We start from the raw sequence: 45,098 nt of genomic DNA on the forward strand, positions 1-45,098 counted from the left end.
ATGAGTTAGGGTGTTCAACAACATAAACACACCTTAAATATTTTTGCTAATAATTTCTCTGACCCAAGCCCGAAAAGCTCTCATCGTTTTGTTTCTACCCACAGTTTTGCACTGCTGGAGATATTCAGGAATGACTTGCTGGAGGGGAAAATTAGGGAAGGTTGGGCTAGACGTAGACTCAATATATTTACCGTTTTGCAAAACATTAATTTGTAATTTGCTTTTTTCAAAGCGCCACAATTCGGGTACTGCTAATGCTTCATAGATACTAGGGTGAGTACGGGAAGATACATCAATTTCTAGCGCTAAATCTGGGGGCGGGTCTACTGTTAATTCGAGTCTGTCTCTGCCTCGAACGACTGCTTCATTTTGGATATAAAAACAGTTGTCAGGTTCGATGCCTTTGTTCATTAATTGATTTTTAAAAGTTGTAGAACCTAAAGGCAAAAATTCAATATCTAGTTCTTCAAGGAGAATTTCTACAAAGTTACTAATAAAGACTTTATTAATTTCATGCTCAGGTAATGGTGTCATAATTTCCAGCATTCCATTTTCATAGGCTACCCTGGCGGCACGATGTTCTCCTAATTCTTCTAGAATGGCTTCAAATTCTTGCCAACTCACATCTCTTAACAGTACTTTCTGTCCTGGTGGGACTTCTAATCGCTTCAGTTCTAATAACATTTTTGACTCCATTAAAAATAAACAGCTTTAAGCTACTCTCTTCGGTGGTCTAAGATTACCTATAGCCTATAGTGATTTACTCCTGTCTCTGTGTCCTCTGCGCCTCTGCGGTTAAAAAATAGGTATTCTTCTGGCGGGAAGGGAGTAAGAAGTTTGTATTAAATTTTTTCGCCTCCAAAAAATCGGCGTTGAACCACAGTGACAACAATAATAACTGCTGCCAGCAAAAAGGCGATCGCCGCTGCATACCCCATCTGCAAGTTACGAAATACAGCTTGGTATATCAGTAAAACTACGGTTAGAGTGGCGTTGTTTGGTCCGCCAGTGCCGTTAGAAAAAATGTAAGATTGGTCAAATAGCTGAAACGTACCAATCACTCCCATCGTTATCACAAAAAAGGTCACAGGTCTGAGCATGGGAATAGTAATATGGACAAACTGTTGCCAACCATTTGCCCCATCCAACTCTGCTGCTTCGTAGAGTGAACGAGGAATGTCCTGTAACGCCGCTAGGTAAATCACCATATAAAACGGTGCAGTTGACCAAATATTCATGATCATGATGCCTTTAAGCGCAACTGCTGGATCTCCCAACCAGTTGTAAGTAGGTAGCCCTACAAAAGCGAGAAAATCATTCAGCAACCCATTGGTGTTGTAAATCCACATGAAAATCAGCGTCAGGACGGCTGAAGAGGTGACTGTCGGCAAAAAGTAAAGGATACGCCACCAGTTTTTCCCGCGAATGCCAGAATTTAACGTCACAGCCAGAATTAAAGCTAGAACTGTTTGGCTTGGCACCACAATTGCAACGTATTGTGCTGTATTTCGTAAAGCAATCCAAACCCGTTCATCTTCAATCAGTCGCGTGAAGTTGCGAAAGCCAATAAATTCGTACTTAATACTGCCAAGAAGTTGAACTTTGTGGAAGGAAAGAAAAACAGCCCAGAGAATGGGTAGCACCACAAACATACCCAACACCAATATGGTTGGCGTCATAAACAGATACCCAGCCAAGTCTTCTGTTATGTTTGACTTGGCGTTTCTCCGTCGCCTTCTAGTTTCAATCACAAATGCACCTCCGAACTTATCCTGCACCAACATAGCTGTAGCGATCGCTGCTGCATGATTATTTATCGTAACTCCTGAGAGGAATGCATTGATTCCCAAACTATAGAGCGAGTTTTAGAGGTAGTATTTTTTAATTTCAGTAGATGAGCATAAATAAACTTTTTTCTTTTTTCTCAAAAATCACTAAAAGATTCTTAACTAAAAACAGAGAATATTTTTATTTTGCTTGAAAAGTAAAACTTTTTTTGAGAAAAAGCACCCTAACTAATACGCATATAAATGTATCCTTCTTGATAATTTTAAACAAATCTAAACAAAAATAATAGCTAAAGAAATATCAAGCTAATCAAAAGATTTCTCATTGTAATTGAGTAGTGATATTTTATAGCCTTTTGCACAAATGCACAATTTATCGAATCAAGAATCAACGTATTCTTGATTTCTAATTATTTATGTCTTTTCTGAAGAAATCAGCTTTTAGCTTTGCAGCTCTTACTTTTTGTTTTGCTGTTGTTCTTGAAACAAAACCAGCAGCTGCATCGTTTAGTGTCGTTGCTGACGGTCTTGATAACGTCAGGGGTCTAAGCTTTGGTCCTGACGGTAGTCTCTACGTCACAGAAGCAGGTGTAGGGGGAGATCAGCTATGTAGTGCATCATTTACTTTCCCAGGCCAGCAAGCTTGTATTGGTCCGAGTGGTGCTGTAACAAGAATTAAGGACGGTAAGCAAGAGCGTGTTCTCACAAATTTGCCGTCTTACGCATTATCACCCACTAGCAATCAGGGAATTGGCGCTAATGACATCCAATTTGATGCAGCTGGAAATCCTTACCTTCTCATTGGTCTTTCTGCTGGTGTAAATTACAACAATACACCCTTAAATTCTCCGAATTTTGGAGAGCTATATAAAGTTGACTTTAACACCGGTGCGTTGACAAGTATTGCCGATATTTCCAGCTATGAATTCGCCAAGGATCCGACTGTGCTTTTACCTAATGGTGCGGTAGGTAGCAATCCTTACTCTTTTACAATTGACGGTGATACTGCTTATATTGCAAATGCAAATAGGAACGAGGTTTTAAGTGTAAACCTTGATGGTAGTAATTTAAAGACACTTGTTGAGTTTCCCGATCAAACCCTCACTACTCCCACGCAAGAGATTAAATATCAAGCAGTACCCACAGGTGTCGCAATTGGTCCGGATCAGGCTTTATATGTCAGCCAGTTAACAGGTGTTCCGATCCCAGAAGGTAAAGCAAATATCTTTCGTGTTGGAGAAGATGGTAAAGCAACAGTTTATGCTGATGGCTTTACGCAGCTGACTGACTTGGGTTTCGATACTGAAGGCAATTTATATGCCTTACAATTTGCTAATCAGGCATTTTATAAGGGGAATTTGGATGGTTCACTGATCCAAATAGCTCCTGATGGAACTCGTAGAACTCTCCTTAGTGGTAATGGATTAGAGTCGGCTACTGCTCTGACTATAGGTCCCGATGGTGCTGTTTATGTTTCCAGTAAAGGCGATCGCCCAGTCGTTGGACAAGTCCTGAGGATTGATCCAAAAGCAATTCCCGAATCAAGTTCTGCATTGGGCGTAGTAGCGTTTGGTGCATTAGGAGTGGGTTCATACCTTAAACGCAAACGCAGATAAAGTTGGGTAAACTGCGGAACATAACTGCTTGTGTATCAATTTAGTTGCAGTTCAACCAGGCTTGACTAAAACAAAATTGAAAGAAATGTCAAGCCTATCAAAAGATTATTCATTGCATTCGGCATTCAGCATTCTATACGCTGTTACTAAAAATACAGATATAAACACAATTTTCATATTTAAAAAATAAGTCTCTGTATGAGGTTGGTACGCATTACCATCCTTACGGTAAATGTTTTTTTCAGTCAGTTAAAAAGCGACCTATAATTCTGACACCTGATTGCCGTATGCGTTTATCTTTACTTTCTAAATCAGCTTTTAGCTTTGCAGCTCTTACTTTTTGTTTTGCTGTTGTTCTTGAAACAAAACCAGCAGCTGCATCGTTTAGTGTCGTTGCCGACGGTCTTGATAACGTCAGGGGTCTTAGCTTTGGTCCTGACGGTAGTCTCTACGTCACAGAAGCAGGTGTAGGGGGAGATCAGCTATGCGCTCCATCCATAAATGTGCCAAACCAGATTGACTGTATTGGTACAAGTGGTGCTGTGACGAGAATTAAGGATGGTAAGCAAGAGCGTGTTCTCACAGGTTTGCCGTCTCGGGCATTATCACCCACTAATGTTCAGGGGATTGGTGCTAACGACATCCAATTTGATGCAGCTGGAAATCCTTATCTTCTAATTGGTCTTGCTGCTAATGTAAATTACAACAATACACCTTTAAATTCTCCGAATTTTGGAGAGCTATATAAAGTTGACTTTAACACCGGTGCGTTGGCAAGTATTGCCGATATTTCCAGCTATGAAATCGCCACAAATCCCAGTGGAATTTTTCCTAATGGCGACGTAGCTAGCAATCCCTATTCTTTTACAATTGCGGGTGATACTGCTTATATCGCAAATGCTGCCGGGAACGACGTGTTAAGTGTAAAACTTGATGGCAGTAATTTGACGAAAGTAATTGCCCTTGCTGGACAAACTATAACTAACCCCATCCCGCCAAGTCCTCATGCGCCGCCCAATCAAGTGCGAGAAATTGAAGTTGCATCGGTACCCACAGGTGTTGCGATTGGTCCTGATCAAGCTTTATATATCAGCCAATTAACAGGTGTTCCTTTCCCAGAAGGTAAAGCAAGTATCTTTCGTGTTGGATCTGATGGGAAGACAACAGTCTACGCTGATGGGTTTACGCAACTGACTGACTTGACTTTCGATACTGAAGGCAATTTGTATGCCTTACAGTATGCCAATCAGTCATATTTGAAGGGAAATTTCGATGCTTCACTGATCCAAATAGCTCCTGATGGAACTCGTAGAACTCTCCTTAGTGGTAATGGGCTAGAGTCGGCTACTGCTCTGACTATAGGTCCTGATGGTGCAGTTTATGTTTCCAGTAAAGGCGATCGCCCAGGAGTTGGACAAGTTCTGAGGATTGATCCAAAAGCAAAAGTTCCCGAATCAAGTTCTGCATTGGGCGTACTCGCGTTTGGTGCTTTAGGAGTGGGTTCGTACCTTAAACGCAAACACAGATAGAGGTTGGTCAACTGCGGAACATAACTGCTTGTGTATCAATTCAGTTGCACTTCAAGCAGGCTTGACTAAAATAAAACTGAAAGAAATGTCAAGCCTATCAAAAGATTATTCATTGCATTCGGCTTTCAGCATTCTATAGGCTGTTACTAAAAATACACATCTAAACACAATTTTCATATTTAAAAAATAACCATCTGTATGAGGTTGGTAGGTATTACCATCCTTACGGTAGATGTTTTTTCAGTCAGTTAAAAAGCGACCTATAATTCTGACGCCTGATTGCCGTATGCGTTTATCTCTACTTTCTAAATCAGCTATAAGCTTTGCAGCTCTTACTTTTTGTTTTGCTGCTGTTTTTGGAACGAAACCAGCGACAGCTGCATCGTTTAGTGTCGTTGCTGACGGTCTTGATAATGTACGAGGTCTGAACTTTGGTCCTGATGGTAGTCTCTACATCACAGAGTCAGGTGTAGGAGGAGATGGGCGATGCATTCCCGGACCTAGTTTGGAAGGTCTTAACTCATGTGCTGGTACAACTGGTGCGGTGACCAGAGTTAAAGATGGTAAACAAGAGCGTATACTCACAGGATTGCCGTCTATAGCATTAAGACCCGTCGGTGCTACGGGTGAAGGTCCTCAGGATATACAATTTGATGCAGCAGGAAATCCTTATCTTCTGATTGGGTATGGTGGTAATCCCACCATCCGCGATTTTCCAGAAAATTCCCCTGGTTGGGGACAACTGTACAAAGTAGACTTCAAAACGGGTTCGTTGACTAGTATTGGCGATTTTGCAAGATACGAATTGGCTAATAACGCCGATGGGGGAAATGTGCTGGATGTCAGCGGAGAAATAGCTAGCAACCCCTATGCTCTTGCAATAAAAGGTAACACTGCTTATGTCGTTGATGCTGCTGCAAACAACGTGTTAACTGTAGGGCTGGATGGCAGTAATTTGACTTCGTTTACTGTACTTCCCAAGCAAAAGATAGCTAATCCAGTCTTCCCAACGCCTGGACCAGGACAAGTGCTACCACCTGAAGCGCCATCTCCTGATCAAATACCAGATGAAGTTGAAATTGAATCAGTACCCACAGGTGCTGCATTTGATCCTGATGGTGCTTTGTATGTCAGCGAATATACGGGTTTTCCTTTCCCAGTAGGTGAAGCGCGGATCTTTCGAGTTGCATCTAATGGTGAAGTCACAGTCTACGCTGATGGTTTTACCCAACTCTCTGACTTAGAATTCGATGCCCAAGGCAATTTGTATGCCTTACAATACTCCAATGCACCCCAATGGTTGGGCGTTGCAGATGCTTCTCTGATCCAAATCGCCCCTGATGGCACTCGTACAACTCTTTTAAGTGGGAATGGTTTGGAGTCTGCTACTGCCTTGACAGTTGGTCCTGATGGTGCAGTTTATGTTTCCAGTAAAGGCGATCGCCCTGGGGTTGGGCAAGTTCTGCGGGTTGATCCAAAAGCTAAAGTCCCTGAACCAAGTGCTGTAATGGGTACAGTGGCATTTGCTAGTTTAGGGCTTGTTAGCTTTGTGCAGCGCAAGCGGAAACACCGGAAGGGGCTAAGTTAACAATTCAAAATTCAAAAATAATAATGTAGAGACGTAGCATGCTACGTCTCTACAGCCGTGTATTGTACTCGTATCGTCTTTCCTCCTTGTGTCTTTAGACCAAGGAGGAAACACTCAAGGGAGATTTTTAGATGAAAAATGCTTTCTAATCTATTCTCTTTTCCAAATATTGACCAATCATCAACTGTTCGCCAGCACGAGAGATAATAGATTGGCGCGTGCGGTATTTGCTGCCAATCAGCTTTAACTCTTCCTCAAACACTGAACCGTTGTATTCAGTCCGCAAACACAATGTTTTGGGGTTGGGGAAGTGATACTCGGCGGTGACAGGTTTGGTTGTGGCAAAACCGCGATCGCGATACAAAATATTTCCTAAAGCACCAAATAGCGTTGACCCTTTAGACTCTTTCCTTCCCGTTACAGTGTTCTCACTTTCCCAGATCACTTCAGCGCCACAGATCAAACTGACTGTATCAGGTAGACTGTGCATCTGAGCTAGCTTTTGCAATTCATCGCATCCCTGTGTCAAAAACCGAATGGTGATGAGACTCACCATTTCCTTGGTTTCTCCATCCGGTAATGTATAGTAGCGCCGTTCCGAATGCCACTTACCGACTGATTGTTGAAAAAACTCTGCCAGTAAAGATTCGTCAGCAGTTTGTGTCAGTTTGATCTGTGATGTCACTGGTATCCTTCCTCACGTAAAGTGAATTTATCATCGGGTCTGAGACTAACTACACTATTTGTGTCCCTAATACCAGATATCGTTACTTTTCTTAAGATTATCTTTATTTTACGAGAAGTGCTGATAGTTTTGCTACAATAGTAAAAATAAGTATTTTTATTTTTTTAACAACCATCTTAAGTAAGAAACCAAGACTGAGAAATTTGGTTTCTCCAACTTATGAAATATTGCAGTTGTTGGAACCTATAGACAGAAAGACTCGTCTGTATATATAAACCTTGCTTCCGCAGACATGATTTCTTGTCTTGCTGACTACCCATTGGTCAGCTGCCTTCTGCGTGTCTAGGTCTGTAAAGTTGCCCTTGCAAACGACATGAGATAGCTGACCCTGAGGCAGAGTCAAGGAAAATTAAAAAATAGTTATAATAACTTCAAGAAAAATTGCACGACTTTACGTAAAAATCGCTTTGTCCGGCAAAACTGCAGGAGGTAAAAAGGGCATTTGTCCTCTTTATGTATTAATTGTATGAACGTTTACTTAGGATGCTAAGTTTTAGAGAATCGAATTATTGTCTGAACCCAAAACTGCCCTAGCAGGAGTGTGAGTAGGTGGTTTTGGAAGGAAATCAGCAGCTTAAAGTACCACATAGCAAAAGGCAGAAAAACAGCGATTGTTTTTTGAAACAGCTAACAATGACCTCCAAAAAAATGCAAGTTAATAGAAAGATTCTAATTGCTTCTGTACTCGGCGTGGGACTACTGACAGTAGGTTGCGGTTCACTTCCCAAGGAATCAGCTGAAGCTCAATCGCAGCGCCCTGGCGGTAACCAAAGGGGAGGCGGTGCAACACCCGTGGATGCAGCAGTTGCCCGTACTGGCGTGTTGCGACAAGACCCAGAATATACAGGTAGTACCACACCATTCCGCACAGTGTCACTGCGATCGCAAGTGGAAGGCCGGCTTTTAGCATTAAATGTGGATGTGGGTGATAGTGTCAAACAAGGGCAAATTATTGCACAGTTGGATGATGCTCTTTTAAGAACAGCGCAAAATCAAGCAGAAGCAGAATTAGCAGCTCTCAAGTCAGAAGTAGCAAGAACAAACGCTCAGATAAGCAATGCTCGCGCCCAGGTAGGTAGCGCACAAGCAGAACTAGAGCAAGCACAAGCAGACGCACAAAGGCAGCAGAAACTCTTGAAAGAGGGGGCGATCGCACAACAAGCAGCCGAACAAGCACGCACCGAAGCCCGAACAGCTGCCCAAGCACTCCGCGCTGCACAAGAGCAAGTCCGTACAGAACAGCAAGCCCTAGCAGCCGCGCAAGGTAGAGTCGTCGCCCAACAAGCCGTAGTTGCCGAAGCCAAAGAACGTCGCTCCTATGCAAGGCTAACATCTCCAATTACTGGGGCAGTTTTAGAAAAAGTGACAGAACCAGGAAATCTTCTCCAACCAGGTAATGAAGTCTTGAAACTTGGTGACTTTAGCCGCGTCAAAGTCGTGGTTGAAGTTTCGGAATTAGAACTGGCAAAAGTGCGGGTAGGGCAATCTGTAAAAGTGCGCTTAGACGCCTTCCCTAACCAAACATACACTGGGCAAGTGACACGCATTTCTCCAGCCGCTAATACAAGAGATCGCTTGGTGCCAGTTGAGGTCGTCATTCCCAACAGTGACGGTAAAATTGGCAGCGGTTTATTAGCGCGAGTCAAATATGAAACCGAGACACAACCGCGAGTCATTATACCTGAGATAGCGCTTCAGGGGGAAGGGACAAGGGGACAAGGGGACAAGGGGACAAGGGGACAAGGGGACAAATCATCTTCCTCATCTTCCTCATCTCCCCAATCCCCAACCTCCAATCGTCAAGGGACGGTATTTGTTGTAACCCAAGCAGATGATAAAGCAACAGTGACAGCGAGAGCCGTAACCCTTGGAGAAAAGGCTAATGGCAACGTAGAAGTTTTATCTGGCTTGCAACCAGGAGAAAGATTTGTGACTCGTAGTGGCAAACCATTGAAAAATGGTGAGACTGTGGGGCTTTCAATTCTTTCTGAAAAAAAATCGTAGGGCATTACCTACTATACCGAGATCAGAATACTTAGGACTCAGCACTTAGTTAGTATTATGCAGCAGGTAAACCAGGTAAAGCAAAGTAGCGGATTTAGTATCAGCGCTGTTTCCATCCGCCAGCACATTGGTACACTCATGCTTACGCTGGCAGTCATTGTCTTGGGTGTGTTTTTTATCATAAAACTACCAGTAGATTTGCTGCCATCAATTACCTATCCTCGTATTGGGGCACGTATAGAAGCACCTGGAATATCTCCTGAGGTTGGAGTTGATGAAATCACCAGACCACTGGAAGAAGCTTTTGCTGCCACAGAAGGTGTGATTCAGGTATATTCTCAAACTCGTGAGGGACAGGTAAGCATAGATTTATTCTTCCAACCAGGAGGAAACATCGACCAAGCCCTCAACGATGCGACAGCAGCATTTAACAGAGCAAGAGGCACTTTACCAGATACTATTGAAGAACCGCGCTTATTCAAAGTAGACCCTTCGCAATTACCTGTTTACGAATTTGCCTTAACTTCACCCTCATTGAAAGGCGTTGACTTGCGTGTATTTGCGGAAGAAGAACTCGCCCGTGAACTCAGTGTGGTAGCTGGGGTTGCAGGGGTAGATGTATCAGGAGGCGTTCAAGAAGAAGTCAGGGTAAATGTTGATTTAGACCGCCTGCAAGCATTGGGTGTTGGTTTAACTGATGTACTAGATGAACTGAGAAATCGCAACCAAGATATTTCCGGCGGTCGGATTTATGGTCAAAATTCTGAACCCTTAACGCGTACTGTCGGACGCTTCCAGAAAGCGGAAGAAATCAGAAATCTTTTATTTGAAGTCTCCTCCTCCTCATCTTCCTCATCCTCCTCATCCTCCTCATCTTCCTCATCCTCCTCATCCTCCTCATCCTCCTCATCCCCCTCATCCTCCTCATCTTCTCCCACTCCCAGCCGACGCGTTTACCTGCGAGATTTTGCCGAGGTGATTGATGGGTCAGAAGAACAGCGAGTGTTCGTTACACTTAACAGCGACGAAGCGGTAAAAGTCAGTATCCAAAAGCAACCGGATGCCAACACAATTAACGTTGTGGATGGAGTCAAAAAGCGACTGGAACAACTGAGGCAGTCTGGTTTAATTCAAGAGGGAACTGTCATAACACCCACCTTGGATGAGTCGCGATTTATCCGCAATTCTATATCCAACGTTACCAGTTCTGGTTTAATTGGGGCAGGGCTTGCGGCAGTAGCAGTCTTACTCTTCCTTGGTTCCCTACGTCAAACTTTTATTATCGTCTTCTCCATTCCCCTCGCCACACTTGCTGCCATCATCTTCATGGGGTTGTTTGGCTTATCTCTCAACGTTTTTAGCTTAGGCGGTTTGGCGCTAGGTGTGGGTATCGTCGTTGATAACTCCATCGTGATGTTGGAGAATATTGCTGAAGGTGCTGGTGTGACTCCAGGTAAGAGTGCAAAAACTCGCCTGAACAAGGAGCAACTTATTGACAAAGCGGAACAAAGCAGTCGAGAAGTAGAATCAGCATTAGTTGCTTCTACCAGTACAAACTTGGTAGCAGTATTGCCCTTTTTGCTCATCGGCGGCTTTATCTCACTCCTGTTCAATGAGTTAATTTTGACAATTAGCTTTTCCGTAGCTGCTTCCATCTTGATTGCTGTAACCGTTGTGCCAATGATGACTTCTCGAATGTTGGCATGGCGTTGGTCAAGTCGCCTGACTGAGTTTTGGCTGCTACGAGAGTTTAATCGCCGCTTTGAGGCTGCTACCAGAGGATATGGTGGTTTTTTAGGTAAGGTATTGCGTTATCGGTTGTTAGTGATTGGGCTTGCCATTCTCCTTTTTGGTGGTAGCAGTTCGTGGATGGCTCCTCAAATTCCTCAAGAAATCCTACCTCGAATTAACACCGGACAAGCCAACTTATCTGCCCAATTTCCTGCCGGTACGCCTTTAGAAACAAACCGTAAGGTCATGGCTGCGGTTGATGATATTCTCGTTAACCAGCCAGAAACTGAGTATGTTTTCTCTACATCTGGAGGTTCTCTGTTTGGTAATAATACCAGCGAAAACCCGCTGCGGAGTTCCAGCACCATTACCTTAAAACCAGGTACGGATGTAGAAGCATATACAGAACGAGTGACTGGCGAGTTTAACAAGCTGAACTTAGCAGGAATTCGCCTGCGCTTAAGTCCCGGTCAAGTACGCGGTTTGATTCTCTCCAACTCTCCCGTGCGCGGTGCTGAAGTTGATGTGATTTTGCAAGGGAATAACGCTGAAACGCTACAGCAAGCAGGGCGTCAAGTGTTAGCAGCGATGGAAGAACGAGTCACCTCAGCCAGATTCCGTCCTGATGCAGACCCCCGTCAACCAGAAATTCAGATTCGTCCTGACTGGGAGAGAGTTGCAGCTGTAGGGTTAACGACTCAAGAGATTGGGGACACAATTGCGACTGCTATTGAGGGAAGTATACCTACTCAGTTGCAACGCGGCAACCGTTTGGTAGATGTACGGGTGCAATTAAATAAACAAGCCGTAAAATCAGCTTCCGAACTGGCAAGGATACCTTTATTTGTTACAAATAATCGTCAAGTGCGTCTCAGCGATGTAGCTGATATTGTGGAAGGTCAAGCACCTGGAGAAATTCAGCGCATTAACCAACGCCAAGTTTTCATTATTGCAGGCAATTTAACTGAGGGAGCTAGTCTCAGTCAGGCATTAGAACAGGTAAATGGCGTATTGAACAGTTTAGATTTACCTGAAGGCGTTAGCGTGTTGCCCAGTTCAGCAACAGAATCTAATCAGCAGTTGCAAGATTCTCTCAAATTGTTAGGGGGATTAGCTGCCTTTCTCGTGTTTGTGGTTATGGCAGTACAGTACAACTCACTGGTCGATCCGTTGGTGATTATGTTTACGATACCGCTAGCATTAGCTGGGGGTATTTTCGGACTTTACATCACCAAAACCGCGATAGGCGCAACAGTGATAGTCGGTGCAGTATTGCTGGTAGGTATTGTGGTCAACAACGCCATCATCATGGTAGAACTAGCAAATCAAATTCGGGAACAAGAAGGAGTTGACCGTCAGACTGCCATTTTGAAAGCAGCACCGCAACGCCTGCGTCCTGTGTTGATGACAACTATTACCACTGTTTTAGGTATGTTCCCCTTGGCGCTGGGAATTGGTGAAGGTTCAGAGTTCCTGCAACCTTTAGGTGTTGTAGTGTTTTCAGGTCTATCGTTAGCAACAGTGCTGACGTTGTTTATCATTCCCTGTTTTTACACTCTGCTGCACGGTTTGCTGGATTTCAAATGGGCAAAACCCATGTTAAATAAGGTGGATAAGTTGAGAAAATGGTGAAGAAAGCGATCGCCTTTCGGGATTGTCGTGTTCTTTGGGATAGCGATCGCCACAGTTTTGACGCTGTTTATCATTCCCTGTTTTTACATTGTGCTCCACGATGTCCTAGGTGGGAAATGGGCAAAACCCGTGTTCGCTAGGCTGGGTAAGTTGAGGAAAATGTGAACATCGCCTTGTGGAGAGGGAGGAGCAACGTAAAAATCAGAGTTTTAAGCCTCTCTCAAGCTCCTCCTACAGCAACTCTACCAGCTTCAATACGACACGTGCTTGGTTTTCAGCCGCGACTGCAAAGAAAGTCTGCAGTTGTACTGCTGCTGACTCCTCACCACCGCCCGCAAGATCCGAGACACTCCGTACTGCAATAAAGGGTACGCGATTTGAGAAAGCCACCATAGCCGAAGCTGTGGTTTCCATATCCGCAACCAGCACCTCAGTATTGTTATTCTTGTTACCGCGTTCGTCGAAGTTTAAATGAGTTGCGACATATTTGCGATAAGCAGCATTATCGACAAAAGTCGGATCACTAACTCCGTTTCCGCCCACAATGAGACGAGGAGCAGGATCAAGCGGCGTACTGTTACATCTACCGCTGGTATCGACTGGTGCACAGTTCAGGAGTTCCACATTAATTTGCCGAGCTTTGGCAAGCATATGTGGATCGACGGTAAACCAAAATCTGAGATTCTGATCTGTGTTTGGATTGGTAGGTACACCTGGAAACGGCACTGGGCGGAGTTGCTGTACATTATTTGCATCTAAGAAATATTGGGGTATGTCATCGGAACTGACGTTGGTGTTACGTAAAAAGGCATTTTTTGCATCCGGTGCAAAGATTGTCTCGGTATTAGCGAACCCTGGCGATTGTGCGGTTCCAGATATAAAGTTACAGGTTTGAGCTTCCTGTGATGCCTCTTGTAGTGTATGGTTGAGTTGCAATCCGACTGATAAAGCACAACGAACTGTATCTCGGGTGTTGTTGAAATACATTTCTTGATGAAAGCCCCAGCGTTGCGGAATGGTAACCGATCCGATTGGAGTCTCGTTGGGTGTGTCTGGATTGTCGTCATTTGCTCCGGTACCGCCAACTCCCCCGGCGACTCCACTAAAAATAACATTAGTGATGCGAAATTTATCTAAGGTCAACTGGGTAACCATAGAGGCATTCACAACACTAATGTTTGTTAGTAGCACCACCACATTTTTGCCACGCAGCTTCCCTTTGCTGAAACTAGAGAAGTATCTTGCTGCAAGCAGGCTTAGTAAAACCTTACTGGAGTTGATCAAAATTCGGGCATCTCAAATCAATGGTTGTATCTTTTGCATCGATATGCACACTAAAGACGCTACACATCACGGCGAAACTGAGCAACAGATTTATGCCCTGAATGCTTGGCGTGAGACTCCATTTTTCACGCCTGAAGAACGAGCTAGCTGTGTTGGCATTCACCGAAGCAGTAACCCTGATTTGAAACAACCACGTTCCCGATGACGTGTATGAAGAAGTCAGCCGTTATTTTGATGCCAACCAAATTGGACAAATACTCATGGCAATTCTCGCCATTATAGAAAAGTAGCAAGTTTCCACCTAAGGCGCTGTGCTCTGCGCATGCGCCTAATTAAAAAACAACTTAAAACTAGATAAAAAGTCGATACGATTCACTTTTCATCAAAATAGAGAATCCCAACCAGATTAACACAAACGGAAAGATTTTCCGACCATAGCGAGTGAGAAGGGGAGCCATGAGAGGATTACGAGTCATGAAGTAAGAAAGGCAGCACCACACTCCAACACTCACATAGCAAACACACAAAATCACACCCAAACTTGGGAGATTGCTGCTGGCAAACAACGGCACGTAGATCCCAATGTTGTTGCCTCCATTTGCAATGGTGACTGCAGAAACGCGGTAAGTTTGGGGATCGCGTAGAGTTGCCCATAGCGATTTCTTACGGCGGTGAGATCTGGCATCAGAGGTGAAGTTTATTGACACCGTTTGCACTTCCTCTCCTCCGTCTTCTCGACTCATGAGCTGAGTGATACCAATGGTGATTGGAAGGAAACCTAGTAATCCAATCCAGGCTTCTGGAATGAGTAAACCGCCGAAGAAACCAGGGAGACTAGCAAGCACTAATGCCGTGAATCCAACAAATTCACCGAGAACAATATGTTTGGGACGAAAGGTGCGATTGACTTTTCCAAAGAAGGCTGTCAAGTATAAATTGTCGTCAAATGTGGTTGCTAAAGCCGTAGAAATCCCAAGAACTAATGTGCTAATTAGCCAAGTCATAACTGTTATTCACTATGATTCAATGCTGTTCTTCGTTGTCCTTTTCTGCTTCTCTAAGTGAGGGCACTGCAGGAAATTGTTCAATTGTCAATCAAATTAGTGATTTTTGTCTCAGCCAGGTACCTTGGCAGCGCATGACTACAATTTAGGGCTTTCTACTCAATGAAAGCAAATCTTCTTTTTTTTCAAAACGATAAATAAAAGTTATGAAGAGTCCAATTCTTAAGGAGAATTCGCACGGCTTCAACGTAGTTAAGGTAGAGACGAATGCCTTGATTTGTGATTGGCTTTGCCACTGCCCCTTGGGCGATCGCCTTTAGGACTTCAAAACTCTAATGATAAAACCGCGTGGCAAAGTTCTGCGATCGCGACGGGGACAAAGCACGCGCCTTAACAATTGCTGCCCCTAACAAAGCGTAAGATATGCCACCAACTACCATCAACAACAATAAAACAAAGATTCCCAAGGTACTTGCTAGTCCTGTAGAACTGTTCCACAACCCGTGAAGTCCAGCCGCACTGAAATATCCCAAAGCCAGAATTTGCCAAGCTTGACGGGGCTTAAGTATACTCAAGCCAATACAATATCCAAACCATCCACTCCAAGCCATGTGACCTGCCACATCACCCAAAATTCGCGGAATCAGCAGTTCTAACCCCAGCCGCAAACCAGCATCTGTTCCCATCTGTTGTGCAACCTGTGCAATAGTACCAGGCACATATTGACCTAAAGTTTCAAATAAGGTGAAGCCAACTGCAGAAGCACTTCCGATCAAAATTCCATCTAAAGGTTCCTCAACGCCAATATCTTCTCGCGTGGGAGATGTAAATGCTCTTCCTAAAAAATAAAATCCGATAACTGGCAAAGCTTTAAGCAATTCTTCCAGCAGCCCAGAACCAAAAAAGTATCGCAGAAACAACTCGCCAAAGCTAACAGTACTAGGGTTATCTGGTATACTACCTGGAAGAATGCTGCGAAACACCAAAAAAAATAGATTCAGAACCGGACTGAGCAAAATTAATATCGTAAAAACAGCAGAAGCGATTAGCACCCACCAAGCTTTCGGCTTACCACACAACTGGTAAACAAAATATAAGGCAGCAGTTGCTAAGTACGCACCTAATAATATTTGATATAAAAATCCTTGCACAAAAAACAGTAGTACCACGAGTATGACTGTGATGATTCCTGGTACTAAGTAAGCCTTGCGAGTGAAATCTTTTGGTCGAAAAAGAATAGGAAGCATTTGCGACCAACTCGCCTCAGTCTGGCTGTTAACTAACGCCCGAGGATTTGCACTCATCGTTACCCGAGTTGCTGTTACTGATGAGTGTGGTTCGTCAACGCCTTGGGAGTTGTATTGGTACTCAAACAACAATTCTGGACCGCTATTGCCAAGCTTAATGCGATCGCCCGCTTGCAATTCCTGACATCCCTGTAAAACCTCTCCATTTAAATAAATCCCATTGGCACTATTCAAATCACACAGCAGATAGCTTGTTCTCCCATCTGGCGTTCTAGATGAGCGAACAATGGCATGACGCCGCGAAACCATCGCATAATCATTAGAATTTAAGACAATTTGGCAACTACGATCGCGCCCAATGACGACCTCACCCGTTTCAAGCAGTGAGTAAGATGTTTCTCCACTTGTGGAGACTAACCGCAGAAATGCATGACTCATTCAAGCAACCCCCCTGCCCATTCTTATAGTAACTTGACAGCAGGTAGCGTTCAAAATGAATGCAATTACCCAATATACCGTAGAAATTCTGGCTCAATTCATACATTTCACCCTTCTTTGCACAGCCTTTATGGATTTTTTGTAATAGTTTTGTGTTCTTGATAACGTTGTCGTCAAAAAATTCTCTCTTTAAAATATGTAGACTGTAAGGTAGTTGTCGATTTATTATTGTTGATGTGAGTTTTTTCCTGGATTATGAATACGGAAGAAATAATCCGCTCTATTGAAGCGGAACAACTAAAATCTAATTCGCCCCAAATATTTGTGGGCGATACAGTCAGAGTTGGAGTCAAAATTAAGGAAGGCGAGAAATACCGCGTACAACCGTACGAGGGTGTGGTCATTGGTAAACGCAATGGCGGTATCAATGAAACCATTACAGTCCGTCGCGTATTCAAAGGCGTAGGCGTCGAACGGGTGTTTTTGGTGCATTCTCCTCGGATAGACAGCATCAAAGTATTGCGTCGTGGTAAGGTAAGGCGTGCTAAACTTTATTATCTACGCGATCGCGTTGGTAAGGCTACCCGAATCAAGCAGCGCTTTGACCGCGCTCTTTGAGCTAAGACCTAGATATGGTTCAAGGGTTCAACAAAAAGCGGCGGGAGCCGCTCCTAAGTTCCCTCGACCAAAATCAACTAAAAAAATTTGCCAAGTTGCGTTAAACTAAGGTAAATTAAGTGTAATAACTGAATAAAAGCAAGCCTGTGCGCTCTTAGTTCAGTTGGTAGAACGCAGGTCTCCAAAACCTGATGTCGGGGGTTCGAGTCCTCCAGGGCGCGCTGACAACAAAAATAAAGCCCGAAAATTATGCAACGTCTGCTAAAATAGCAGTATTGTTGAAAATTTCGGGTGTAATTTTTGTGTATGCGGCTTTTTGCTTCAAACAAGTTGGTTTGAGTAGTAGCTGTTATACAAAGATAAAATGAACAGGCAATAGTTTTCTGGTTCAGAAATGGGGGCGAGAGAAGATCGTGGCCAAAAAAAACGAAGCACAAATGACAGAGACCAGCAATGGGTTTAGCATAGCGAACTTTTTGAATGGAATAAAGGAAGAGTTCGACAAAGTCGTTTGGCCGAGTCGCAAGCAGCTCATAAGTGAATCAGCGGCTGTGTTATTGATGGTGACTCTCTCCGCATCCTTGATATTTCTGGTAGATAAATTCTTTATTTGGGCAGCACAACAGGTGTTCTAATGACTTCTGCAACAGACGGAGATTACAATGCGACGCAGCAGTCAGATGATGCCGCAGAAACAGCGTCAGATGCTTCTTCAACAGAAGCCCGCTGGTATGCAGTACAAGTAGCCTCTGGCTGTGAGAAGCGTGTTAAGACAAACTTGGAGCAGCGCATTCAAACCTTTGATGTCGCTGATAAAATTATCCAAGTGGAAATTCCACACACACCAGCAGTGAAAATCCGTAAAGATGGTAGTCGCCAGCATACGGAAGAAAAAGTCTTCCCTGGTTATGTGCTAGTGAGGATGATGATGGATGACGACACATGGCAGGTGGTGAGAAACACCTCCCATGTGATTAATTTTGTGGGAGCAGAACAAAAACGTGGTAGTGGCAAGGGTCGCGGTCACGTAAAACCGCTACCGCTGAGTTATACAGAAGTAGAAAGAATCTTCAAACAGACCAGCGAACAGGAACCAGTTGTCAAAATTGATATGGCTGCTGGTGATAAGATAATTGTGCTTTCTGGTCCGTTTAAGGATTTTGAAGGTGAGGTGATTGAAGTCAGTCCAGAACGGAGTAAACTCAAAGCCTTGCTTTCGATTTTTGGACGGGATACACCAGTAGAATTGGAATTTAATCAGGTAGAAAAACAGAGCTAATAAAAATGGCGAAAAAAGTAGTAGCGGTCATTAAATTGGCCCTGAATGCTGGGAAAGCCAACCCAGCACCGCCGGTGGGACCTGCTTTAGGTCAGCATGGCGTTAATATCATGATGTTCTGCAAAGAGTACAACGCCAAAACAGCAGATCAAACTGGAACGGTAATACCAGTAGAAATTTCGGTATATGAAGACCGGAGTTTTACATTTGTACTCAAGACTCCTCCAGCATCGGTGCTAATCACCAAGGCAGCTAAAATTGACAAAGGCTCTAGTGAACCCAACAAAAAGAAAGTTGGATCTATTACTAGAGAGCAATTGAAGCAAATTGCTCAAACAAAACTGCCTGACCTCAACGCCAATGATGTTGAAGCGGCGATGAACATCATCGAAGGCACCGCAAGAAACATGGGCGTCACAGTTACGGATTAGTCAAATATCAGCGTCCACGAGTCCACGACTCGGTTCAAAATCCAAAATTATTCGGGGGAGAGGCAAAGCTTCGTAATAGACCCCAGGAGAAAAAAAATGGCGAAGAAAGTATCGCGCCGAATACAGGCGTTACTAGAAAAAGTTGAAGACAGGGATTATGCACCCTTAGAGGCGTTAGCCCTTTTGAAAGAAACGGCAACAGCAAAATTTCCCGAAGCAGCAGAAGCGCATATCAGGTTAGGAATTGACCCAAAATATACCGACCAACAGCTGCGGACAACGGTAGCACTGCCCAAAGGAACAGGACAAACCGTACGGGTGGCAGTCATTGCCAGAGGGGAAAAGGTAACAGAAGCAAGCAATTCTGGTGCTGATGTCGTTGGTTCAGAAGAACTGATTGACGAAATTCAAAAAGGTAGGATGGACTTTGACAAGCTCATTGCCACACCAGATATCATGCCTCAGGTGGCAAAGCTTGGTAAGTTACTCGGTCCTCGTGGTTTGATGCCATCACCCAAAGGTGGGACAGTGACATTCGACGTGGCAAGTGCGATCGGCGAATTCAAAGCAGGTAAATTAGAGTTCCGAGCTGATCGTACTGGCATTGTCCATGTTATGTTTGGTAAGGCATCATTCTCTCCAGAGGATTTACTAGTAAACTTGAAGGCGTTGCAAGAAACAATCGACCGTAACCGTCCTTCAGGAGCTAAAGGTCGTTACTGGCGCACAGTGTACGTGTCTTCCACAATGGGACCATCGATTAGGGTAGATATTAACGCCTTACGCGATGCAAAATTGACCGAAGCAGCATAATAGGTTCGTAGTTAGCGCTCTTTGCGTTTGCTATAAACAAATTTCCAAAATTAAATAAGCAACAGCCAAAGACAGCAGGTGCTATTCGCTTAATATCCTGCCGAGGTTTGCGCCCTAATTGCTAAAAGTACCTCACGCGCATTGTGTGACTACTGGTGCATGAGGCTCAAAATGTACAGATGCATTTCTCTGCTGCGTCTCTACTGCAAAACCCCGGCTGTGAAAGCTGGGGTTTGTTGTTTTTGTAGCTAATAGCACAAAAGGCAATGAGCCATTAGCAAGAAAAGCATTTTTAAAGGAGGTGAAACAACCGAGATGCCAAGAACGATAGAAGACAAAAAAGCTATAGTCGCTGACCTCAAAGAAACTTTGAGTCAGTCTCAACTCGCACTGGTCATTGACTACCAAGGGCTAACGGTTGCTGAAATCACAGATTTACGGCGACGGCTGCGTCCGGCTGGCACTGTTTGCAAGGTGACTAAGAACACCCTGATGGGCATTGCCATTCAAGACGATGAAAAATGGCAAGTGCTGTCGGAATTGCTCACAGGTTCATCCGCCTTTTTGCTAGTTAAAGACGATTTCTCTGCTGCAATCAAGGCTTACCAAGATTTCCAGAAAGCCAGCAAGAAAACAGAACTTCGCGGCGGCGTTATGGAAGGTCGCCTGCTGAAAGAACCTGATGTCAAGGCTCTGGGAGATTTGCCATCCAAAGAACAACTCATGGCGCAAATTGCTGGAGCTATCAACGCGTTGGCTACCAAGATTGCTGTGGGTATCAACGAGGTTCCCGGTTCGCTGGCTCGTGCGTTGCAGGCTGTCGCGGATCAGGAAAAAGGCTCAGAAGGCGAAGAAAGTGCTTCCTAGTGAGTCGTTAGTGCTAATTAGAACAACTCAAATCATTAATCAACATTACAGGAGTTATATACATGTCTGCTGCAACTGATCAAATTTTGGAACAACTAAAAGGCTTAACTTTGCTCGAAGCATCTGAATTGGTGAAGCAAATTGAAGAAGCCTTTGGCGTCAGTGCTGCTGCACCAGTTGGAGGCTTTGTGGCAGCAGCACCTGGTGGTGCACCTGCTGCTGCTGAACCAGTAGAAGAACAGACCGAATTTGACGTCATTCTAGAAAGCGTCCCAGCCGATAAGAAAATTGCTGTACTCAAGGTCGTGCGCGAGTTGACCGGTTTGGGCCTCAAGGAAGCAAAAGACTTGGTAGAAGCTGCGCCTAAGCCAGTTAAGGAAGCGATCGCCAAGGATGCGGCTGAAGCTGCTAAGAAGCAGTTGGAAGATGCTGGCGGTAAGGTAACTGTGAAGTAATTTGTAATTTAATTACGAATTACTACGAAGTACTCCCATCAGGAGTGCAAAATCACCTCTCTTTTCCTTGGCGTCTTGACGGTCTTCTAATAAGTAATCTTCTGGCGACAAGAGAATAGTCATTATTAGTTAGCAGCCCACTGTCGAGTTTGACTTGGGCTGCTGCTTTTTTTGTCTAGGGCGGGGAGAGGTAGCTTTGGCTATTAGAGGAATGTGCCAGATGAAAATCTGGCATTTTGATTATTGACTACACTCTGTACAATCGCAAAGTCGAATGAAACTACACCCGTCTCACAACCCCCCGATCCGGCAGTTCAAAAGATGCAGCCGTGGTAATTGGTGCGTTGGGGTCGGGGACTGTCGGTCCGGTGGGTGCAGACTGCGGCAGTAGTCGGTAGTCGCTTCGCCAGCGTTCGCGAGTGAGGTCACAGACCACATAGCCGCGCTGCCGACCGTTAAAATATTTCACCCACGGACTCTCGGGCAACGCAGCCTCAATTCTATCGCTAGCTCCGAAACCAGAGGTAATTGAGGTGCCGACAAACTCAGTACCTACTACGGGAGAGCTAGGATTGTTGAAGTCCGCCAACAGGTCGCTAACCCAGCTAGAATGGGTATCACCAGTGAGGACAATTGGGTTTGAAGGTCTGCGTTGATTCAGAAAGTCAAGGATGCGTTGGCGGGCAGCTACGTAACCATCCCAAGCGTCAACGTTGAAAGCTGACTCTTCACCTGCTGTCCAGTCATGTTGGGTGAAGACCACCTGCTGAGCGAGGACATTCCAACGAGCTTTGGAGCGGTCAAGACCTTCAAATAACCATTTCTCCTGCTCAGCACCAGTGAGAGTAGCAGCCGGGTCAAAGGCTTCATCACAACGAGGCTTGATGCCATCATCACAGGGCTGGTCGGTGCGATACTGGCGGGTATCTAGCACGTTAAATTCAACCAGATCGCCGAAGGTTAGACGCCGATAGAGTTGCAAATCGATGCCTTCGGGTTTCGAGAATGGGCGCAGCGGCATATGCTCGTAGTACGCCTGGAAGGCAGCAGCGCGTCGTGCAAGAAACTGGTCTCGCGGCTGTAGCTCAGGGTCTTGAGGAATTTCGTCTGCCCAGTTGTTGTCTACTTCGTGGTCATCCCAAGTCACTGCCCACGGAAAACCCGCATGGACAGCCTGTAGGTTTGTGTCAGTCCTGTATAAGGCATGGCGGTTGCGGTATTCTTCGAGCGTGACGGGTTCCGGTCCATTGTGCTGCCTGATCCGGTCAGCCTGTGCTGGTCCCTCGTAGATATAGTCACCAAGGTGGACAACGAGGTCGAGTTCCTCCTCTGCCATGTGTTTGTATGCCGCAAAGTAGCCATCTTGCCAATTTTGACACGAAGCAAACGCAAAGCGGAACTGTTCGATTCGTTGTCCAAGAGCAGGAGCTGTGCGAGTGCGCCCAATGGGGCTGACTTCATTACCCACCTTAAACTGATACCAGTACCATCGAGCAGGTTGTAGTCCACTAACGACGACGTGTACCGAGTGTCCTAGTTCGGGAATTGCATATGATGTCCCGCTTCGCACAACTTGCGTCATCTTTTCATCTGTAGCTATTTGCCACTGCACTGGGACATTTTCTGACGGCATTCCACCCCCATTGAGAGGGTCAGGAGCTAACCTTGTCCACAGAACAACGCTTCTTGGATACGGCTCACCTGAAGCTACACCGAGGCTGAATGGATAAGCGGAAAACTTAGGTTGAGCATTCACCCTGCTGGACCACTGGCTTGTAACCACCAAACCTGTTAAGAATCCAGCACCCAGTAAAACGTCGCGCCGCTTGAAGCGGGTAGATAATAATCGCTCAAAATGCAGGCGTTCCATGTGTCAATTGTTGATTGTAGATTTGACAATACCAGCCAAAGTACGGAGACTAACTAAAACCAAATAAGCTCAAAATAGTGAGCTTTAACTGACTTAAGCTATTAACCAGGAAATGTATTTTCTAGCGCATGATCCAGATGCTGCAAGAGTTTGAGTTCTAATTATTCGTTTCTGCTAGAAAATATATGCAGCAAAAGATTACCAACCCAGCACCAAATACTTGTTAAGATGCTATTAAAATTGGCTTAAAGTGATTTATAGCAATCCTAAATGATTTGTGAAAAACAAGATCCCGACTTCTTTGAGAAGTGGGGATGCCGACGGTGTCGATTTTCATAAATGAAATAGGATTGCTATATGTAGTAAGGACTTTAGTCCTTGTTTTCGTCTAAGAGGACTAAAGTCCTCACTACAAAAAGGTGTTCGGTGAAAAAATTGAAGCAGAAAATGGTGTCGCGCAAGCGGTGAAGCTTTTACACTCCGCAATACTACGCTGATACTTTGTATTAAAATTAAGCCCATTCACGGAAAAAGCTATTCTCCTGCCAAACAGCAGCAGTACGTTGCTCAATAGCTGAAATTTCATCATTTGAAAGAGTCTGAAAAGCTTGAGCGACTCTCACATTTTGTTCTAACAAAGCAACATCTTCTGCTGCAATAATGCAACAATGGACACCCCTTTGAGAGAGAGCATAACCCATAGCTTGATGCATTCCCTGTAGAACACCAGGCTTGAACAGCCGACCGTATGCTGGTACTTTCATCGCAATGATACCAGTATTTTTTTGCTGAGCCACTGGTAGGACTTTAGTAATAAAAGGTTTTGGGTTGTGTTTATCAGCAGCGTTGATAGGTATAAGAGCGGTGTCAAATGGATAGCGGCGTAGCCCTTCAGCAATGATTGTGGGGTCATGGTGTCCTGTGATGCCGACAAACCGCACTATTTTTTGCTCTTTCGCTTCTTGTACAGCCCTGATTGCACCATGTTTGGTATTTAGGATGGCATCTAGATTCCAATCAAAGGAAACGGAATGTAACTGCCAAAGATCTAGATAATCGGTTTTGAGACGTTTGAGAGATTGCTCTAATTCTCGCCACGCCCCATCTCTGTCTCTTATGTTGGTCTTAGTGGCTAAAAACACCTCTTTTCGATGTGGTGGAATTACTTTGCCTAGGCGTTGTTCACTTGGTCCGTAATTGGCAGCCGTATCGAAGTAACGAATCCCTAGCTCAAATGCTCGTTCTATAATCGCTATGGATTTGTCCTCCTCTTCCTTTGGCGGACGAGATAGAGGTGATGCAGATCCTCCCAAACCAAGAATGGGTAATGACACGCCTGTGCGTCCTAGCATTCGTTGTGGCATCTTTGCCTCGGGTTTTTCAGATGCAGAGAGGAGCTGGTTTTGAGGTGTTTGAGCAGTAGAACTGGGATGTTCTGGTGATTCCGTGGTGTTGGTTAATTGTTGACAAGCTGAAGTGCCGACAATTCCGCCAGCAACAGCCATACTGGTGATCAGAAAATTGCGTCGGGTCTTTTTATTGCTTGTCATGGTGCAACTCCAGTCAACATTACCCAGTGTTGTATCGCAACTGTTAAGAAAAAACCCCACCCGTAGATAGAGATTTTCTTATTTCTGCAAGTTGGAGTCCCAAACAGCAATATAAATTTGGTCTTGTCGATTACGTTGTATGCTCCCTTTTAATTCACCAATATTAAATGAGTATTGATTCGTTTTACGCTCATAAACTTGTTGCAGTCCTTGCTTAATGTCACCAGAAGCATTACCCCCCAGCATTCCCTGCAATGTATTCTGCATCACCTGTGGTTCGACAGATTGGGCAAAAGAGACTTCTGTTTGACGCAGCACTCCTGTTTTACGGTCAAATAAATAACCAAGATCAACGCGGTTTGGGTCATGCTGATAAAGATAAGCGCGAGTTCTCCACAAACCTCTGGAAACCTTAGTTGGATTTCCTAACGCTGATTTGACAGCATCTTCCGGAGTGCCGACGGGAAATGCAGGAACGCCACGACTCGTGGTATTGGGAGTTGCAGTATTTTCTTTTTCCTGCTGCGGAGGTGGGGTGGAAGCCTCTGGGGTTGGGGTAGGAGTAGCACTAGGAGTAGCACTAGGAGTAGGAGGATCTGGCTGTTCCGCTTTTTGCGGTGTCGTTTGTTGTTGTGGAATCGATTCTGGCGGTGTAGTTTCTTGTGGCGTGGAAGCAACTGGAGTTTGGGATTCTACTGGTGGAACTTGTTCTTCTGGTGCTGGTTCAAATGTTGATGGTTCTTGTTGTGAGTTAGGAGTTACTGAGGGTGGGGCAGATGTATAAGTTTCTGACTGCTGCTGTTGTGGTGGGTTAGGTGCAGTGACAACTGGAGGTGGTGCAACAATCCTCCTATTTCTGCGTGTCGTGGCTTCGGAAGTAGGAGTTGGGGATGCTGTTGGAGGAGTTGGAATTGTAGCGTTAGATTCTGGAAGCGGCGTAGAGGCGGGCGATATGGTAATTGGAACTTCAGACTCTTGACGGGTTATGTTGGCAATGGCTACTGCACCAATCAAGCTACCCACAACTAAACTGCCTACAATCCAAGTCGGTTTTTGCCAGTTGGTGCTTGGGGAAGCAGTTGGAATTACAGGAACTCTTTGATTGGAAGCTAACGGTGGTTGAGTATGCTTGGATGAGAATGATGCACCAGCAGCGGGAGGTGATAGCGGTACTGTCGGTTGATAGGCAGCTGTTGGTTCTGCTGTAGGAAGAGAAGTTGCAGATTTCAAAGCATAAAGCATTTTGCTAGCAGTCGTGTAGCGATCGCTAGCTTGTGGTTTAATTGCCTGATTAAGTACCATCGTCAAATCGTGGGACACTTCAGGGGCGAGGTGATGCCAGATAACTTCACCAGTATGAGGATGCGTTTGTAGTTCATACGGATGTTTGCCAGTGAGCAAATAAATTGCCGTCATGCCTAAGCTATAGATATCACTGGCGTAAACTGGGCGTCCAACGGCTTGCTCGCTTGGCATATATCCTGGTGTCCCTATGACCAGCGATTGTGTAGGATATCCTGCAGGGCTGACTACTGAACGTATAGTTTCTTTAACAGCGCCAAAATCAATTAAAACTGGCTTGCGATTGGCGGAGCGGATAATAATGTTATCAGGCTTAATATCCCGATGAATAATGCCTTTGCTGTGGACATAATCCAAAACAGACAGCAAACTCAATAACATTTCCCTTACAGTCGTTTCGCTAAGTATCCCTTGTGCTCTGACTATGTCTCCTAGGGTTTGACCTTGAATCCATTCTTGAACAAGGTAAAATTGCCCTGTCTCAGAAAAGTAGGCAAAGAGTTTAGGAATTTGCTCACTACCTTCGCCCAGAAACTCCAGGGTTGCAGCTTCTCGTTCAAATCGGTTTTGGATAAGTTGGTAGGTTTGCGGACTGTTAGTTACGGGTTTGAGTTGCTTAATCACACAGCGACGGCGAGAAGGCATATGCATATCTTCCGCCAAAAAAGTTTCACCAAATCCACCGGCACCTAGTACCTGGATAACTTGATAGCGATTGTTCAGCAGCTTGGTTGTCATGCTCCGTTATCCCAGCTCTCATTCGGTTAGAATATAACGCAGCCCAATAGGACATTGTACAGTTTACAAATGTATACTAAGCACCCTGACGACAATAAAAACCCAATGTATCCCGTTCTGATAACTCTGTTCCTAAAAACTAGCTGACATCCGCGACAACCCATCTGCTGTTATCAGCATCCCACAAAAGCAAAAAGCGCACAGAAGTAGGGACAACTTGTCCGGTTTTCATAAGATATTTTAATTGAGCATATACTGTAGCTGTTTCTGTACTTGCTTCTACTATGCTAACTTGCTCAACTTCTACGCTTTTAACTTTTCCTCCCCACCAATCAATGTAAGAAAGATAACCCTTAGGGTGAAGACGTTTATTGTTTTGGTAGCTTGGTATGAGCTGATCCCAAGCTGTTCTATACTGACCCTGATTAATAATTAAGTAATAATTTTGTACAGCCTCTATCGGTGAGGGCTGATTGTTTGTTGGCATTGGTGTTGCCAGAGGAAGTGGAGAAGATTGGGTTTGGGTAGGATTAGGAAGCTGAGTGCTGGGAACTGGCGTTAGTTCTGGCAGTACAGGCTCTAGAGTTTCAACAGGTATCGTAGTGGGTTCTGGAAAACTGGGAATTTTTGATGGCTTTTGAAGGGGAGTGGGTGAGACAGCAGTCTCCTGGAGTTCTGAAGCTAATGGAAAACTAGGAATGGGTGTGTTTTGTACCAGTGGTTGTGCCACCTCTGGTTGAGTTTGTTGTCTGTTAAGGGCAAAACCAATGATCACAGATGCACCGATCAAACCACCTACAATGATGCTGCCAAGAACGAAACCCTTCTGCTCACTGTTTTGTCTACCACTGTGATAAAAAGGTTGAGGAGCTGATCCTGGGCTGACAGGAATGGTATGTTGAGGTGTTGCAGGAGGCGGTACAGTTAATACTAGTGGACGGTCATAAGGTACGATTGGAGAAGTCGGTGAAATAGGACGAACAATTGGTACTGTGGGAGTCACAGGCGTTGTACCAAGATACAAAGCTTGCAACATCTCTCTGGCGCTGGCAAAGCGATCGCGTGCATGAAACTGAATCGCTTGATCTAAGACAGTGGCAAAACTGGGAGTGACATTTAAAGCATATTGTCGCCATACAAGAGTACCCGTAGCTGGATCAGCTGTTAATTCTTGCGGCGTTTTACCTGTGAGTAAATAAATCGCGGTGAGTGCCAAACTATAGATGTCACTGGCAAACATCGGGCGTCCAACCGATTGTTCGCTAGCCATAAATCCTGGTGTACCAATGACAATTGACTGTGTAGAATTAAGCGAAGAACTTATCAAAGTTCCTACTGTTTCTTTGACTGCGCCAAAGTCAATTAAAACGGGTTTACCATCAGCATGGCGAATGAGGATGTTATCTGGCTTAATGTCTCGGTGGACAATGCCTTTGCTATGAACATATTCGAGAACTGGTAAAATACTTGTCAAAATTTCTTTGACTGCACTCTCACTCATCAAACCTTGCTCTTGTAACTTAGATGCGAGAGTTTGTCCTTCTATATACTCTTGTACTAAGTAAAACTGACTGTTTTCTGAAAAATAAGCATATAATCGCGGAATCTGAGTGCTGCCTTCTCCTAAGTCTTCTAAAATGGCTGCTTCTCGCTGAAACCGCTGCTGTACCAACTGGTATATTTGAAGATTATCCTCAATTGGTTTGAGTTGTTTAATCACACAACGACGGAGTGAGGGCATTTGGGTATCCTCTGCTAGAAAAGTCTCTCCAAATCCACCGCCTCCCAAAGTGCGAAGAATTCGATAGCGGTTGTTCAGCAGCTTTTCCATATTTAGCGTCTGTCAGGAGAAATACATTCGAGAGACATTTTACCCTTTTCTCCTGTTGCAAGTGCTTAATATCAAGTTCGCTTAATTACTTATCATTCTAAACTCCTCGTGTCAGCCCTAATTGTAAGTGTTCATCCGAACCTAATATAACAGTGGCTGCTATGGCGCATATTTTTATATCTAAAAAACTATTTATTACTTAAAAAGTGATAAGTAAAATAAAATTGAAGTTGATGGTTAATAATCTCATTATGTATGGGCGTTGCTGATTCAAAGTATGAATTTAGGCTCGCGCTCTACGCAAAGGCGCAAAGATAAGGGGTTTGAAAATTAAACTTGAAATTTTATACCTCAATTTCGCAACGCCCTAATATGGTAAACCTACTTCTACCCATACTTTGGTAAGCGGTGAGTCGGAATTAGGATCTACGAAAGAATGAACTCTTAAAATTACTAGCCTCTCTTCAGCCCTAAGTGTGGTGACTTTACCTGTCAATTTGTAGTGAGGTGGTTGTGGCAGATTACTCCTTAAATTAACGTCTGAAGTGACAAAGAGCGACGTTAGTTTTAGGCATGATTATATTTTTATTTGCCTTTTCGCAGGAGATGGTTCATTTTGGCACAGTCTCCCCTATTTACCTTTACTTGAGTGATCGACCTCGCCAAGTCCAACCCCAGCCAGTTTCAGTCTTAATAACTGAAATAATCGCAATCAAAGCAACCAATAAACCTCCCAACCAATGTAGCCACCAGTACTTTGGAGAACTGTACAATGCCTGGGAAGCTAGGGTTCGCAAATTGTACTGAAGGAAAATCGCGCTCAAAGCTAGACAAATTGCCAGCCAGTCAAGCGTTCCCCATCCAATCAAAAGACTTTTACCAAGCAAAATTACCAATCCTAACCAGGGAATCAAGTAAATGCTTAACATCACCAGAGCTAAGTACAACATTAGCCAAAAATTCCGTTGAGCGCCTGAGTACAAAACTTTAGTCCAACCTTCCCAGAGTGCTGCCCAAGAGCGATACATTCGTAATGTAGCTAAATCTGCCCCTAGTACATATTGCAACTTTAAACCATTGGATTTCATTAGTCGTGCTAAAGCAACATCTTCAGCAACCTTACTAGCTACTGCACAATGTCCTCCTACCTGATTATAGGCTGAACGCCTAAACAGCATAAAAGGTCCCGCTGCAAAGGCTGTTTTTGTATTAGGGTTTTTTACAACTGTAGAGTTAAAAGCAACCAGCATATTGATGAATATCAATGGCTGTACTAACCACTCTGCGAGAGAACCACAAACTAACGCTGGTATACAGTTTAGTAAGTCAGTCTTTTCTATTTCTGCTTTATAAATAACGGTTTCAATTGCCCCTAGTTTCAATCGGACATCAGCATCAATAAAGAGTAAGTATTCTCCACAAGAGCGTTCAGCAGCTTGAGCACAAGCCCAGTTTTTGCCTGTCCAAACTTGTTTTTCTGGTCGAGGTAGTCCAGATACAACCTTCAACCGTAAATCACTAAGATTTTGCTGAAGTCGTTTCAAGATTGTTAGAGTTTCGTCAGTTGATTGATCGTCTACTACCCAAACTTCAACGCGATCGGCTGACAAGCTAGTACTCTTTAAAACAGACATGATACATTCTTGGATATTATCTGCTTCGTTATAAGCAGGAATAATCACTGAAACTGTTGGTAATCTAAAATTAAAAGTATCTTTAAGTATTACGTCCTTTGATGGACTTAGTTGCATATCGGCGATCGCACGTCGTAAAAAAACTAAGTACGTAGTCAGTCCAATCACAGAAAGACAAAGAAATAAAACAAGCAAAATCACAGTTTCACTCACTTGCTGACTAATCAGCGTCAGGCATTCGGGCAAAATGCTCTAATAGCAGTCTGTGGATAAAAATATAACTACCACTAACTTCTTGCAAAAGAATGCGTTCTTTTGCATAATTGAGAAAACGAGCGTAGTCCCAAGGAATATTGCCACTTCTGTAAAGAATAACACGTAAAACAAAGTGTTTAATGCAAACTAAACCTGAATTATCTCCACCAATTAGACCATTAATCAACCCAATTATGGAGCCAACTACTAGTGAAAAAATTAATCCATCAGAAAAAGGATTATTTCCATAATGAACCCACCAAATTATGCCTGGTTCCATATGAAAAAAAATCCATACTACCACACTAATCAATGCACCAATCAATCCACCAACCGTTATTAAATTGATAGAATTTATTACTGAATTCCAAATTCCTTGGTTAGTAATTTTATTATCTTTCTTTACATAATCTTTTTTTTCTACTCCTAACACCAAGCCGACCCATAGCCCCACAAACACACCTAACATTACTAAACCAAATAAAATTTTAATAACAATTTTTACATTAAAATTTTGAGTATAAAGCATTTTGGTAGTTTGATCTAAAAAATCATTAAACCAAAAATTGTTTATTGTCAAATTTGGATTAATAAACGTAATTATCATTCCAATAATTAGTAATATAATACCAGACAATATTCCCAATATCATTCCAATAATAAACTTGGTTTTTGCTTCTGAGAACGACAAATTTATACTATCTGTTGGCTGGATATTTTCAATGTCTGTACGTTTACTTATGAACAAAACAATGAAGACAAAAAGTGGAGTTTCTAAAATAGGTGTTATTGTTGTTTTTGAGAATTGGGAGAATAGAAAACTTGTTAAATACAGGCTTGCTGTACATATAGACAGTTCCAATAAATTCAATTTTAGTTTTAATTTTTTAGCTTCTACTATCGAAGTCAAACTTATCAATCGCCGAGATACCACTTCTAAATTGAGTCGTGTAAATATCTCAGATATTTGTCTAAATCTTCTACCGAATATTTCACTAAAATCTATAACGTCTATACGATTCAATTTATTTATCACTTTCAAATCGGATTGTATGAGGAACTCAGTTATCACTCCAGATATCAATCCAGCTATTGCTCCGATGCATATGTAAAGAAGTGAAGAATTTATTGGTTGACGACTATAATTGAATAAACTAGCGATTAGCCCACCAGACAACCCAGACAGTAACCGCACAATTAGCATGACTGCAAAATGGTATCTTCTCTTTTGAGAATATGTTTGGAACCAGCTTGGCTGCATATCCTCAATTGAAAAGACTGTTTGAGAGTTCTGTTTCATTCTTTTCGCTAACCAAATCAGCCAGTCTTTTGCTTTATCTTCTGGGTACTGCTGATGATTTTCTTTATTCCTACGTCTGGAGAACATCCTTTCAATATACTTATTAAACAGGTCTTGGCGTAGTTCTTCTTGGTTAGCCAATGCTTGTTCCGGTTCTTGAACCTGGTACTCGGCACTGTTTCGAGGCATTTTATTACCTCCAAAGCGTTTAAAGAAGTCAATAATGACAGTCAACGGATTTGAAGATAGTGTTGTTTCCTTTGGCGTTGTTTTTGCATTAGGTGGCGTGATTGTTTCATTAGGCAATGATTGGTAAACGAGGATGATAATATTCAGCATTAGCGGCGATTCGGCTAACTCTTGTAGGTGAGTATCATTTCTCAATGCTCTGCGAACTGTTGCCAGCTGCTTCTGATTACCAAGATCATCAAGATATTTATCAATTTCCTCTGGTCTGAGTGGTTGTAAGCCGATAGCAGCAGAGAAGCGTAAATGGCGTTTGAGGGCTTCATATTCCTTTATCCGGCTACACACTACTATCTTTGTGTGTCTGTGGTTATTCCCAAATACATTTAACGCCTCAACGCAGGCAATTCGGTCTTTTTTACTTACCTCATCTAACCCATCCAGCAATAGCAGTAGTTTATCCTCGTTTATCCAGCGTTTACCAATTTCCCTGGGAACCTGGTATTTATTGTTCAGTTCTTCGACTAGCCATTGTTGCCTTTCCCTTTTCCAAGAAGATAAGTTTAGTACTACTGGCATCGGTAGGCTGACATCTTCTTTGGCACGCTTAATCAAATCACGGGCAAGTTCCAGCAGAGTTATAGTTTTGCCAGATCCCGGCTCTCCTAAAATTAGGAGGCTACAATCACAACCCAAACTCTCAAATTTGTTAATTACTTTCGTACCTGATGGCAGGGTTTGCCACCCTTGTTCATCAATTTCCCAAATCGGCCTCGCAGGGGTATCCACAGCGTCAAATCGTTCTTGCAGTCCCAGTTCAATTAGTACCTCATTTTGCAAGGAGTTCTTCAATACGCCTTTGATCCAGGCATTTTCTACCTTATCGAGAAAATTATCGTGATCGCGCTTGTCTTGCTCATCCCTACTTGAAGCAGGTCTTTGTATCGAAGGCAACATCCCCAAAAAAAAGTTAAACACAAGGATGTTGCCAAACCATTTTTTATTGTCCTGACTCTGGGTATTATAGTTTCCCTGAATACCCTGCTGCCCACCATCTAATTTTGACGTTTTATTCGATTGCTGAATACCTGAACTAGGTGTTGATGGTTTATTGGAATCAGAGTCGGAAGGCGGCTGGTTCATTGGCTTGCCTTACTAATAGAGTCCAAACAAGTTCTTAGCCATACCTAACCCTAGCTTAACTCCTTAGCTTCACTGGTAGTTTTGAGTATTTTACTTATGCTTTTGAGACTCTTAGCTGCTAACGGTATTAATTGCTTGAGCTTCTTTCAATGATGCAGCTATACGCACAATTATAGACATAGTATTATTAGGTGTTGTAGTGCATAGAGACATACAAACCTAGACAGCCGTTTACTTTAACAGGATGCCCAAAAGAGAACCTGCTATTGCTTGACCCAACCAGTCAGTCACTTTCAACAAGATAGGCTTTACTTTTTCCCAAAGAGTCTTGCCTTCACCTTCGTTTTGACTGACATCATTTAAGGTTTCAGCCACGCCTTCTAGGTTGGTTGCAACTAGTTGTTTTTTTGGTTCCGCTTTTTCAGTTGCCTTTTTTGCTGCACTAAGATACGCAATCGCTTCTTTTTGGGTATCTGGTGGTAGTTCTGCACTACGAATCATGTCCTCAATCTGTGCAAGCATCTGGATGACTTGTTGCTGGGTTAATTGTTGACCAGCAGGTGCATCTGCTTGACTTGTCATTGCCTGTGAGTTATTATTACCCATCGCGGCTTGTTGACCGCCACCCATTGAACCAGTATTGGATTGTGAAATTCCACCTGGATTGTGAGTCATAAAATCTACCTCTTCAGCTTTTTTCTATAAAAAAAGTTAATTCCTATACAATACCTTTAGCAACTTCAGAAGCGTAATAGCAAAAGCAGTTCAGCAGCCATTACTTCACACCTTCATTGTCCGGTCTTACCTCTTACCTCTCTGAGCGTTTGCTAAAAGCTGCCAAAGGGGCAGTCAAAGCTACTTCTCTCCATTTTATTCTATAAACTATAGTAAGAATGACTTGTGAATTAGGTGACGGGACAACGGGTGGGGTGATCGCATCAACCTTGCTTTAGCACTTTTAACGGCACCCATCGGTATTAGTTTAATTACCCCTAGTATGGACAAATATAGCGATTCCCACATTCGTAAGGTACAGGAAAAATAATTAACCGCAGATGAACGCTGATGGACGCAGATAAATTTGTACCTCAGCAGGCTGGGAAACGCTATATTCGTAGGCTATATCGTGTCCATCCATACAGTCTTTAACGTTTTACTCCACTTTTGCCCGCTGCTCCTGATGAATCTGACTTAAAACACTCGAACTAACCTTAGCATTGAGTAAAGTGCCAAGTTATACTTTAAAGAAAGGCTAAAACTGATTTACGCTATTTTCATTTGAAATGGCGTGTAAAAGCTACGATGACACAAAGCGATCACCTTTGCGGCGCTGCCCTATGCGCGATCGCCCTCGGGCAACCACTTAAACTTTCTAAAGTTTAACTTCTTAACTTATAAATTTTTTATATCAGTAAAAATACTCTAACCTATACACTAACTGCAAGGTTTGTGACCTCGCAATTACAAGCCCCAACTTATGGTATGAAGATTGTTAATTTTGTTCCTGCAACGTATCTACACAGCGTATTTATAATAATACGTGAATTTTTCAATCCGCCCAAGGTATGATTTTTTTGTACCTATTTCATCCCGGCTTGACAACCAATACAGAACAATTGGCTTCTTCCACCACTTGAGAACTCACGGAACCCTGGACAATTCGCTTCATACCAGTTAAGCCGCGACTACCGATCATAATTAAATTAGCTTTGTAAATATTGGCAAGGCGAATAATTTCTTCTGCTGGATCGCCAGTGACAATTTCTATATCGCTTTCAACTGGCAAGATTGTCTGGTAGGATTGCAATTGTTTTTCAATATGGAAATAAGAAAATGCTGGTGACTCTGGTTGAGGACGGTCGGCGGGTACTTCTATCTCGGACTCTGATGTAGGAAACACATGGCAGAGAATGACTTTGCTATCTTTTGGCAGCACCAATTCTTGTAAAGCCTGAATGACTCTGTCTGCAAGTTCGGAATCATCCAAAGCAACCAAAATAGTCTTTAGCACCAATGTCGTCTCCACAAGAGTAGACCTTTTAGATACGTAACGGCAGAAGGAGATTAATGGCTACACCAACCTGGCCAATTTCAGGGCATAAGTTTGTATAGCCTTAAAGTTTCATTTGTAACCCATAGGCTCAATTTTGCCAAATATTTCCGGAAAAAATTAATAATTCAAATTCAAATTTACTCTTCCTTTTGAACTCGGCGTCTGACAGAATCAGCGTGAGAAGGTAAGCCTTCAGCTGTTGCTAGCACATCAATTGCACCCGCCACCTTTTCTAGTGCGGTCTGAGAGTATTGAATGATACTTGAGTGTTTCATAAAAGTTTCGACTCCTAAGGCTGAGGCATAGCGAGCAGCACCAGAAGTTGGTAGGGTGTGGTTTGGTCCAGCTAAATAATCTCCGACGGCTTCTGGTGTAGAATACCCTAAGAAAATGGCACCCGCATTCCGAATGAGTGGTAGTAGCTCCCACGGATCTTCTACTTCCAACTCTAAATGTTCGGGGGCAAATTCATTCGAGAGTTGGGCTGCTGCTTCCAAGGATTCGACAATCACTATCAAACCATAGTGAGCGATCGCCTTTTCTGTCAGCAAGCGCCTAGGGTGGTCTATGAGCTGTCTTTCCACCGCCACTTGTACGTTCTTTGCCAAAGCCGTATCCGTGGTCAGCAAAACTGCTGCTGCCATTGGGTCATGTTCGGCTTGCGCCAACAAGTCAGCGGCAACGTGTACGGGATTTGCGGTTTCATCGGCTATAATTAGCACTTCGCTTGGTCCGGCTAAGGAATCAATGCCTACGGTGCCATAGACGAGTTTTTTCGCCAAAGTTACATAAATATTACCTGGGCCTGTGATCACATCAACTTTAGGAATCGTTTCTGTACCATAGGCTAAAGCGGCGATCGCTTGTGCGCCTCCGACGCGATAAATTTCTTGCACCCCAGCTTCTTGTGCTGCGACCAGCACGGCTGAGTTAATTGCTTTGTCTGCTCCTGGTGGTGTCACCATCACCACGTGCGGTACACCAGCTACCTTTGCCGGAATTGCATTCATCAATACCGTGCTTGGATAGGCGGCGCGACCACCCGGCACATATAACCCTGCTCGGTCTACTGGTGTATACCGTTTGCCTAAAACGACCTCATCATCGCCAAACTGTACCCAACTTTTGGGAATTCGTTGGCGGTGAAATGTATCAATTTGGCGGCAAGCCAGCCTGATTGCCTGGAGCAATTCCTTTGATACCTGTTGGTATGCTGCATCCAGTTCTGAGCCTGTCACGCGCAGTTCTTCTGGCTTGAGGGTTTGCTTATCGAATTCGGCTGTGTAATGCAGTACAGCTTTATCGCCTTGGCGCTTGACTGCCTGCAACACTTCCCGCACTGTTGCTTCTTTGTGGAGCACCTGTTCATCATGGGTGCGATCGCAGATCCGTTGTAGTTCTGCTCTAACGTCTGCCTGCTGAGTAATGATTCGCAGCATGGAGTAAGGACAATGCCAACTTGAGAAAATTCCTGCCGTGAGAATGAGTTTTGCTTTTTCCCCAAAAGGGTGCAAAGCTAACCCTAACTCTCTTCTCTAGCTTAACCTGGATTTTTTTGATACTTCCACGGTTTTCAGCACATGGTTTGTGTCAAAGGCAACTAAATTGCGAGATTTTGACTTACCTTTTGGCTCTCCCTAGTAGCAGAAGACCCAAACTGGCTATCAACAGAAAACAGGCGTGCTACTTCCCGATATCCTCTCGCTCCAGAACCCAAACTTTCCTGGAGGTCAACTGTATGTTTTTTCATCTAGTCCTCCTTTTGAGTCTCGGTCGGATATGAGTATACTTTTTGCCTATTTTTTTACTTTACTTAATAACATATATACAGAAGCGATGTGGCTATTTGCTACATTTTAACTCTTGAACTTCACCTGTTTGCAGAACTGTTGTCTATAGCAATACATTCCTCTTTTGGAAAGAACTACATCACCAGTCTTTAGTGAACACTTATCTGATTATTCCCTTAACTAAAGTTAGGAAACTTCAATAAGCATTTTTCATTGAAAACTGATTTCGTCAAGAGTTTATAGCATAGTATTTCATATTAGCATATTTTGAGAGGTGATAACAAGGTTAAGCAACCTAGTTTCTTAAAATGCCATTAACACGACATAGGAGACTTTGGATACACTATTGCCAAAGGTTTCAAGCTTCTTACGAGTTGCATAGCCTCTCCTAAGATCCTAGATCCTGAGTTCTGAGTTCTTTCTTATTCAACAGTATATGCTTAAAAACTGTGATTATTTGGCTTAGATATATTCTTGTAAGTCAGGAAACTATAGTATGCGACATATCCATCAAAAGAAACGAAAAAAAATAAAAAATTATAAGCAATTATTCATATTGTCAGTAGTTATAGTCGTATTTCTTATGGGTATCGTGGCGATGCCTGTACGTAGCCAGGTAAATGTGGTCGATGCTGGAATGACAATCGAATTACCACTTTCAACCCGTGGCGCAAAAATTCTCGATGCCAAAGGTCAGCAAGTTTTACTTAGAGGTGTGAACTGGTTTGGTACGGAAACAGAAACCCACGTACCTCACGGCTTGTGGAAGCGAGATTATAAAGAGATACTGGCGCAGATTAAGAGCTTGGGATATAACCTGATCCGGTTGCCTTATTCTCTGGAAGCACTACGTTCGCCTAATGTTAACGGTATTGACTTCAGTATTGGTAGCAACAAAGAACTTGAGGGGAAAACCCCAATACAAGTCATGGACTTAATCATTCAGGAAGCGCAACGTCAGGGGTTACTCATTCTACTCGATAACCACCGTTTAAGCGATCAGGGCATTTCTCAATTGTGGTATGAAGACGGCTTCACAGAAGCAGACTGGATTGATACTTGGAAAATGTTAGCTTATAGGTATAAGAATCAAACGAACGTTATTGGTGCAGATCTAAAAAACGAACCGCACGGAAAAGCGAGCTGGGGTACTAACGATTTAGCCACAGACTGGCGACTAGCAGCAGAACGGGCTGGTAATGCTATTCTTGATGTTAATCCTAACTGGCTAATTGTTGTGGAAGGGGTAGAAAAGAACGTCCCTACACAAAAGCTACCCAAACATTGGCAGGGTGGCAATTTAGAAGGAGTGAAGCGCTACCCAATACGTTTATCTCGTCGCAACAAGCTTGTCTATTCACCTCACGAATATGGTCCTGGAGTTGCGGATCAGCCTTGGTTTTCTGAGCGAAAATTTCCCAAAAATCTTATTGATCGCTGGCAAATAGGATTTCACTATATTTCTAGTCAAAATATTGCGCCCATTTTTATTGGTGAGTTTGGTGGACGGGAAGTAGATACAAATTCTAAAGAAGGAATTTGGCAAAACGAATTTGTCAAATATATCAAACAGAAAAAATTGAGCTTTGCCTACTGGAGCTGGAATCCTAACAGTGCTGATACAGGCGGTATCTTATTAGATGATTGGCTAAGTGTTGATATTCCTAAGCAGCAACTACTATCCCAACTGCTGCCAGTTAATTTTTCTCAAGTAGCACCCGTGCAAACGAGTGGAGGAGTAGGGGGAAGCAGGGGAGAAATCAATTCAAAATATCCTACGGGAAGCCCTTCGGGTTTGCAGTCGCCTAGGTCGGGAAACCAACACCAGTCACCTACGGCGGGAAACCCGCCTACAGTGCTGGCTCCTCCTGCAGCGCTGTCTCACCGCCCAAGGGGCGTCTACAAAATTCAAAATTCAACATTAGGAGTCTCTTCCTTATCCCCCTCATCTCCCTCACTCCCTCACTCCCTCACTCCCTCATCTCCCTCATCCCCCTCATCCCCCTCATCTCCCTCATCTCCTGTGCGTATCTCTTCTTCTTCTTCCCAACTGGCAGTCACTTCTGATATCTATACAAATTGGCAAACGGGATTTTGTGTCAGCTTCAAAATTATGAATCAGAGCAATGCTAAGGTTAACGATTGGCTGCTGACATTTAGTATGAAACAAGCTGCTATTAATAACTCTTGGAACGGTAACTTTAAACCACAGGGAGCGACGCAGTATGTTGTCACGCCTTTAGACTGGGGAAGGGTGGTTGAGCCAAATCAAGTACGTGACTTTGGTTTTTGTGCCAATAAACTTGGTTCAGACTACCAGCCCACCGAAGTAAGAGTCAACACTCAAAGGTGAAAAGAGTGAACTACCCACACTGACTTGGAGTACCAAGTGCAGTGTTGGCTTCTGTAATCAATGGCGAGTGCCTCAGATTTGACTTTCGTCCCATCTTTGGTCTTACCTCCCCTCCTACAGCAGAGACGGCTGAACCTTCCGCCTTTAGCATTCTGATTCCCTCTGCTCTAATATTTATGGCTGCATTTCCATCACGGTCATGATGTGTGCCGCAACTTGGACAAGCCCATTCACGCACATCCAATGACAACTCACTGATTTGATAGAAACAATTAGAGCAGAGTTTGGAACTGGGGAACCATCTATCAATCTCAATCAACTTCCCACCTTTGCGTTCTAGCTTATAAGCTAAAAAGTTGGTAAAGGTTCCCCATCCACAATCAGATATTGCTTTCGCCAAATTATGGTTACGAACCATGCCCTTGACATGAAGGTTTTCTACTATAACAGCTTGGCTATCGCTGACTAACTTGTAACTAAGTTTATGTAGAAAATCTTGCCGCGAGTTGCTAACCCGTTCGTATACTTTGGCAACGAGTTTACGATATTTATACCTGGAATTACTTCCCTTTTGTTTACGCGCTAGCTTTTGTTGTTTACGCTTGAGATTCTTCTCATGCTTGGCAAGATGTTTAGGATTGTCGTATTTAGAAACTTTCTCCCCGTCGGTGACAACAGCAAAGTGTTTCAATCCTAAATCAATGCCATAAATTTTACCTTCAGCCGTAGTAGGGTTATCCCCTTCTACCTCAGTCAGAATAGATGCAAGATATTTTTCTGATGGAGTTTTACTAATGGTAACAGTCTTAATTTTCCCCTCAATTGGTCTGTGTATTTTGGCTTTGACAATTCCAATATTGCCTGGAAGTTTGACATTACCACCTACAATTTTGACGTTTTGAGGATATTGGATAGACTGCTTACCGTGTTTAGACTTGAACTTAGGAAACCCTGCACGTTTATCAAAAAAGTTTTTGTACGCTGTGGTTAAGTTGAGTGTTGTAGCCTGCAAAACCTGGCTATAGCATTCAGCTAACCAACAAGTGTTTTCTGCTTTTTTGAGGTCTGGTAGAAGAGCATTGAGTGCTGTACGTCCAAGCCCCTTACCCGTTTCTTTGTAAGATTCAATCGATTTATTTAGCGCATAGTTCCACCACCAACGGGCAGACCCAAATGTTTGAGCTAATAATACTTGTTGTTCTTTGGTCGGATATAGACGGACTTGTACGACTTTATGTAGCACTCAATATCACCTCCTTGGTTTTTTCATTCTACCACAATATACACTTAGCGATAAAAATATTCCGGAAATATTTGGCAATTCCTCATACATCTTTGCCTGTGTCTTTCCTGCGGAAAGATACAGGCAAAGATATAATCGTCGTTGCCCACCTTATATCCCGCCACTGATTCTGAGTACAGAATTCAGATGGGGGACTTACGGTGAATCAGTTAAAGTTTTTCAACGTCCTCTTAAGGTATGGTAGGCAAGCGCTGCTCGTACGTAGTAAGCTTCGTGCTTTAATAGAGCGCTTAAGCGCTGACTACATACCTCTAAAACTAAGCTAGTGACGCACCACGTTCCTTAGGATCATCGATTATAGCGCTTCTCGTTTGGATGAAGTAATTATTTATCTGTGTCCATCTGTGTCCATCTGTGGTTCTTATTTCTTGATGTATTGCACTCAACTGAAAACCGCTATAAATAACATGCAAATCACTCGTTTGACCTCACCCCGCCTTTAACTGTCGTTAAAGTCTCCCTCTGGGAAGTTCCCAGAGGGGTTGGGGGGTGAGGTTTTGTACTTTATTAAATCCGCGTTCCTTAGCTTCTCAAAACTGGGTAATGGTAACCTCAACCTATGACTGTTGCAGATGCTGCGGAAGTTACCTTTACCTGTTCACCAACTACAGAACTCTTATTTAACTGCTGACATACTTTATGTGTGCGTGTTATCACTCACAATCGGCGAATAATAACCTTAAATAAAGTTATCAATGACGTAGGGATATAAAGCAGCAATGCTGAAACTCACTGGTTATCAAATTATTGGGCAAATTCATGCAAGTGATAAAACTTTGGTATATCGAGGAATAAGAGAACAAGACCAAAAACTAGTTGTCATTAAAGTCCTACGGCGTAGCTCTCCTAGCTTCCAAGAACTGTCAAAACTCCGCAATCAATATACGATTGCGGAAAACCTCAACTTACAAGGCATCGTCAAACCTTACAGTCTGGAACCGTACCAAAACAGTTATGCCTTGGTTATGGAGGATTTTCCTGGGATCTCTCTCAAAGATTACATCAATCATATACAGTCAGCAAAATGCCTCCCTCTACAACAATTTCTCCACATCGCTCTTCAAATCGCCTCTACCTTACATGAGTTGTATCGTAACCGTGTTATTCACAAAGATATCAAACCTGCGAACATCCCAATTAGTCCCACAACTCTTGAAGTCAAACTTATTGACTTCGGTATTGCCTCTGTTCTGCCCAAAGAAGTTCAAATTCTTACCAATCCCAACGTTTTAGAAGGTAGGCTGGCTTACATTTCTCCTGAGCAAACAGGAAGGATGAACCGAGGTATCGACTACCGTACTGACTTTTATTCTCTTGGCGTCACGTTCTTTGAACTTCTCACTGGACAATTGCCTTTTACCACAACTGACCCAATGGAGTTAGTTTACTGCCATATTGCTAGACAATCACCCAATGCAAGTAGTATCAATCAGGGCGTTCCTTCAGTTGTGTCTGACATCATCAACTTACTCATGGCAAAAAACGCTGAAGACCGTTATCAGAGTGCTCAAGGGCTAAAGTATGACTTAGAAGTGTGCTTGCAACAGTGGCAAGAAATAGGAAAAATCGTACCCTTCGAGTTAAAAAAACAGGATATTTCCGACCATTTCTTAATTTCTCAAAAACTCTATGGTCGCAAATATGAAGTTGAAACCCTACTTGCTGCTTTTGAGAGAGTGATAAGCACGGGCATAACTGAAATGATACTAGTATCTGGTGTCCCTGGTGTGGGCAAGACAGCAGTGGTCAACGAAGTCCACAAAGCGATGGCAGGGAGTGCCCGCTCCGCGATTGGCTTTGCCACTGCCCCTTGGGCGATCGCCCGACAGCATAGTTACTTTATCCAAGGGAAATTTGACCAGTTGCAACGCGACATTCCCTTATCGGCATTGGTGCAAGCTTTTGAGGACTTAATCGGGCAACTGCTCAATGAAACTGATGCCGAAATGCAACAGTGGAAAGCCAAGATTTTATCAGCATTAGGTGAACAAGCTCAAGTCATTATTGATGTTATTCCCAAACTTGAACTTATTATTGGCAAACAACCAAACGTTGCTGAACTATTTGGCACCGCTGCCCAAAACCGTTTCCATTTTTTGTTCCAAAGATTTATCAAAGTCTTCACAACTATTGAGCATCCCTTGGTTATCTTTCTGGATGACTTGCAATGGGCAGATGCAGCTTCTTTAAAATTTATTCAATTATTAATGAGTCAAAACAATGTTAATATCAACAATCTTACATTATCTACTTACGATTTTGAAGAAACGAACAGGGATGGCAAAACTAATGACGCTTTACTGCTGATTGGTGCTTATCGAAATAACGAAGTTTCAAGAACACATCCGCTATATCTGACACTAAATCAGATTCAAAAAACAAAAGCAACGATAAATACTATTAACATAGAAGCTTTAAATCAGGCTGATTCAAACCGTCTCATCGCTGATAGCCTCCGTTGCTCAGAAGCGGCTGCTATTCCTCTTAACCAATTGGTATTTGCTAAAACTAAAGGAAATCCCTTCTTTATTCATCAATTTATTAAATATTTGTATGATGAAAAACTAATTCAATTTAACTTTGAGGTTGGTTATTGGCAGTGTGATATTGCTAAGGTCAAGGCATTAGCTTTAACACATGATGTAGTAGAGTTCATGGCAATTCAAATAGATAAGTTGCCAAAACATACTCAAGAAGTATTAAAAATTGCTGCCTGCATCGGTAACTCTTTTGATTTAAAAACTCTGAGTATTGTGCATCAAAAGTCTGTGGTAGATACAGCAGCTAACTTATGGACTGCGTTAGTTGAAGGGCTAGTTTTACAAGAATTTGATAATTATAACTTATTTCTAAATAAGAATGGTTCATCAGGAGTTATTTCTAGTCAAGAACCTAAAAAAATACCAAACCCTAATTCCAAATTACCCCAATACAAATTTGTACATGACCGAGTACAGCAAGCGGCTTATTCTCTGATTCCTGAATTTCAAAAACAATCAATCCACCTAAAAATTGGACGACTGCTGTTGAGTAAAATTCCAGTTGAAGAACGGGAAGAAAAAATTTTTGATTTGGTTAATCAGTTCAACATAGCGGTGGAATTAATCACCGAGCAAAGCGAGCGCGATGAGCTGGCAACGATGAATTTGATTGCTGGACGTAGAGCTTTGGCATCAACAGCGTATGCAACGGCAGCTAAATATTTAACAACTGGCATTCAATTTCTCTCTAGTGAAAGTTGGGAGACGAACTATAACCTAACGTTAGCTTTGTATGAAAAAGCAGCAGAGGCGGCGTACCTAGTTGGGGACTTTGAGCAGACAGAGAAATTAGCAGAGGTGGTGTTGGCAAGTGCAAAAACACTGCTGGAAAAAGTAAAAGTTTATGAAGTCAAAATTCAAGCTTATGGGGCGCATAACAAAGCACTAGAAGCGGTCAATACAGCACTAACCCTTTTGAAGCTACTGGGTTTAGATTTTCCTAAAAATGTCAGTCAGTCGTATATTCAAAGTGAACTGGAGAAAACAGCTTCAAATCTGACTAGTAAGCAAATTCAAAATTTAATTAATTTGCCAGAGATGACGGAAGAGCAATCGCTAGCAGCTATGCGTATCCTATCTAGCGCAATTGTTTTCGCCTATCAAGCTGTTCCTGAACTATATTTGCTGTTTGTACTTAAACAAATCGATTTATCGCTAAAAGGTGGAAATGCTCCCTTATCTGCCTTTGGATACGTTAGTTATGGAGTAATGCTGTGCGGGTTAATAGGAGACATCGAGTCTGGATATGAATTTGGCAAACTGGCGGAAAATCTTTTGTCTAGGTTTGAGATGAAAGAAGTCTCTGTGAAGGTTATAGAGACATTTAATCAACTTGTGAGACCTTGGAAGGAGCATATCAAGGAAACATTAAAGCCTCTCGTAGAAGTTTACTCTGTTGGTCTGGAAACGGGAGATTTAGAATTTGCAGCGTACGCTCTTTATGCTTACTCCTATACTGCATATTTTATGGGTGAAGAACTTACAAAGCTCAAACAAGAGATGGCGAACAACCGCAATGCCATACAGCAAATTAAGCAGGAAAGGGTTTTTCATTGGAATGAGATCTATCGGCAAATGGTTTTAAACTTGCTAGGGGTTGTGGAAAATCCCTGTCATTTAAGAGATGAATCCTATAACGAGGAGAAAATGCTGGGGATTCACCTTGAAGCTAATGATAGAATTGGGCTTTTGTCTTTATATTTTAGCAAGTTACATTTGTGTTACCTATTTCAGGCATTCCCTCAAGCAGTTGAAAACGCAATCCTGGCAGAAAAGTATTTAGAAGGAGGGATAGGACAGCTAGTGACTCCAATGTTCCATTTTTACGATTCACTAGCAAGGTTGGCGCTGTATTTTGAGGAAGATCAGCCAGAGCAAGAGCACATTCTGTATAAGGTACAAGCCAATCAGGAAAAGATGCAGAAATGGGCGCATTACGCCCCAATGAATTTTTTGCACAAATATTATTTGGTAGAGGCAGAGCGACATCGAGTTGTGGGTAACAATGTAGAGGCAATGGAATTGTACGATCGCGCCATTACCTTAGCCAAAGAACACGAGTACATCAATGAAGAAGCTCTTGCTAACGAACTTGCTGCTAAGTTTTATCTAGAATGGGGCAAACCAAAGATTGCTCAAACTTACCTTAGTGATGCCTACACTGGCTACGTTCACTGGGGAG

The 45,098-nt window shown here is 43.2% G+C and carries 34 protein-coding genes, 1 tRNA gene and 1 other annotated feature; of the genes, 17 read left to right on the plus strand and 18 right to left on the minus strand.

Annotated elements, in window-relative coordinates; all coding sequences use genetic code 11:
- Nucleotides 1–33: 33 nt before the first annotated feature.
- Together V5G28_RS19170 and V5G28_RS19175 are read right to left on the minus strand one after the other, a co-directional pair.
- Entirely contained in the window at nucleotides 34–684 is a 651-nt protein-coding gene (locus V5G28_RS19170) for a Uma2 family endonuclease (protein WP_332995516.1), read from the minus strand.
- Nucleotides 685–842: 158 nt separating this feature from the next.
- A complete protein-coding gene (locus tag V5G28_RS19175) occupies nucleotides 843–1,679 on the minus strand; it encodes a carbohydrate ABC transporter permease (RefSeq protein WP_442994274.1) in 837 nt (278 codons plus the stop codon).
- A 524-nt stretch (nucleotides 1,680–2,203) separates the two neighbouring features.
- On the opposite strand from V5G28_RS19175, the gene V5G28_RS19180 reads away from it, so the two are divergent.
- The 3 genes from V5G28_RS19180 to V5G28_RS19190 all read left to right on the plus strand — a co-directional run bounded on the left by V5G28_RS19180 (nucleotide 2,204) and on the right by V5G28_RS19190 (nucleotide 6,520).
- Nucleotides 2,204–3,403 (plus strand): ScyD/ScyE family protein, encoded by a 1,200-nt coding sequence (locus V5G28_RS19180; RefSeq protein ID WP_332995518.1) that lies wholly within the window; start codon nucleotides 2,204–2,206, stop codon nucleotides 3,401–3,403.
- 287 nt (nucleotides 3,404–3,690) lie between these two features.
- The gene (locus tag V5G28_RS19185) at nucleotides 3,691–4,932 is read left to right on the plus strand and encodes a ScyD/ScyE family protein (RefSeq protein ID WP_332995520.1); all 1,242 of its coding nucleotides are present in this window, start codon (nucleotides 3,691–3,693) and stop codon (nucleotides 4,930–4,932) included.
- Nucleotides 4,933–5,218: 286 nt separating this feature from the next.
- A complete protein-coding gene (locus tag V5G28_RS19190; protein WP_332995522.1) occupies nucleotides 5,219–6,520 on the plus strand; it encodes a ScyD/ScyE family protein in 1,302 nt (433 codons plus the stop codon).
- Nucleotides 6,521–6,665: 145 nt separating this feature from the next.
- Here the strand turns inward: V5G28_RS19190 and V5G28_RS19195 are convergent, their stop codons facing one another.
- Entirely contained in the window at nucleotides 6,666–7,205 is a 540-nt protein-coding gene (locus V5G28_RS19195; protein ID WP_332995524.1) for a phycobiliprotein lyase, read from the minus strand.
- 693 nt (nucleotides 7,206–7,898) lie between these two features.
- On the opposite strand from V5G28_RS19195, the gene V5G28_RS19200 reads away from it, so the two are divergent.
- Both V5G28_RS19200 and V5G28_RS19205 read left to right on the plus strand, forming a co-directional pair.
- Nucleotides 7,899–9,269 carry an efflux RND transporter periplasmic adaptor subunit gene (locus tag V5G28_RS19200; RefSeq protein WP_332995526.1) on the plus strand — a complete coding sequence of 457 codons (1,371 nt, stop codon included), beginning with the start codon at nucleotides 7,899–7,901 and terminating at the stop codon, nucleotides 9,267–9,269.
- A gap of 57 nt (nucleotides 9,270–9,326) precedes the next feature.
- Nucleotides 9,327–12,632: an efflux RND transporter permease subunit gene (locus tag V5G28_RS19205; RefSeq protein ID WP_332995527.1), complete on the plus strand. Its 3,306-nt coding sequence runs from the start codon at nucleotides 9,327–9,329 to the stop codon at nucleotides 12,630–12,632.
- Here V5G28_RS19205 and V5G28_RS19210 read toward each other — a convergent pair.
- A complete protein-coding gene (locus tag V5G28_RS19210) occupies nucleotides 12,600–12,731 on the minus strand; it encodes a hypothetical protein (protein ID WP_332995529.1) in 132 nt (43 codons plus the stop codon). The two genes, V5G28_RS19205 and V5G28_RS19210, sit on opposite strands and share 33 nt — an antisense overlap.
- On the opposite strand from V5G28_RS19210, the gene V5G28_RS36780 reads away from it, so the two are divergent.
- A complete protein-coding gene (locus V5G28_RS36780) occupies nucleotides 12,678–12,797 on the plus strand; it encodes a hypothetical protein (protein ID WP_442994275.1) in 120 nt (39 codons plus the stop codon). The two genes, V5G28_RS19210 and V5G28_RS36780, sit on opposite strands and share 54 nt — an antisense overlap.
- Before the next feature lie 66 nt (nucleotides 12,798–12,863).
- On the opposite strand, the gene V5G28_RS19215 is transcribed toward V5G28_RS36780, so the two are convergent.
- Entirely contained in the window at nucleotides 12,864–13,829 is a 966-nt protein-coding gene (locus V5G28_RS19215) for a phosphorylase family protein (protein ID WP_332995531.1), read from the minus strand.
- Here V5G28_RS19215 and V5G28_RS19220 point away from each other — a divergent pair.
- Nucleotides 13,807–14,121: a carboxymuconolactone decarboxylase family protein gene (locus V5G28_RS19220; RefSeq protein ID WP_332995533.1), complete on the plus strand. Its 315-nt coding sequence runs from the start codon at nucleotides 13,807–13,809 to the stop codon at nucleotides 14,119–14,121. The genes V5G28_RS19215 and V5G28_RS19220 overlap by 23 nt on opposite strands.
- 145 nt (nucleotides 14,122–14,266) lie before the next feature.
- Here V5G28_RS19220 and V5G28_RS19225 read toward each other — a convergent pair whose 3' ends face one another.
- Complete coding sequence (locus tag V5G28_RS19225; protein ID WP_332995535.1) at nucleotides 14,267–14,920, minus strand: cadmium resistance transporter; 654 nt, start codon at nucleotides 14,918–14,920, stop codon at nucleotides 14,267–14,269.
- Nucleotides 14,921–15,252: 332 nt separating this feature from the next.
- Complete coding sequence (locus tag V5G28_RS19230; protein ID WP_332995537.1) at nucleotides 15,253–16,605, minus strand: PrsW family glutamic-type intramembrane protease; 1,353 nt, start codon at nucleotides 16,603–16,605, stop codon at nucleotides 15,253–15,255.
- A 255-nt stretch (nucleotides 16,606–16,860) separates the two neighbouring features.
- On the opposite strand from V5G28_RS19230, the gene rplS reads away from it, so the two are divergent.
- The 8 genes from rplS (at nucleotide 16,861) to rplL (ending at nucleotide 21,068) form a co-directional block, all read left to right on the plus strand.
- Nucleotides 16,861–17,223: a 50S ribosomal protein L19 gene (gene rplS, locus V5G28_RS19235; RefSeq protein WP_332995538.1), complete on the plus strand. Its 363-nt coding sequence runs from the start codon at nucleotides 16,861–16,863 to the stop codon at nucleotides 17,221–17,223.
- A gap of 148 nt (nucleotides 17,224–17,371) precedes the next feature.
- Nucleotides 17,372–17,444 (plus strand) — tRNA-Trp (locus V5G28_RS19240).
- A gap of 192 nt (nucleotides 17,445–17,636) precedes the next feature.
- Nucleotides 17,637–17,858, plus strand: coding sequence for a preprotein translocase subunit SecE (gene secE, locus V5G28_RS19245; protein WP_073627436.1), 222 nt, complete (start codon nucleotides 17,637–17,639; stop codon nucleotides 17,856–17,858).
- Nucleotides 17,858–18,502 carry a transcription termination/antitermination protein NusG gene (gene nusG, locus V5G28_RS19250; protein WP_073627329.1) on the plus strand — a complete coding sequence of 215 codons (645 nt, stop codon included), beginning with the start codon at nucleotides 17,858–17,860 and terminating at the stop codon, nucleotides 18,500–18,502. The genes secE and nusG overlap by 1 nt, the downstream gene beginning before the upstream one ends.
- Nucleotides 18,503–18,507: 5 nt before the next feature.
- Nucleotides 18,508–18,933, plus strand: coding sequence for a 50S ribosomal protein L11 (gene rplK / locus V5G28_RS19255; RefSeq protein ID WP_041036644.1), 426 nt, complete (start codon nucleotides 18,508–18,510; stop codon nucleotides 18,931–18,933).
- A 96-nt stretch (nucleotides 18,934–19,029) separates the two neighbouring features.
- The gene (gene rplA / locus V5G28_RS19260; protein WP_332995542.1) at nucleotides 19,030–19,746 is read left to right on the plus strand and encodes a 50S ribosomal protein L1; all 717 of its coding nucleotides are present in this window, start codon (nucleotides 19,030–19,032) and stop codon (nucleotides 19,744–19,746) included.
- A gap of 47 nt (nucleotides 19,747–19,793) precedes the next feature.
- Nucleotides 19,794–19,993: a sequence feature (ribosomal protein L10 leader region), on the plus strand.
- Between the two features lie 68 nt (nucleotides 19,994–20,061).
- Nucleotides 20,062–20,613, plus strand: coding sequence for a 50S ribosomal protein L10 (gene rplJ, locus V5G28_RS19265; protein WP_096568228.1), 552 nt, complete (start codon nucleotides 20,062–20,064; stop codon nucleotides 20,611–20,613).
- 62 nt (nucleotides 20,614–20,675) lie between these two features.
- Nucleotides 20,676–21,068, plus strand: a complete 393-nt coding sequence (rplL, locus tag V5G28_RS19270; protein ID WP_332995545.1) for a 50S ribosomal protein L7/L12 — start codon at nucleotides 20,676–20,678, stop codon at nucleotides 21,066–21,068.
- A 280-nt stretch (nucleotides 21,069–21,348) separates the two neighbouring features.
- Here the strand turns inward: rplL and V5G28_RS19275 are convergent, their stop codons facing one another.
- From V5G28_RS19275 to V5G28_RS19320, 10 genes are all read right to left on the minus strand, one after another.
- Complete coding sequence (locus V5G28_RS19275; protein WP_332995547.1) at nucleotides 21,349–22,938, minus strand: alkaline phosphatase D family protein; 1,590 nt, start codon at nucleotides 22,936–22,938, stop codon at nucleotides 21,349–21,351.
- A gap of 512 nt (nucleotides 22,939–23,450) precedes the next feature.
- Nucleotides 23,451–24,488 (minus strand): aldo/keto reductase, encoded by a 1,038-nt coding sequence (locus V5G28_RS19280; RefSeq protein WP_332995549.1) that lies wholly within the window; start codon nucleotides 24,486–24,488, stop codon nucleotides 23,451–23,453.
- A gap of 78 nt (nucleotides 24,489–24,566) precedes the next feature.
- On the minus strand, nucleotides 24,567–26,528 hold the full coding sequence (locus V5G28_RS19285; RefSeq protein ID WP_332995551.1) for a protein kinase domain-containing protein: 1,962 nt from the start codon (nucleotides 26,526–26,528) through the stop codon (nucleotides 24,567–24,569).
- A gap of 139 nt (nucleotides 26,529–26,667) precedes the next feature.
- Complete coding sequence (locus tag V5G28_RS19290; RefSeq protein ID WP_332995553.1) at nucleotides 26,668–28,359, minus strand: protein kinase domain-containing protein; 1,692 nt, start codon at nucleotides 28,357–28,359, stop codon at nucleotides 26,668–26,670.
- A 641-nt stretch (nucleotides 28,360–29,000) separates the two neighbouring features.
- Complete coding sequence (locus V5G28_RS19295) at nucleotides 29,001–30,194, minus strand: glycosyltransferase (protein ID WP_332995555.1); 1,194 nt, start codon at nucleotides 30,192–30,194, stop codon at nucleotides 29,001–29,003.
- A 19-nt stretch (nucleotides 30,195–30,213) separates the two neighbouring features.
- Nucleotides 30,214–32,877: an NACHT domain-containing protein gene (locus V5G28_RS19300; protein ID WP_332995557.1), complete on the minus strand. Its 2,664-nt coding sequence runs from the start codon at nucleotides 32,875–32,877 to the stop codon at nucleotides 30,214–30,216.
- Nucleotides 32,878–33,108: 231 nt separating this feature from the next.
- Nucleotides 33,109–33,552 carry a hypothetical protein gene (locus V5G28_RS19305; protein WP_332995559.1) on the minus strand — a complete coding sequence of 148 codons (444 nt, stop codon included), beginning with the start codon at nucleotides 33,550–33,552 and terminating at the stop codon, nucleotides 33,109–33,111.
- 910 nt (nucleotides 33,553–34,462) lie between these two features.
- The gene (locus V5G28_RS19310) at nucleotides 34,463–34,888 is read right to left on the minus strand and encodes a universal stress protein (protein WP_332995561.1); all 426 of its coding nucleotides are present in this window, start codon (nucleotides 34,886–34,888) and stop codon (nucleotides 34,463–34,465) included.
- Between the two features lie 179 nt (nucleotides 34,889–35,067).
- Nucleotides 35,068–36,369 (minus strand): histidinol dehydrogenase, encoded by a 1,302-nt coding sequence (gene hisD / locus V5G28_RS19315; RefSeq protein ID WP_332995578.1) that lies wholly within the window; start codon nucleotides 36,367–36,369, stop codon nucleotides 35,068–35,070.
- 161 nt (nucleotides 36,370–36,530) lie between these two features.
- Entirely contained in the window at nucleotides 36,531–36,680 is a 150-nt protein-coding gene (locus V5G28_RS19320; protein ID WP_332995563.1) for a hypothetical protein, read from the minus strand.
- 536 nt (nucleotides 36,681–37,216) lie between these two features.
- Here V5G28_RS19320 and V5G28_RS19325 point away from each other — a divergent pair.
- Nucleotides 37,217–39,073, plus strand: a complete 1,857-nt coding sequence (locus V5G28_RS19325; RefSeq protein WP_332995565.1) for a cellulase family glycosylhydrolase — start codon at nucleotides 37,217–37,219, stop codon at nucleotides 39,071–39,073.
- Nucleotides 39,074–39,083: 10 nt separating this feature from the next.
- Here V5G28_RS19325 and V5G28_RS19330 read toward each other — a convergent pair whose 3' ends face one another.
- Entirely contained in the window at nucleotides 39,084–40,316 is a 1,233-nt protein-coding gene (locus V5G28_RS19330) for an RNA-guided endonuclease InsQ/TnpB family protein (protein WP_332995567.1), read from the minus strand.
- Between the two features lie 779 nt (nucleotides 40,317–41,095).
- On the opposite strand from V5G28_RS19330, the gene V5G28_RS19335 reads away from it, so the two are divergent.
- The coding region (locus V5G28_RS19335; protein WP_336231263.1) for an ATP-binding protein at nucleotides 41,096–45,098 on the plus strand (4,003 nt) is incomplete at its 3' end.

It is taken from the genome of Scytonema sp. PRP1, from assembly GCF_036697665.2.
GTDB classification, from domain to species: Bacteria; Cyanobacteriota; Cyanobacteriia; order Cyanobacteriales; family Nostocaceae; genus Kalymmatonema; species Kalymmatonema gypsitolerans.

Excerpts from the sequence above, each read along its gene's own strand:
- V5G28_RS19170 (WP_332995516.1), bottom strand. The coding sequence starts at position 684 with ATGTTATTAGAACTGAAGCGATTAGAAGTCCCACCAGGACAGAAAGTA.
- V5G28_RS19175 (WP_442994274.1), bottom strand. The coding sequence starts at position 1,679 with ATGACGCCAACCATATTGGTGTTGGGTATGTTTGTGGTGCTACCCATT.
- V5G28_RS19180 (WP_332995518.1), top strand. The coding sequence starts at position 2,204 with ATGTCTTTTCTGAAGAAATCAGCTTTTAGCTTTGCAGCTCTTACTTTT.
- V5G28_RS19185 (WP_332995520.1), top strand. The coding sequence starts at position 3,691 with ATGCGTTTATCTTTACTTTCTAAATCAGCTTTTAGCTTTGCAGCTCTT.
- V5G28_RS19190 (WP_332995522.1), top strand. The coding sequence starts at position 5,219 with ATGCGTTTATCTCTACTTTCTAAATCAGCTATAAGCTTTGCAGCTCTT.
- V5G28_RS19200 (WP_332995526.1), top strand. The coding sequence starts at position 7,899 with ATGACCTCCAAAAAAATGCAAGTTAATAGAAAGATTCTAATTGCTTCT.
- V5G28_RS19205 (WP_332995527.1), top strand. The coding sequence starts at position 9,327 with ATGCAGCAGGTAAACCAGGTAAAGCAAAGTAGCGGATTTAGTATCAGC.
- V5G28_RS19220 (WP_332995533.1), top strand. The coding sequence starts at position 13,807 with ATGTTTGTTAGTAGCACCACCACATTTTTGCCACGCAGCTTCCCTTTG.
- V5G28_RS19225 (WP_332995535.1), bottom strand. The coding sequence starts at position 14,920 with ATGACTTGGCTAATTAGCACATTAGTTCTTGGGATTTCTACGGCTTTA.
- V5G28_RS19230 (WP_332995537.1), bottom strand. The coding sequence starts at position 16,605 with ATGAGTCATGCATTTCTGCGGTTAGTCTCCACAAGTGGAGAAACATCT.
- rplS (WP_332995538.1), top strand. The coding sequence starts at position 16,861 with ATGAATACGGAAGAAATAATCCGCTCTATTGAAGCGGAACAACTAAAA.
- nusG (WP_073627329.1), top strand. The coding sequence starts at position 17,858 with ATGACTTCTGCAACAGACGGAGATTACAATGCGACGCAGCAGTCAGAT.
- rplK (WP_041036644.1), top strand. The coding sequence starts at position 18,508 with ATGGCGAAAAAAGTAGTAGCGGTCATTAAATTGGCCCTGAATGCTGGG.
- rplA (WP_332995542.1), top strand. The coding sequence starts at position 19,030 with ATGGCGAAGAAAGTATCGCGCCGAATACAGGCGTTACTAGAAAAAGTT.
- rplJ (WP_096568228.1), top strand. The coding sequence starts at position 20,062 with ATGCCAAGAACGATAGAAGACAAAAAAGCTATAGTCGCTGACCTCAAA.
- rplL (WP_332995545.1), top strand. The coding sequence starts at position 20,676 with ATGTCTGCTGCAACTGATCAAATTTTGGAACAACTAAAAGGCTTAACT.
- V5G28_RS19275 (WP_332995547.1), bottom strand. The coding sequence starts at position 22,938 with ATGGAACGCCTGCATTTTGAGCGATTATTATCTACCCGCTTCAAGCGG.
- V5G28_RS19280 (WP_332995549.1), bottom strand. The coding sequence starts at position 24,488 with ATGACAAGCAATAAAAAGACCCGACGCAATTTTCTGATCACCAGTATG.
- V5G28_RS19285 (WP_332995551.1), bottom strand. The coding sequence starts at position 26,528 with ATGACAACCAAGCTGCTGAACAATCGCTATCAAGTTATCCAGGTACTA.
- V5G28_RS19290 (WP_332995553.1), bottom strand. The coding sequence starts at position 28,359 with ATGGAAAAGCTGCTGAACAACCGCTATCGAATTCTTCGCACTTTGGGA.
- V5G28_RS19300 (WP_332995557.1), bottom strand. The coding sequence starts at position 32,877 with ATGAACCAGCCGCCTTCCGACTCTGATTCCAATAAACCATCAACACCT.
- V5G28_RS19305 (WP_332995559.1), bottom strand. The coding sequence starts at position 33,552 with ATGACTCACAATCCAGGTGGAATTTCACAATCCAATACTGGTTCAATG.
- hisD (WP_332995578.1), bottom strand. The coding sequence starts at position 36,369 with ATGCTGCGAATCATTACTCAGCAGGCAGACGTTAGAGCAGAACTACAA.
- V5G28_RS19320 (WP_332995563.1), bottom strand. The coding sequence starts at position 36,680 with ATGAAAAAACATACAGTTGACCTCCAGGAAAGTTTGGGTTCTGGAGCG.
- V5G28_RS19325 (WP_332995565.1), top strand. The coding sequence starts at position 37,217 with ATGCGACATATCCATCAAAAGAAACGAAAAAAAATAAAAAATTATAAG.